Raw genomic sequence first — 57,671 nt, forward strand, 5'->3', positions numbered from 1 at the left:
CCAAGTAAGGTACTTAGTGCTGGGACTTGATATTTATTGATGAATTCTACTAATTCTTTACCAGCATCTGCATGTAAAACGCCTGCACCAACCAATACCAATGGCTTTTTGGCAACTGCCAAGGCTTCCATTAGTTTTTTTACCTGAAGTTTATTAGGTTTCACTGTTGGCTGATAGCTTGGTAAATTTAATTTCACTTCGCTATCTACAGCCGCTTCCATGATCGTCATATCTTTAGGTAAATCGATTACGACTGGTCCTTTTCTACCGGTTGTCGCAATATGAAAAGCTTCCTCGATGATTCGTGGTAATTCTTTAGTCTCCCGAACTTGGTAATTGTTTTTAGTAATCGGCATTGTCAGCCCAATGACATCTGCTTCTTGAAAAGCATCTTTACCAATACCCTCTGTAACGACTTGGCCCGTGAAAACAACCATTGGAATCGAATCACTCATCGCATCAGCAATACCAGTGATCGCATTTGTCGCACCTGGACCACTAGTTACGATTACTACACCAGGTTTTCCAGTAGCTTTGGCATATCCTTCTGCAGCATGAACAGCTCCTTGTTCATGCCGCGTCAAAATATGAGGAATATCTCTGTCGTATAATGCATCGTATAGAGGGAGCACCGCTCCACCAGGATATCCAAAAATCATTTCTACATTTTGTTTCAGCAATGCATCAATCAAAATTCTTGACCCATTTTTCATTTTTCTCTGTTGTTCAGCCATGAGCTTCCCTCCTTTAGTCTAGCAAATCTTCTGGAATCTGCATGATTCCTCCCGTATGAGCTGACGTTACCAAAGCCGTGTATCGAGCTAAGTATCCTGTTTTTACTTTTGCTTTGAATTTCGGTAATTGATCATTTCTTTTCGCCAACTCTTCATCAGAAACATGTAATTCCAGTGTTCGATTTATCAAATCAATTTCAATTTCATCGCCATCTTCAACTAACGCAATCGGACCGCCTGCTGCAGCTTCTGGAGAAATATGCCCCACTGCTATTCCGCGGGTTGCTCCTGAAAAGCGGCCATCGGTAATCAAAGCGACATCTTTTCCTAAACCTCGTCCGACGATACTGGATGTTGGTGCTAACATTTCCGGCATACCTGGTCCGCCTTTTGGCCCTTCGTAACGAATAACCACAACATGACCTTTTTTAACAGTATGATCATCGATTGCTGCAACAGCTTCATCATGAGAACTGAAACAAATCGCTTTACCTACAAATTTTTTGATAGACGGGTCTACTCCACCAACTTTGATCACGCTGCCTTTTGGTGCAATGTTTCCATACAAGATCGATAAGCCACCTACTGGGCTGTATGGATTTTCTTTTGGATGGATAACTTCTTCGTTTTTGATTACAGCATCCTGAACATTTTCACGAATTGTTTTTCCAGTAACTGTGATACGGTCTGGATGGATTGCGTTGCCTAAGTCTACTAACTCTTTCATAATCGCTGGAACACCTCCTGCTTCATGAACATCATGCATTGAGTAAGCAGATGACGGGGCAATTTTTGATAGATAAGGAACGCGTTCAGCAATCGCATTAACTTCTTCTAAGTTGTATTCGATCTCTGCTTCATTAGCAATCGCTAAGGTATGCAAAACTGTATTCGTTGAGCCGCCCATTGCCATATCTAACGCAAACGCATCATCGATGGCTTCTTTCGTAATAATGTCTCGTGGTTTGATTTGTTTTTTGACTAGATCCATCAAATGAAAAGCAGATTGTCTAACAAGTTCTCTACGTTCATCTGATACAGCTAAAATCGTTCCATTTCCAGGTAATGCCATTCCTAAAACTTCCATCAAACAATTCATTGAGTTTGCTGTAAACATCCCAGCACATGACCCACAAGTTGGACAGGCATTTTGCTCCATAAAGTTAAATTCCTCTTCAGTCATTTTACCTTCTTTAAAGGTTCCCACCGCTTCAAACATATTCGAAAGTGTCAGCGTATGTCCTGTTGGATCAATGCCTGCTTTCATTGGTCCACCTGAACAAAAAATTGCTGGTACATTCGTTCGAACACTAGCCATCAACATCCCTGGAGTGATTTTGTCACAGTTAGGAATATAGAATACGCCATCAAACCAATGGGCATTAATCACGGTTTCAGCTGCATCTGCAATAACTTCTCTACTAGGTAATGAATAACGCATGCCAATATGTCCCATAGCAATACCGTCATCTACACCAATCGTGTTAAATTCGAAAGGGATTCCTCCAGCTTCACGAATTGCTTCTTTGGCAACATCTGCTAACTCTCTTAAATGCACATGTCCTGGCACTATATCAATATAAGAATTACAAATGGCTATAAACGGTTTGTTCATATCTTTGGCATTTTTTACCTGCCCAGTTGCATAGAGCAAGCTTCTGGCGGGAGCCGCCTCGATTCCTTTTTTGATTTTATCACTACGCATTTTTCATCCACTCCAATTCAGTTATCCCCAGAAGAACTCATTTTTGATTCTTCGGATTCATTTTCTTATTTATTCTGCTCGCCTCTTTATAAAACTTTCTACAAAAAAAACATCCCATCGATTGAATGGGATGTCTTAGTAAGAACCCCATCTACCAAAGACAAACAGGACTCAAACATCTGCAAAATTTCTCAGCGTTCTAAGTCCTACACGATAAAATAATGACTAATACGTGGTTGTTGTTTGTCTTCTTCATGGCAATGGTCTCCTCTTTTAAAAAATCTATAAAGATTAAAATAGCATGTGATAAATAAAAGCTTTTGTTAACTATAAACCTAACAAATGAGAATGTCAATAAAATTTGATAAAAAAATTCAGAAAATTCTAACAACATTAGTCTATACTTTCATACTTAATGTTTGATAATGAAGAAATCAAACAAAAAATTTAACATTATATTATTTGCCTTATGTATGTGTGATAAAGTATATCGACCTAAAACGATTTCATTTCTGGACTATCTATTAGAAAAGGCAGATGAGTGACTAATGAAAAAGACGGCAGTAATACTTATTTGTTTGATTGGGATTTTATTCTTAGGAGGATGCACTAATTTGAAAACAACAAATGAGGTTAATTCGAAGCCCGATGAAACATAAGCTATTTTAAAAAAACAAATACAGAATTGAATAGCTTAGAAAAAAATATAACTGATAGCTACACTGACGATACAAAAGAATCAATAAAAAAAGATCTCTCTTTAAAGAAATCACCGAATTTGAACAACAATTTAAAAATTTACCTCAAGATGATTTTTCTTGTATTGATGACAAAGAAAAAGTAGCAGCTTACAACCCCAAAAAAAAAGAGGCCGAGACAAAAGTATTTAGCTCCGAGAAATAAAAGGAAATTGCTCTTCAAATTTTTATGAATTTCAGCTTATTTTCGAAGGAGCTGCTTTTTCTCGCCCTTTATTCAAATTTATAGCGTGAGACAAAACTGATTTTTAGTTTTGTCTCACGCTATTTTTAGTTTCGTTGGAAATAATACAAAGGTTTGTGCGTTAGACGTTTCATTTGTCTTTTTTTATCTTCAATAATAGAAAGTAACTCTTCTGAAAAACTTTCTAATATAACTCGACCGCCTTTATATGTGTTTCCACCCATTGAAATCACTTCATCAGGTGTTAAGATAACCTTTCTATGCGCAATTTTTTTAAAAAATTCTTCAATCAAATATGTAGGCAAATAGAAATTATTTTGTGCCGAAAATGATTCTAAATAGATAAAATCATCGATACTGATATAACAATCATCCATCGATATGAAGTTCACGGACTTGTCTACATAGATGTCTCTTTTTTGTAGAATCTCATTGATTTTTTTGTTTAAAAGATTTAGTGTCTCTATTTCTTTGACAAAATTTTCTAGTTCTCGATAACGTACTGCCTTGCGTTCGTCATAAGTTACACGTAAAGCAACACCTATCGATACGATAACTGCACCAATCAAGACACCAGTCATACCTGCGATAAAAACAACCATTCGGATTCCCTCACTCTTCTCATTCTTGTTTTTCCAGTATAACATATCCTTTTACAAGGACAAAAAAATATGAAAAAAATTTATTTGTCTCACTTAATTTTTTCATTTTTTTCTGCAGTTTTTGATTATTTCCTTTATTAAAAGGTCTAGATTACTCATTCAATTGATGATATAATATAACAGAAGTAATATCATATACGAGAGTTGGGGAAGTTAGTATGGGGAAAAAAGTGATTAAGTTAGATTTTGATGATGTCGTTATTGCCAATGAAGATGGAAGCACAACACGTGCATTGTACGAATGGTTTAATTTCAAGCCAGAAATCGGTGATTTTGTTGATGTATTCGAAGATGGTGATGAATTAATCATCCATAAAACAGAAAAAACTGCAAGTGCAACAGAAAATTTGCAAGATAAAATCAATATCAATATCGTTAATGAAAATAATAACACGCAATCAGTTGGTGGCTATGTACAGCATGGTAGAGTCGTTAATAAATGGGTTTACTTTATATTAGCATTTTTCTTAGGTTGGATAGGTGCTCACAAGTTCTACTCTGGTTTTACTGGAAAAGGAATCATGTACCTAGTGTTCAGCTGGACAGCAATTCCTGGAATTATTGCGTTTTTCACATCAATTATTACGTTACTTAAGCCTGCAGATCAAAATGGAAATATTGTTGTAACTTCATAATAGTTGAAGATAAAGTCTTAGGATATCCTAAGGCTTTTTAATCCCTCTTTTTTTGCTTAAGTTAGTGCATTAAAGTTGACCTTTATTGACCAATGAAGTATACTTTTTTTAAGCATTAAGGTATGCTTTGTGATAAAATGATTTGAAGAGTTTTTATATAGGAGGAATATACTATGAATTTAATACCAACAGTCATTGAACAATCATCTCGTGGAGAAAGAGCATATGATATTTATTCACGATTATTAAAAGATAGAATCATCATGTTAAGTGGTCCGATCGATGATAATGTAGCGAACTCAGTCATTGCCCAATTACTATTTTTGGATGCGCAAGATTCTGAAAAAGACATCTACATCTATATCAACTCACCAGGAGGAAGTGTTTCTGCTGGATTAGCAATCTTCGACACCATGAATTTTGTTAAAGCTGACGTGCAAACAATCGTCCTTGGTATGGCAGCTTCTATGGGAAGTTTCTTATTAACTGCTGGTACAAAAGGCAAACGATTTGCATTACCGAATGCCGAAATCATGATTCATCAACCTTTAGGTGGTGCACAGGGGCAAGCAACTGAGATCGAAATTGCAGCTAAACACATTCTTGATACGCGTGATCGCTTGAATAAAATTTTAGCAGAGCGTACTGGTCAACCACTTGAAGTCATTGAACGCGACACAGATCGTGATAACTTTATGACTGCTCAACAAGCAAAAGAATACGGTTTGATCGATGAAGTAATGGAGAACAGCAGCTCTTTAAGCAAATAATAAAGCTCATGCCCAAATTTTCTTTTGAAAATTTTGGGCATTTTTATTTAAACTAATTGCAAAAAGCGCTACACTAAAGATAGAAGAAATGAAAGGATGTTACTAAAATGGATATTTCAGTAATCGATGCAACAAAAGTTACAACAAAAAATGGTTTGGCTATTGGAAAGGACTCAGCTCCTGTAAAGATGGTTGAATTTATGAACGTTCGCTGCCCATATTGTAAAAAATGGTTTGAAGAATCTTTTGATTTATTAAATGAATATGTCAAAGAGGGTAAAGTTCAACGAATCATCAAACTTTTAGATAAAGAAAAAGAAAGTTTGCAACGTGGCAATGTGATGCATCACCATATCAATTATGATTTGCCTGAAAAAGGCTTGACTGATTTAAAACAAATGTATGATACACAAGATCAATGGGGGAATCTTTCTTTAGAAGATGTGGCAGTATTTGCTGAAGATAATTTGCAACTACCTGAAAAAGAAACACCTGCCATCGTCCAATCTGTCATCGAGGAAGCTGCGGCCGCAAATATCAAATTTGTGCCAACGATCGTGATTGGTGATCATATTTTTGATGAATCTGTTACTAAAGACGAATTGATCAGCTATATAGAAGGCAAATAAAAAATAAGACAAAGCTACTTAGGCTTTGTCTTATTTTTTTCAGCTATACGATCCGAACTCATTTTCTTTTCTAATGAAGAATCTTCAATTTCTTTTTCAGCATCTTCACCAAAACTTAAAATCTTATCCACATCTTCTTTTCCAAGAAAGGTTCCTAGACCTTCTCCAAGTTGTTTGATTTGTCTCATAATAAAATCTTTATCTTCTACACCCATCATTTCCACCCAACTCTCTGCTATTGCCTCATAGCAATCCATAAGAAGTTACGCACTTTTTTCTCTTAATTTATCAGCAAATTCATTGATTTTACGAATCCGATGATTGATTCCTGATTTTGAAATGGCCCCTGATGGAATCATCTCACCCAATTCTTTTAAGCTCACTTCTGGATATTCCAAACGTAATTCAGCAATTTCCTGTAATTTTCCCGGCAAAGCGGTCAAACCAACCACACTTTCGATATATTGGATATTTTCGATTTGTTTTGATGCGGCATCAATTGTTTTATTAAGATTAGCCGTTTCACAGTTGACCAAACGATTTACTGAATTACGCATATCACGAACGATCCGAACATCTTCAAATTTCAACATCGAATTTGTCGCACCAATCAATGTTAAAAAATCAGCGATTCGTTCCGCCCCTTTTAGGTAAGAAATGTAACCGTTGCGACGTTCCAATGTCCGTGCGTTTAAATCATAATAGTTCAGCATCTGACAAATATCATCATTATGTTCTTCATAAATCGAAAATATTTCCAAATGATAACGACTTGTTTCTGGGTTATTGACTGATCCTGAGGCCATAAAAGCACCTCTTAAATAGGATCTCATTTTTTGTGCATTCCCTATAATTTCATCTGACACATGAGTATTGAACATCATTCCATCCAAAATATCTAAATCAGCCAGCACATTTTTCGTATCTTGTTTTAATCGTACGATATAGACGTTATTCTTTTTTAATTTCATTTTTTTTCGGACTAATAATTCTGAGCGAACATCATAGTGGTCTTTTAAAAGAGAATAGATTCGTCTGGCGATCGCTGCATTTTCTGTTTGAACATTCAATACAAATTGCTGATTCACAATACTTAATGAGCCATTCATCCGAATCAAAGCGGCTAATTCTGCTCGTGCATGTTCTCGATGAACCTCTAAAGTTGTCAGCTCTTTTTTTACATCTGCTGCAAAAGACAATCTCCACGCCTCCTCTCTTATTTTGTTACGCTTTAATATCTTGCGCCGAATACAATGTGGAATAGTTCGTCCACAACTTTATCGCCATCATGAAAAACACCGCCATCACGCAATTTTAAAAAGTCAGTAGAAATCACACGACAGCCTTCATCTCTCAATTTTTGGAAATCGTGTTCTACTTGGACTAAATACTCATCATAAACTTCTGGATCCATATAACCATCAGGTACATTTTCTGTATTAACTAAAACCGTGTCAACAAACTTACTTTTAAGGTGTTGGTGCAATACACAAACATGGTCAGCATCAGTAAAATGTTCTGTTTCACCTTTTTGAGTCATGATATTACAAATGTAGACCACTTCAGCCTCAGCATTGATGATCGCTTCTCCAATTTCCTTGATCACTAAATTTGGTAAAATACTTGTAAACATACTACCTGGTCCTAAAACAATCATATCGGCTTCTTCAATTGCTTTCACTACTTTTCTAGCAGCTTTTGGCTGTTCATCATCATTTGTGTTCGTCACAAAAACATGATCGATTGTTTTTCGGTCAACAGCAATATTGGATTCACCGACTGCAATAGAGCCATCTTTAAAAACAGCATGTAACGTCAAAGGCCTTTCTGAAGAAGGATAAATATGTCCATCCACATGCATCATTTTTGAAAGTAGCTGAATGGCCTCATACGTACTACCACGCATTTCTGAAACAGCTGCAATGATTAAATTTCCAATTGCATGATTGGCAAAATAGTTATCTGATTTATCAAAACGATACTGAAAAATATCTTCATACAACTGAGGCATATCGGATAAGGCAACTAATACATTGCGTAAATCTCCCGGTGGCGTCATATTCATTGACTCTCGAATCTCACCGCTACTTCCTCCGTCATCTGCAACAGTCACCACAGCTGTAATATCCGCACTTTGATTGCGCAAACTTTTTAAAATAACTGGTAATCCTGTTCCGCCACCAACAACGACGATTTTGGGTTTTCTAATACGGTACGTTTTCATTTTCATGAGCGATTCACCGTCTCTTTACGCTTTCCTTTATCACGATGCGTAATGTTAACATGATAGTCTTGTCCGAGCTCTTTACCCACACGTTCTGTCAAGGCGACCGAACGATGCTGTCCACCAGTACAACCTATGGCAATCGTAATACTTGATTTTCCTTCTTTTTCATAACCTGGCATCACATTTTTCAACAACTCAATAAATCGAGTATAAAAACTTTCCGTCTCAGGAAAACTCATTACGTAATCATAAACAGAAGGATCTTGTCCTGTCAGTGGTCTTAATTCTGGTATATAGTGCGGATTTGGTAAAAAGCGAACATCCATGACAATGTCTGCATCAATCGGCAAGCCATATTTAAACCCAAATGAAACAAGTTCGACACGAAATTCATGGGTATCTCTAGATTTAAATTCTTCATTGATTCTTTCTCGTAATTGTCTAGGTGATAAATCAGTCGTATCAATAACAACTTGAGCGTCACCTCTGATTTCTTCGAGAATTGCCCGCTCTTTTCTGATTCCTTCTGTAACCAGACCATCCATCGCTAGCGGATGGGCACGGCGTGTTTCTTTATAACGAGAAACAAGTTCTTCGTCCGTCGCATCTAAAAACATGATCGTGGTATCGATCAGATTCGTATTTTCAAGTTCCACCAACATATCTTGAATTTCTCTAAAGAAATTACGAGAACGTAAATCGATCACTAATGCGATTTTCGTTACTTTTCCAGATTCTTTGATCAACTCCCAGAATTTAGGAATCAAACTTGGGGGCATGTTATCGATACAAAAATACCCCATATCTTCAAAGCTTTGAATAGCTACAGTCTTTCCTGCTCCGCTCATTCCAGTGATTATAACTAATTGTAAATTATCAGCCATTTTTTAACGCTCCTTTGGAAACATTTTATTAATTATAGCATCCCGGGCGTATCAAAGAAAGCTTTTCAATCAATTTTCATGTCCATTCAGACTTTCTTAGGAATTTAAGCTTTTACATAGGGCACTTTTCATTACTATCTAAATAGGAATGAAGTAGAATAAAAAATATTTTCAAAACAAACTAAATTAATATCTATAAAATATGTTTACAGAAAATAAAAGACTAGAATAAACTTTTAATTGTTTATTCTAGTCTTTTATTATTATCTATTTTTTTATTGACAATGTTTATCGTTATTTATTATGGGTTACTCAACTTCTATTCACTAACCCAAATCTAAAAACTAAGCATCTTCAATCACATTAAAATAATCTAAATTCAAAATAGGATCATCACAACCGATCACTGGACGATCTGTAGGGTGGCATTTAACAACTCTGACCTGTACATCTTCTTCTTTTTTAGAGATAGCTTCTCCTACAAAAAACCAAGAAAAATTCGATCCATGACAAACATAATGTGCACCAATCTTTATTTCTTTCTTTTCCAAGAAAAAATCACCCTTTCATACTCTTTTGATAACTATAGAATATCATGTTTTTTTAAAAAATATCATTCAACTTACGTATAGATACTTTCTTTTTTTGACTATTTTTAAATTAAAGTGATTAAAAAACGCATGTTTTTATTTGTTTTATTATTTTTCTCTAATTTTAATTTATTAAATAGTTTCTTTTATTTTACTGAATGGAATAATTGGACTTCAAAACAAAAAAAAGACAGCCCTTCAACAATGAAGGCTGTGCTTTTCTTTTTTGAACGGATTATTTATAGAAGGAAAGATATATACCAATTAGGTTGAACAATATATCTATCTGACTGTGATTTTACTTCAAGCGTTTAAAGAAATCAATAGCAATAGATAATTTTTATTCAATCTTCATACTTTCTTAAAAAAAAATGAGAATACTTTCAAAATGGACTATATCAATTTATAAGACTCGTTTTAGATATTTTCCGGTATAGCTTGCTTTGACTTTCGCAATTTCTTCCGGTGTTCCTGTTGCAACGATCGTTCCGCCGCCATCTCCACCTTCTGGACCTAAATCAATTACATGGTCAGCTGATTTGATTACATCTAGATTATGTTCAATAACAAGCACGGTATTCCCAGCTTCAACAAGTCTTTCTAATACAACGAGTAAGCGGGCAATATCATCTGTATGCAAACCAGTTGTCGGCTCATCTAAGATATAGAAATTTTTTCCATTTGAATTTTTATGAAGTTCACTTGCCAGTTTCATCCGCTGAGCTTCCCCACCTGATAAGGTAGTAGCAGGTTGACCTAAAGTTACATAACCTAATCCCACATCAACAATGGTTTGCAATTTACGATGGATTTTAGGAATGTGTTTGAAGAACGCAACTGCATCTTCGACTGTTAAATCTAAGATATCAGAAATATTCTTTCCTTTATAATGAACTTCTAGTGTTTCAGAATTGTAGCGTTTGCCATGACAAACTTCACATGGAACATAGACATCTGGTAAAAAATGCATTTCGATCTTAATGATTCCATCCCCACGACACGCTTCACAACGACCGCCTTTAACATTAAAGCTAAATCGACCTTTTTTGTAGCCACGGACTTTTGCTTCGTTGGTTTTCGCAAATAAATCACGAATATCATCAAAAACACTTGTATATGTTGCCGGATTGCTTCGCGGTGTACGGCCAATTGGACTTTGATCGATATCGATGATTTTTTCTATATTTTCATAGCCAGTGATATTTTTGTGTTTGCCTGGTTTATTTGAATTACGGTTGATTTTTTGTGCCAACGCTTTTTTCAAAATTTGATTCACTAAGGTACTTTTTCCTGATCCAGAAACTCCACTCACTGCGACAAACTCTCCTAGTGGAAATTCAACTGTGACATTTTTCAAGTTATTTTCAGTTGCACCTGTCACTTTGATTTTTTTACCTTTGCCTTTACGACGTTCTTTAGGGACAGGTATCACTTTTTTCCCAGAAAGATATTGTCCAGTTAACGAATTAGGGTTTTTAGCCACTTCATCTGGTGTTCCTGAAGCAACGATTTCCCCACCTAAATGTCCAGCACCAGGTCCAACATCGATCAAATAATCAGACGCTCGCATTGTATCTTCATCATGTTCAACAACAATAAGTGTATTTCCCAAGTCACGCATTTTCTTAAGTGACTCGATCAAACGATCATTATCACGCTGATGCAGTCCAATCGACGGTTCATCTAGGATATATAATACACCTGATAAGTTCGATCCAATCTGTGTTGCCAAACGAATTCGCTGAGCTTCTCCGCCTGATAAGGTTCCAGCCGCTCGGCTAAGTGTCAAATAATCCAGTCCGACATTTTTTAAAAAGTTCAAACGATCTTCTACTTCTTTTAAGATTGGTTTAGCAATCATTTGTTCTTGTTCAGACAATTTAACTGTTTCAAAAAATTGAACCGCATTTTTGATAGCCAGCTCACTAACTTGACCAATATTGGTATTATCGATTTTGACTGATAGAGCTTGAGGATTCAAACGATATCCTTTACAGGTCTGACAGGTTAATTCTGTCATGTATAAACGCATTTGATCACGGGTAAAGTCACTATTTGTTTCATGGTAACGACGTTTGATATTTGTTAAAACTCCTTCAAACGGTACTTCTACATCACGGACTCCGCCAAAATCATTTTCATAATGGAAGTGGAAAGGTTCACCATTAGATCCGTTTAAAATAATGTCTTGATGCTCTTCAGGCAGTTCTTCGAAAGGAGTGTCCATGTCGATATTAAAACTATCAGCCGCTTGTTCCAACATTTGCGGATAGTATTGTGAGCTGATTGGATTCCACGGTGCGATTGCTCCGTCACGCAACGTTTTGGTTGAATCAGGAATCACTAGATCACGATCGACTTCTAATTTTATTCCTAATCCATCACAATCAGGACAAGCTCCAAATGGTGCATTGAAAGAAAATAATCTTGGCTCTAATTCGCCCACTGTAAATCCACAGTAAGGACAAGCATAATGTTCACTGAAAAGCATTTCTTCTCCGTCGATCACATCTACTAATGCATAGCCGTCAGCAAGTCTTAATGCCGCTTCAAATGAATCAAATAAACGAGAACGAATTCCTTCTTTTACTACAATTCGGTCAATGACGATCGCAATATCATGTTTTTTATTTTTTTCAAGTTCAGGTGCTTCTGTTACATCATACGTTTCTCCGTCCACACGCATTCGAACATACCCTTCACGTTGGATCATTTCAAAAATTTTTTTATGTTGACCTTTCTTCTTAACAATTACTGGCGCTAATACTTGAAGCTTCGTCTTTTCTGGTAGTTCTAACACTTTATCTACCATTTGTTCAACAGATTGACTGCTGATTTCAGTCCCATCATTAGGACAAATCGGATGCCCAACACGAGCGAATAGCAGTCTTAAATAATCATTGATTTCTGTTACTGTTCCAACTGTTGATCGTGGATTTTTACTTGTTGTTTTTTGATCAATTGAGATCGCTGGACTAAGCCCATCGATACTATCAACATCCGGTTTATCCATTTGGCCTAAGAATTGTCTAGCATAGGCTGAAAGACTTTCTACATAACGACGCTGACCTTCCGCATATAATGTATCAAAGGCCAAGGAACTTTTCCCAGAACCAGATAACCCAGTGACAACAACCATTTTGTCACGAGGAATCGTAACATCTATATTTTTCAAATTATGTGCACGTGCGCCATGAATGACGATTTTATCATTTGCCATTACTTCTCTCCTTTTGCTTGTTGGTCCGATGTCCCTTACTTCTACACGAATAAATTCGCAAGAGTAACGGCTCTCCTTTGCTGTGAAATACAGCGAGTATTCTTGTGAGCTGATGTTGAACAGTACAAGGTGACCGTAGGGAACGTTGATCCTTGATTTTGTTGGTCCGACCGTCAATTCTTAGTTCTTTAGCACTTAGATATTGTTGAGATCGAAACGTAGTATATAGTGTCCCTTACTGATATTTGAACTCCTGTATCGTGAATCTCAGTAGCTATTCTTTAATCTGCTGCTTTCAATTCCAAAATCGTATCTCTTAAAGTTGCAGCAGTTTCAAAGTCTAATGCTTTCGCTGCATCTCGCATTTCTTTTTCTAATTTCATCAATAAATCAGCTTTCTCTTGACGAGTCAGTTCATGATAATCCTTATCAATTTTGAATGGCTCACCTTTTTCATTTGTTTTAGAAATTGAGATCAACTCACGAATTTCTTTAATGATTGTTTTCGGTATAATGCCATGTTCTTCATTGTATTTTTCTTGGATCGAACGACGACGTGCAGTTTCATCCATTGCTTTTTGCATAGAATCAGTAATTTTATCCGCATACATAATAACACGGCCATCTGAGTTACGAGCGGCACGTCCAATTGTTTGGATCAATGATCGTTCACTTCTCAAGAAGCCTTCTTTATCGGCATCCAAAATTGCAATCAATGATACTTCTGGTACATCCAGACCCTCACGGAGCAAGTTGATTCCGATCAGCACATCAAACTCACCCAAACGTAAATCGCGAATGATTTCCGTTCGTTCTAAGGTTTTGATATCACTATGAAGATACTTAACTTTGATCCCTAATTCTTTAAGGTAATCCGTTAAATCTTCAGACATTTTCTTCGTTAAAGTTGTTATAAATACACGTTGATCCTTTTCTACACGATCATGGATCTCACCAACCAAATCATCAATTTGTCCCATGATTGGACGAACTTCAATCAACGGATCCAGCAGCCCAGTTGGTCGAATGATTTGTGGAATCACGGTATCTGTTTGTTCATGTTCATAAGGTCCTGGAGTCGCCGAAACATAGACGACTTGATGAACATGTTTTTCAAATTCTTCTAAACGTAACGGACGATTATCCAACGCACTAGGCAGACGGAAACCGTAATCTACTAGCATTTGTTTTCTAGCACGGTCCCCATTATACATACCTCGAATTTGAGGCATCGATACGTGGGATTCATCAATCACAAGTAGAAAATCATCTGGGAAGAAATCGATTAGTGTGTAAGGTGGTTCTCCTTCTGAACGACCATCCATATGACGAGAATAGTTTTCAATACCAGATGTGTAGCCCATTTCTCTCATCATCTCAATATCATAATTGGTTCGTTGTTCTAAGCGCTGCGCTTCTAATAATTTATTTTCACTACGCAAGACAGTTAAACGAGCCTCTAATTCTTCTTGAATTTGTGAAATCGCATGTTCCATATGATCTTCATTGGTCACAAAGTGGGTCGCAGGGAAAATCGCAACGTGCTCTGTCTCGCCGATCACTTCGCCTGTAAGAGCATCCACTTCTCTTATCCGTTCAATTTCATCACCAAAAAATTCAACTCTTAAGGCATGATCATCTCTTGAGGCAGGGAAAATTTCCACAACGTCACCTCGTACACGAAAACGACCACGCTGAAAATCAATATCATTTCGTTCAAATTGAATATTCACTAGATCTGTTAACAGCTGACTGCGATCCAGCTCCATGCCTACACGAATAGAAACCACTTGTTCACTGTATTCCTTAGGATCTCCTAAACCAAAAATACAGGAAACTGAAGCTACTACGATCACATCGTTTCTTTCTAATAAGGAACTTGTCGCTGAATGACGTAATTTATCGATTTCATCATTGATACTGGCATCTTTTTCTATATATGTATCACTTGAAGGAACATATGCTTCTGGTTGATAATAATCATAATAACTAACAAAATACTCGACCGCGTTATTAGGGAAGAATTCTTTAAACTCTCCATAAAGCTGTCCAGCTAATGTCTTATTATGGGCAATCACCAATGTCGGTTTGTTCACTTCTGTTATTACATTGGACATCGTAAATGTTTTTCCGGTTCCTGTCGCACCTAACAAAATTTGTGCTTTTTCCCCGCCTTCGATTCCTTCAACTAATCGTTTGATCGCTTCTGGCTGATCTCCATCCGGCTTGTATTTTGATACTAAGTCAAATGTATTGGAGGTCTCTCTTTCTATCATCCAACATCCTCCTCTTACTTTATTTAATTGATGATTTCATTTAATAAAAATAAATAAGAATATCTACCAAACCATCTGAAGCATACCGCTTTAATCTCTGCAATAGCTCACTTTTTGACTTGAAGATTCATTCTATTTATAAGAATTTCTAACTTTAAAATTAAAAAGAAACTCCTTCAATTATTTTAACATACCGAACATATTTTCGCTAGTTTTAGAATGAATTACGTATACGCAATTTTTGATAATTTACATTTTATTTAATCTTTTGTTTGCATTTGATCATTTGACTGAATATCGCTTATTCTAGTTTAAAACTTTCATTCCTACCCCTTTATGTCACGTTTCATTACATGCGATGTTAGAAAATGAGTTTTTTTTAACTTTATCATTGTGAATGACTTGTGCTTTTGCCTTTTTTTACTATATAATTATCCAATATGCAAATATAGGAGGTATTTTATGAAAAGGAAACAATTTTTACTTTCATTCATTGTCATGATGGCAAGTCTACTGACATTTACTCTTGGGCAGAATGCTCAGGCTGAGGAAAAAACATATAATATAGGAACAGATTTAACTTTTGCACCCTTTGAATTTCAAGACTCTAAAGGAGAATATGTTGGAATCGATGTTGATTTACTTCATGCAATTGCTGAAAATCAAGATTTTAAAGTAACTCTGAAACCACTTGGTTTTGATAGTGCGATCCAAGCTGTACAATCAAAACAAGTTGACGGTATGATTGCCGGCATGAGTATTACAGATGAGCGTAAAAAATCTTTTGACTTTTCAGAACCTTATTTCGACAGCGGGCTTCAGATGGCCGTCAAAAAAGGCAATGATAAAATCAAAAATTACGAAGATTTAAAAGGAAAAACAGTTGCAGCGAAAGTTGGAACCGAAAGTGCAACTTTTTTAGAAAAAAATCAAGAAAAATATGGCTATACAATCAAAAATTTCGATGATGCAACGGGTCTTTATCAATCGCTTGAAAATAGCGAAGCTGATGCAATCTTCGATGACTATCCTGTTTTAGGCTATGCCATAACAAATGGACAAAAACTTCAATTGGTCGGTAAAAAAGAAACTGGTAGTTCTTATGGGTTTGCGGTAAAAAAAGGGCAAAATAAAGAATTGATTGAAAAATTCAATGCTGGTTTGAAAGAATTAAAAAGTTCAGGGAAATATGACGATATCGTAGGGAAATATATTTCCACTGGAACTGAGACAACAACAGACACTGATGCTAAAATGAAAAAAATCCAACCAAAAAAAGAAACTTATGTGATTGCGAGCGACTCTACATTTGCACCATTTGAATTTCAAAATGCTGATGGCAAGTATGAAGGAATCGATGTTGATTTAGTTAAACGAATCGCTGAGTTACAAGATTTTAATATCGAATTTAAATTTATCGGCTTTAGTTCTGCTGTTCAAGCCGTTGAATCTGGTCAGGCTGATGCAATGATCGCAGGAATGACGATTACAGATGAACGGGAAAAATCATTTGACTTCTCTACTCCTTATTTTAACAGCGGTATTCAAATCGCTGTCAAAAAAGGCAATGATAAAATCCACTCTTATGAAGATTTAAAGGATAAAAAAGTTGGTGCCAAAATTGGAACTGAAAGTGCTGATTTCCTTGAAGCCAACAAAGATAAATATGGCTTTTCAATCAAATATCTAGATACAACAGATGCTTTATACAGTGCACTTGAGATTGGTGAGATCGATGCAATGATGGACGACTATCCAGTGATTGGTTATGGCGTTGCTCAAAAACAACCATTATCTACTCCGATTCCTCGTGAAGAAGGCGGAAAATACGGTTTTGCGGTTAAAAAAGGTAAAAATCCAGAATTGATCCAAATGTTCAATGAAGGGTTAGCTGAATTAAAACGGACTGGTGAGTACGATGAAATCATCGGAAAATATGTGAAAGACGGTTCTACAGAAAATAAAGTAGATGAATCAACATTCGTTGGTATGATCCAAAATAACTGGAAACGTCTATTGAGCGGTTTATGGATGACCATTCAATTAACATTGATTTCATTTATTTTAGCCTTGATCGTTGGAGTGATCTTCGGATTATTCAGCGCCTCTCCTACTAAAGCATTACGTGTGATTTCGACTATTTATGTTGATATCATTCGTGGTATTCCTTTAATGGTACTAGCCTTCTTTATCTACTTTGGCTTGCCAGGAATTTTAGGTTTCAATATTCCCGTTTTCCTTGCCGGAATCATTACATTGACGCTGAATGCAAGTGCTTATATTTCTGAAATCGTACGTGGTGGTATCAATGCAGTACCTGTTGGTCAAATGGAAGCTTCACGTAGTTTAGGTCTTTCATACAACCGTACGATGCAAAAAATTATTTTACCGCAAGCAATCAAAATCATGATTCCATCATTCGTTAATCAATTTGTTATTTCTTTAAAAGATACAACGATTCTATCTGCAATCGGCTTGATCGAGTTACTTCAAACAGGTAAAATCATTGTTGCTAGAAACTTACAAAGTACAATGGTTTACTTCGTAATTGCAATGATGTATTTGATTTTGATCACAGCCTTAACGAAATTAGCTAAAGTTTTGGAAAAGAAGGTGAAATGATATGGCTGAAAAAATTCTAGTAGAACATTTAGTAAAAAAATATGGTGATAATACCGTTCTTAATGATATCAATGTATCCATTCAAGAAGGCGATGTTGTTTGTGTTATCGGCCCTTCTGGTTCTGGTAAAAGTACCTTTCTTCGTTGTTTGAATCAACTTGAAGAAGCAACTAGTGGCGATATTATTATTGATGGAGCAAATTTAACGGATAAAAACACAAATATCAATAAAGTGCGTCAACATATTGGGATGGTTTTCCAACACTTCAACCTATTCCCGCATCTGTCGATCATGGAAAATATTACTTTAGCACCAACAGATCTAGGACGTCTTTCGAAAAAAGAAGCTGAAGAAAAAGCAATTCAACTTTTAGATACAGTTGGTTTAGCTGATAAAAAAGATAGTTATCCTGAATCTTTATCTGGTGGACAAAAGCAACGCGTAGCAATCGCTCGTGCCTTAGCAATGAATCCAGATATCATGCTCTTCGATGAACCAACTTCTGCACTTGATCCTGAGATGGTTGGTGATGTATTGAATGTTATGAAAAAATTAGCAAAACAAGGCATGACAATGGTCATCGTTACGCATGAAATGGGATTTGCTAAAGAAGTTGCAAATCGTGTCATGTTTATCGATGGTGGTAATTTCTTAGAAGATGGAACACCTCAACAAATTTTTGAAAATCCGCAAAACGTGCGGACCAAAGATTTCTTGGATAAAGTATTGAATATTTAAAAAAGAACAAAAAATGGATTACTCTAAATATAGAGTGATCCATTTTCTTATTACTTTATTCTTGATAAATTGCACTTTTTAAAGTAAATTTGAACAGAATATCTACTACTCTATCAACGAAAAGGAGTATTGCCAATGAAGCGATTGAAAATTTTTTTTACAAAAGATTTATTATTTACCGTGTCTTTTCTTATTGCGATTATCAGTTGCTATTTTGGCACATTTTCATTAAACTCAATTGACTTTAAAGTTATTTTTTGTTTGTTTGGTTTAATGCTTTTTGTAAAGAACATTGAGAAACTTGGTCTTTTAAACTATTTCGCTGAAAAAATGATTGATTTTTCAGCAACATCGCGTAGTTTAATTAGGAATATCGTTCTATTATCATTTTTTAGTTCAATGATCCTAACTAATGATGTTGCAATATTGACGTTAATGCCTATTTACTTAACGATCATAAAAAAATTTCCAGCAATGGAAAATAAGATTGCTGGTGCAGTCTTACTCATTGTCGCTGCTAATTTAGGCAGTAGTTTTTTCCCGTTTGGAAATCCGCAAAACCTTTTTTTATTTTCTTATTTTTCTCTTTCAACTGCAACTTTTTTTGAATGGGCTTTAATTTTATTGCTTTTTTCGATTTTGGTTTTACTTATTTCTTTTCTATTTATTAAAAAAAGACCGATTCCTAAACAAACTAATTTGCTTCCAATAATCAATAAGAAAAAAATGTTTTTTTTAAGTCTGATTGGCCTTTTCATTCTTTTAGGTGTATTTAATGTATTTCCTTATTTTGTTGTAATTCCTATCGCTTCCGTTCTCCTTATTGTTTATGACAAAGAAATGATTAGACAAGTCGATTATAAATTATTGTGGACATTTGTATTTTTCTTTATCGCAGTCGGGAATTTTTCTCAAGTAGAAATGATTTCAACGTTTATAAAAGAACAATTCACTACAACTACTCATACATTTTTTGGAAGTATCTTGGTAAGCCAAGTGATTAGTAACGTGCCCGCCGCTATTCTAATTGCGCCATTCACAGATCAAGTTCAGACACTTTTTTGGGGAGTAAATATCGGCGGTTTGGGTACGATCATTGCTTCGTTAGCTAATTTGATTGGATTTAAATTATATAAAGAGTATTATCCTACACACTCAAAAAAATTCATTTTACAGTTTACATTTATAAACTTGGTCTTTTTGATTTGCTTTGTTTTGTTTTTTAGCTTTCTATTATAAAAAAGAGGTTGGATCAAAAGCAAACATCACTTTTGATCCAACCTCGCTGATTTTTATTAGTTAGCAATCGCTTCAAGTCTAGCTTTCACATCTTCTTTTGAAAGTTCATTTCTCATTACATAGCGGTTAGCAGGATGATGACGACACTCATCCGAACAGCTGCCAAGATATTTAGCTTCGTTTTCTTCTGAAGCTAAAATTTGTTTATTACAGAAAGGATTGGCACAATTAATGTAACGTTCGCATGGCGTTCCGTCAAACCAGTCTTTTCCGATGATTTTTTTATCGACATGATTGATTTCAACACTGATTCGCTCATCAAAGACATACATTTTACCGTCCCATAATTCGCCTCTTATCTCTGGATCTTTTCCGTAAACCGCGATACCGCCATGAAGTTGAGAAACATCTTCAAAGCCTTCTTTCATCAACCAGCCAGAAAACTTCTCACAGCGAATACCACCAGTACAATAAGTTACAACTTTTTTATCCATAAATTGTTCTTTATTCTCTCTGATCCATTGCGGTAATTCTCTAAAGTTACGAATATCCGGACGAATAGCGCCTCTAAAATGACCTAAATCAAATTCATAATCATTTCTCGCATCGATTACAACAGTGTTTTCATCAAGTAACGCTTCTTTAAACTCGGCTGGTTCTAAATATTTTCCAGTTATTTCTAATGGATTAACATCTTCTTCCAAGCTTAAAGAAACTAATTCTTTTCTAGGACGGACAAACATTTTATGAAACGCATTTTCTGGTACTTCATCAATTTTGAAATAAGTATCTTTAAACCGTTCATCAGCTAGCATTGCTTCCATATACGCATCTGTATCAGCAATTGTACCTGAAAGTGTGCCGTTGATTCCTTCTGTTGCAACTAAAATTCTTCCTTTTAAGTTCAACGATTTACAAAAAGCTAAATGCTCCTTTGCAAATTCTTCGGGGTTTTCAATCGTCGTGTATTTATAATAAAGTAATACGCGGTAATCCATTCTATCTTTCTCCTTTTTCTTAGAAACTGTTTTGCTATCTCCATAATAACTGTACAATCCCTATTTTATCTTCATACGTATTTAGTATATAAAAAAAGAAATAAGAAAAGCGAACTATTTGCTTGTGGAATAATACACATAAATAAATGAACAATAGCTTCATCTTATCTATTTGTTGAGCGGTCTGTTTTTTTTGCAGTTGGATTACCCAATTAGAAACGAAACTGTCTAAGCTTTTCTTTTTAGAAAGCTTAGACAGTTAGTATAAGTTAATTTCTTATTTTCCAGATACCGCAAAATAATTTTCATCATTATCTGCAAAGTTGAAGACTAATCCAGTTGGTAATTGAACTAACTCTCCTACTCGTACATCAGCATCTTTCATTTTTTTATATAGTTCTATCACATCATCTGCGAAAAACATCAATGATGGCGTATTGCCAGCGACTTCTGGTGAATGTTGTTGGATAAATTCTAAATCGTATAAAACAATCATTGTTTCTGCACTTTCACTTGGCGCAATTTCCACAACAAGTGTTCCGTCAACAGCGTCTCTTTCTTTTTCTACAAATCCGATTTTTTGCCAGAACTTGCTTGATTCCTCTACATTCGTCACATATAACATTATTTTGATTTGGTTAGTAAACATTTTTTTTGCTCCTATTCTTTGTTTTTCTATTTTTAAAATAAATGCCTTTTCATTATATACTTTCTATCATAGCTTATGGTAAGATTTATGAAAATAAATTTGCTTCGAAAAGGAGAAAAAATGAAATTAACTGTTTTGGTAGATAATAATGTCTATATCGATCATTACTATTTGGGAGAACCTGCCTTATCTTTTTATATAGAGGATGGGGATGAAAAAATTCTTTTTGATACAGGTTACAGTGATGTCTTTAAAAAAAATGCTGATTTACTAAATATTGATTTGAGTCAAGTTACAAAGTTAGCCCTATCTCATGGTCACAATGATCATACAGGTGGCTTAAATACAATTTCCAGTATCTTCACGAAACAAAAACCACAAATTATTGCACACCCTTTAGCTTTCTGTCCTAAAAAAGAAGGAGAATTGATCATAGGATCCAATATAACAAAGGAAGAACTACAAATAGATTATGATCTACTTCTTACAAAAGAACCTGTTAAGCTTTCTCCAAACATTACATTTCTAGGAGAGATCCCCGAACTCGTAGATTTTGAGCCTCGTAAACAGGTAGGCGAAACAAAGTTGTCAGAAGTCTTTACACCTGACTATGTTTTAGATGACTCAGCATTAGTCTTTGAAGGGCAAGATGGGATTTACATCATCACTGGTTGTTCTCACAGCGGTATCAGCAATATTTGCGAGTATGCCAAACAAGTTACTGGTATTCAAACAATTAAAAGTGTGATTGGTGGTTTTCATTTGTTTGAAGACGATTCACAGTTAGACAACACAATTGAATACTTCAAAAGGAATCAAATAGACGCTCTCTATCCCTGTCATTGCGTTTCATTTCAAGCTAAAGCTAAGATTCATTATGAACTTCCAATAGAAGAGGTCGGTGTGGGATTGCAAATTGAATGGCATTAAAAAGAAGGTAAGATCAATTAAAGATCTTACCTTCTTTAATGTTTTAACTCTCTTGGGGAAGAGAAGTGGATCACTTGTTATGCGTTTTGTTCAATAACTAAATTGCTATCGTTTAAAACGTCCCGATCTAATTCATTGATTCGTGAGCTAGTAACAATACCAGCTACCATGCTGTCACTAACGTTCACAGCTGTTCTAGCCATGTCAATCAATGGTTCCACAGAGATAACCAATCCTACGATCGCTACTGGTAAATTCATAGAACCTAAAACAATCAATGAAGCAAATGTTGCGCCACCACCGACACCAGCAACACCAAATGAGCTGATTGTTACGATTGCAACTAACATTAAAATAAATTCTAAACTGAAGACATTGATACCAACTGTTGGCGCAACGATTGTTGCCAACATAGCTGGATAAACTCCAGCACAGCCGTTTTGACCAATTGATAAGCCAAAGCTTGCCGCAAAGTTAGCTGTTGCATCATCAACACCTAAAGCTTTTGTTTGTGTTTCAATATTTAAAGGTAATGCTCCGGCACTTGATCTTGAAGTAAAAGCAAAACTCAATACTGGGAATGATTTTTTCAAATAATTCAATGGGTTTACTTTAACTGCCACTAAAATCAATAAGTGAACCAGCATTACAATAATCAACGCGGTATAAGAAGCTAATACAAATTTTCCTAAGTTAAGGATTGCATCAAAATCACTTGTAGCAACAACATTCGTCATCAACGCTAAAACCCCATAAGGTGTTAAACGTAAGACCAAAGTCACAATACGCATCGTGATTTTATACAAACTATCAATGAGATTTGCAAAAAATTCTGCTTCTTTCGGTGCTTTTCTTTTCACACCTAAGTACGCAATACCGACAAATGCCGCAAAGATTACGACGCCGATCGTACTTGTTGGACGCATACCTGCAAAGTCTGCAAAGACATTTCTAGGAATAAAGGCTAAAATTTGTTGAGGAATCGATAAGTTTTCAACGGTTTCCTGTCTCGTTGCAAGTTCTGCAATTCGTGCCGTTTCTGCCGTTCCTTGTGTAAATTGTGCACCTTGTAGTCCAAATAACAATGTTGTTCCGATCCCAATCAACGCAGCTACAGCTGTTGTGCCTAATAATGTTGCTAGCACATTAAAACTGATTTTGCCTAATTGCTTGGATTCTTTCATCTTAGTAAATGCTCCTACAATAGAAACAAAAACCAAGGGGATTACGAGCATTTGTAAGAATGCTACATATCCATTACCTACGATACCGATCCATTCCATTGCTTGCGTTGTGACTTTGTCTTGTGTACCGAATGCGAATTGAATAATTCCACCTAATACAATACCGACACCTAATGCGGCAAAAACACGAGTTGAAAATTTGTAATGTTTTGTCTGCATACGATAAAAGACGTATAACACTGCAAGAAAAGCAAGGACCACTAAAACAGTGATGAGTGTTGTCATTTTTTTCCCTCCTAAATTTAAGTTAAATGACAAGTACATCAAAGGAAGTAAAGGTTCCCGGGGATCATTCTTCAATGACCCGCCCTAAAAATAAATCAATTCATTTTCAGTGATAAGATCATTGTACCTGATTTAAAAGACTAAAGGGTACTATTTTGTTTCTATAATGATAGAAAAAAGAGTTTGTGATAGTCAAAAACTATCGCAAACTCTTTAATTGAACACCTTATTCAGTAGCTGATTGAAAGTTTAATTGGATACCGGGCTTGTCTAAAGCAATTTCAGTGACTTCATATGCCATACGTTGTACGATATCGAACAACGGACTAACTAATTCATCCACTTCTTCTTGTGAGATATCTTCTTGTGTTTCAATCTTATGATTGATAATATGATTGATTTGACTAACTGAACCTGACAACACATACTCCTCAAAAATTAAACGAAACTCTAGACGAGCTGCGATGATTGAGTTTTCTTTTGGATAGTTCTCATCAGTTGATTCGATTGGGGAAAATCCCACTCGAAGATCTGTTTCTACTTCTTCCATATCTTGTGTACGCATATCGTAATGAAAAGCCTCTACGACTTCTTGCTGACGTTTTATTTCCATGAATTAAAATCTCCTTTTTTAATTTCAATAACTATCATTGAGATCCAGTTAATACTGACCAAAACGTAGTCTATCTATATTTTTATTATACCACACATCTTTTTATCACAAATACTCATAGACTCATTTTAATCTAATTTTTAAATGAATGAATCGGTGCAGGGATTCGGCCACCACGTAAAATAAAGTCGGTCGAAGCATAGTCATTCACTTTCATGACTGGCGCTCTACCTAATAATCCGCCGAATTCCACCATATCACCAACTTTTGTTCCTTTAGCCGGTATGAGTCTGACAGCCGTTGTTTTATGATTAATTACGCCGATTGCCGCTTCATCTGCAATCATTGCAGCAATTGTTTCTGCCGACGTTTCACCAGGTATAGCAACCATATCTAAACCAACAGAACAAATTGCCGTCATCGCTTCTAATTTTTCCAAATTCAGCGCGCCATTATTAACTGCATCAATCATTCCAGCATCTTCTGAAACAGGAATAAATGCGCCCGATAATCCACCAACATGATTACAAGCCATTACGCCGCCTTTTTTCACTGCATCATTCAACAAAGCTAATGCGGCAGTTGTTCCATGAGTCCCAACACTTTCTAGACCCATTTCCTCTAAAATATAGGCAACACTATCCCCTACCGCTGGTGTTGGCGCTAACGATAGATCGACGATTCCAAAAGGAACAGCCAGACGCTCTGATGCTATTTTTCCAACCAATTGTCCCATTCTGGTTATCTTAAACGCTGTTTGTTTTACTACTTCTGCTACAACATCAAAGGGCTCTCCTTTGACTTTTTCTAATGCTCGTTTAACAACACCTGGTCCGCTGACCCCAACATTGATCACGCAATCCGCTTCCCCGACTCCGTGAAATGCCCCTGCCATAAATGGATTGTCTTCCACTGCATTCGCGAATACCACTAATTTGGCACAGCCCATATCAGATTTTGCTGCCGTTTCTTTGATCACATAGCCCATGTGGCGAACTGCATCCATATTGATCCCTGCTTTGGTTGAACCGATGTTTACGGAAGAACAGACAAATTCTGTTTCAGCTAGCGCTTGAGGGATTGAATTGATCAAGATTTCATCACCATGTTGGTAGCCTTTTTCAACTAGCGCAGTGAATCCACCAATAAAATTGACGCCAACAGCTTGAGCTGCTTTATCTAATGCTTTCGCATACTTCACATAATCTTTGTCTGAACTTGCAGCCGCAATGATTCCAATCGGTGTTACAGAAATTCGCTTGTTAATGATCGGAATCCCATACTCAGATTCGATTTCTTCGCCAACTTTAACTAAGTTTTTAGCTAAACGAGTAATTTTATCGTAGATTTTTTGACAGGCTTTATCACTATTGCTATCAATACAATCTAATAATGAAATCCCCATCGTGATAGTTCGAATATCTAAATTTTCTTCTTCAATCATCCGGATTGTTTCTAGAATCTGATTTGTTTCCAAAGTTTTTCCTCCTAATAGTTAAGGCTCGTAGAAAAATAAGAGAATCCGTTAGTGGCGCTTTTTGTCACAAACAGATTTCATCTTTTATCCTAGAGAGTAGCCATCTAGCTAGCTATGATAACAACGTTTTGTTTTGCTTCTCCTTGTACTTTTCAGCCTCTATTCTTATAATTTATGCATAACATTGAAAATTTCTTCATTTTGGATACTGATTGTCACGCCTAACTTCTCTCCTAAAGCGTTCAACTCAGAACGAATCGTTTCAAAATCGTTCTTGTCTTTAGAAATTTCTAATACCATCATCATTGTAAAATAACTGTCCATGATTGTTTGTGAAACATCAATAATATTCATATCCAGTTCAGCTAACTTTTGACTGACTCCAGCAATGATTCCTACCTTGTCTTTACCGATAACAGTTAATACTGCGCGCATATAATTTCCTCCTAAATTTAAAAGCTGAAAGAGCTTGGTCAGTCTCGACAGGAAAATAGGAAAAAATAACTGAGGCGTTCTTCGCTTCATTTATTTTTTGTCTTTTTCCCGAGAGACTAGCTCTTGAAGTTAGATCATGTAACAGCTAAATAAGTTTTTCCTATTATATCATAATTTGTTCAGCTATTAACAAAAAATCAGAACAAAAAACTTCTGAGATTTTAATAAATCTTCTCAGAAGTTTTCCAATTAAACTCTTTTATTAAATTGTTCTTTACACCTTGAACAAGTGACTTTGATCTTACCTTTTCCTTTAGGCGCTCGTAATTGTTGCTTACAATTTGGGCACTTAAAATAAGTATAGGCTTTGCGCTCTTTGAGCTTTTCTTTTGAAAAATTGAACTTCTTTTTTAATTGCTGTACTTTTAACATATAACGAGTATTTTCATTGGAGCGTGGGTAAATTCTTTTAGAGAAAAAACGATAGTTAATCCATAGTAAAAGTGCAGCTGCTAACCAAAATGCAATCGAAGTTGGTAAAAATAAATTAAGTAATAATAAGATCAAACTAACCTTCAGCAAGGTATTGTTCAATTGATCCATGCGGGCATATCTTCCTACCAATAATTTTTGAATTTTTGCATTCCAGCGAAGTAATCGTTCCAGCCAAATTTGTCCCATATGATCCCTCTTTTCTTTGCTATTATCTCAATCAATAGTCATTGTTTCAAGAGGTATAGTAAAAAAATTAGAACAAATCAAAAGTAAATCTGGTTGATTTTAACAATTTCTTCTTTGAGTTTTTCTTTTAATTCAATTGGCTTCACTACTTCGATTGAAGCACCAAATGATAATAAGTATGAAGTCAGCCAAGAACCATCTGGCTGCCATGTTTTTACTTTAGTATATTCTGTGCCTTGCTCTATTTCGATATCTGGTAAGTCTTCTTGCACCCGATAAAATAGGTCATTTTTTATCTTAAATTCAATATATATCTTTGAAAATTTTGGCTGATAATCTTTGATCAAATAGGCTTCATCGATATCATTAGCAGAAATTATCACTTCAGTCATTCGTCTTAATTTGAATAGCCGAGTGGTTTTTCTCGCACAACAATATCCTGCTAAGTACCAGGCATTTTGTTTGAAAATCAATTTATTCGGCATTGCTTCTCGTGTAGTCTTTTGGCCTTTTCCATTGGTGTAAGAAAAATGAATACACTTTTTTTGATTTTTGGCTTGGGTAATCAATCCAATCACTTTAGCTTCATCTTCTCGTCCCCAAGTTGAAAAATCAATATCGATCCATTGTTCTACTTCTTTTTTGAATAAGGAGGATAGCTTGTTGACTAAAGGAGTGACGCTTTTTAAATTAGTCGCTGCTAAATTTTGCAGTGCTAAAATAATTTGGTCTTGTTCCTCGTCATCCACAAAAGTAGCGGGCAGATGATGTGTATCCAATAAGCGAAGTCCACCATCCCGTCCACTTTGAGCATATACTGGAAAGCCTAATGCAGACAACGTATCGATATCCCGATAAATCGTACGCGTCGATACTTCAAGTTGTTCTGCCAGTATTGTTGCTTTGGCTTTATTGTGCATCGTTAAATAATGCATAATATAAAACAATCTAGAAAGATTATTCATTGTCCTTGAAATCCAAAATCAACTTACTATTTTCACCAACAAAATCATATTGATAAGAACCAGTCAACGCCTGTAATTCTCCCGTACTTTTAATGATCATACCTGGAGAATCGAGTGATCCTTTGTCAAAAATTCCTTTTTCAGCCGCTGTAAAGGTTCCTGTTTTTCCTTTATATTGGCCTTCAAAGTGAAGAAATCCTGTGATCCTAGCGGTTGCAAGATGTCCGTCTTCTTTATTACTTTCTAAATAATAGAGAAGATACTCCACCCATGCCTTACCTTGTAAATCTCCTTCAAGTTCATATTCTGCTCGAACTTGGTTCACTGGAAAATCTATTTTTTGTTCATCTACTGGTTGTTCGTCCCATTTTGTAACGCTGAATGTCACACTCATACTTATCCCTCCTTATGAATTACAGGATAGCAAACATACGTTCTTTTTACAAGCGAACAGCGCAATAAAATTTATTTTTTATTCACTAATACTGATTTCTTAGTTCAATAGAAATTCTTTGATTTTTCTACTGAAAACTGTGGCGTTCTCTGATTTAGATGCTGCTGTCGTAACATCTAGATGCCCTGGATCTTTTGACCATGCACCCGAATCAGCAGTTAAATAGACACTTAATTTTTCTTCATCTTTATGCTTATTTAGGTAATCTAAAACTTCTTTTGGAGGATCACTGGATTGAACGGTCGATAAAACGATCACTTTGTCCCAGTCTTCAATCTTATTTTCACCAATTTCTTCAACTGGTTCTACTTGCAAATAAATATTTTCATCTACTAGATTTTTTTTAAGTTCATTGATTACTTCATTTTTAAAAGCACGGTCTTGCGTGTAGATCACGGCTTTGTAAGAATTAGACTTTTCCTTTAGCTCTTTATTGATTTCATAACTTGAAATAACACCTTGAACCCTTGCCAGCCGATAATAACCTAAAAACCCAGCTCCTCCTAATACAATCAGAACGATTCCGATCAATCCGTACTTAAAAATTTTATTTTTCCATAGTTTTTTCATTTATTTTTCCTACTTTCATTTTTTTTATTCGTATCGTAAAGCGGTTATTGGATCTAATTTGGCTGCTTTTGCTGCTGGATATAACGCGAAAATCACGCCTAGTACACCAGTTATTCCTAAAGTAGCTAGTGCATTGAGTGGTGCTATCTGGATAACCTGGTTAAAACCAATACTAGATTCAATCACTGGATTCGCTAAAAATTGAATTAGATATGCAAATGCAACAGAGATAATATTAGATAACAGCATAATGTAGATTGCTTCCATCCTGAATAAACGTTTGATATAACGTTTGATATAACCTTTTTTATAGCCAATAGAGCGTAAAACACCGATTTCTTTCGTTCTTTCAACCACTCCGATATATAAAACAACGGCAATCATCACACCCGCAACAATCAGAGAAAGTCCTGCAATAAAGGCTAATAAGTAAACAATAATATCCGTAAATTGCTTAAAGGTATCTAAAAATGAAGAAGCATTTGTAATTGCATAATGTTCATATTCTGGATTTTCTTTGTATTTCTCAATAAAAGATTCTGCTTCCTCCGGATTTTCCGCAAATGCATCAATCGTATAGATTGGTTTGTTGATGCCAATTTTTTTCACCATTTCATCAAACGTTGCTGGCGATGCCATGAATCCTTGGACAAATCCTTCTTCATCTGGTGAAGTGATTCCTTTTATAACAGTCTCAACTTCAATCAAAGTATTATCGATTCCTTGTTCTCTTCCTTGGTAAACTAAAGTGATTGGTTTTGAGATCAACTGTTTTACATTTTTTCCCGTTAATTCTGAATTTTTTAAGCCTAATATCTCTCTAGCAACAGAAGCAGGTAAAACAATTCCAGATTCGTCTGCTGTGATAAATGTACCTGCTAATAAATAACCATCAGCCACCGTATTGGTTTTGTATCTTTCTTTATTTAGATTTGCTTCATCCATTTGAGTAGGAGCTAGTTTGTCAATCACCTGATCTTCATATTTAAATCGGATTCCGGCTAAATTAGCTCTTTCGTATACTTCTGTAATTCCTTCACTTGCATATAAGTCTTTCAGTTTTTTGATTTCGTCCTCTTTCAACAGTTCAGAAGGTCTCGGCGGTCCACCACGATCTGGATCTTGATAATAGGAGGTTATTTGGTTTGGAGAATAAGCTGTTTGGAAAAACTCACCTAACACTTCTGTAATCCCATTACCAATCCCTAATGCTAGTAAAATCGCAGTGATTCCGATCGAAGTGCCAAACGCGACCAATAAATTCCTCAAAATTCGACTAAAAAAGTTTTTACTCACAAGCTGCAAGGTAGCACCTAAAGAAAGAAAAACGTTGGAAGCCACTTTTTGTGGTGTTTGATTTTTATTGAAACTAGGTTCCTTAATTCGATCATCACTTAAGATATGACCATCTTTGACTCTTAAAACCTTTGTTGCGTAATTCATCAAACTTTCATCATGAGTAACTGTGATCACTAATGTGCCTTCATTGCTTAATTGTTTCAACAACTCAATAATTGAAGACGCGGTTACTGAGTCAAGTGCCCCTGTCGGTTCATCCGCAATGATCACTTTGGGATCATTCGCAAGAGCACGAGCAATCGCCACGCGTTGTTTTTGTCCTCCCGAAAGTTGACTAGGATACTTATTAGCATGATCAACTAAACCAACTTTGGTCAAAAGCTGAGTTGCTCGAGTTGTACGCTCAGATGGACTTAATGTTTTGTCTAAATAAAGAGCGCTTTTAACATTTTCAAGCACAGACAAATGTGAGACTAAATTAAAACTTTGAAAAACAAATCCAATCTCATTTTTATGAAAATCGTCCATATTCTCCGTCTTTAAATTTTGTCCTTCATATAAAATCTCTCCTTCATAATCCGTATCTAACCCACTGATGATATTTAACAATGTTGTCTTACCACTACCACTTGCTCCTAAAATCAAGGCAAAATCTCCTGCTTTAAATGTGGTTGTTATGTTATGCAAGACAGGTTCTTTTTTGTTATCGATCGTAAAACTTTTCGATACTTTTTTTAGTTGATACATTTTTTTCCTCCTATTTATTGTCTTTCAATTGATTTTTTTCTAGCCAAAGGTAAACGAAGATAATCGCTGCTGATAGACAAGCATTTAATAGAAACGTACTTGGATAAAAGCTTCCATTGTTAAATGATAAAGTGATATTCATACTTTGAGGGAAGTAATAACGTACTACGTCATTCAACAACATAATCAAAATCCAAGCAATCGCCACAATAAATGTTTTTGAAAAGTTCGGTAGCCACAATTTAGCGATAATCCCTCTTAACAAAATCAAATAACTGATCATACCAGCAAGGTAAACAGCTAATTCTAGCGATAGTATAAATAGCTCCCCTAAACCTAAAGAAATCATCGTAAAATTAAACACTAAATTGATTGCACCGATCACGATGATTTGAATATAGGAAAGTAAATATTTCGCAACGATTTTCTCAAGAGTCGAGTGATGAGCCGTGCTGGCCAATGTTCGATGATTCGGCTGAATATCTAGTTGGTTGATTCGCCAAGTTAAAATGATAGCCGCCACAACAGAGAGTAAGATTGGCAGACGGTCCCATTGAGATTCAGGCATCGTTAATTGGAAAACATATTTTGCAAAATAGCTAGTTAAAATCAAAAGTAAACTACTTAAAAAGAACTTCTTGCTTTTTTCATGATAAAAATTAAATAAATGTATCATCGGCTTCCTCCTCATAGATTTCTTTTAAGGACAACTGTTTTCGTTCCCGTAAATCTTCCAAATTGATTACTTCACAATAGCGGTTTGGATTCATAAATAACACATCTGTAAATAAAATATCCATCTCTTCAATAAAGTTAGTCGAAACTAAAATTATTTTGTTTTCACCACTGGCTTTCCTCAACATTTTTTTCACTTGTATGCGAGAGGAATAATCTAAATAGGCAAACGGTTCATCTAATAAAAACAGGTTCGTTGCTTTAGCATATTCACACGCAATCTTCACCTTGACTTTGGTGCCTTCTGAAAGTTCCTGCCATTTTTGTTTAGGAAAAATCTGCCAGATCTCCAATTGCTCCATTGCTTTTTCTAACTGAAAACTAGGAAATAACAGCGTATACTCTATCAGTATTTGTCTAATCGTTTGGGAATCTTCAAAATAATTTATGTTTGAAGCGTAAGCTACACTGGTTTTAAATACAGTACTACTTTGTTGCTGGTCATTGTATAAAATCATTCCTGTACTGATTTTTTTTTGTCCTGAGATACAGTCGAGCAGTGTTGTTTTCCCCGTACCGTTTTTACCGAGAATTCCAAGAATTTGACCTTCGCTCAAGCTAAAGGACAGCTCTTCAAAAATATTTTTTTGATATCGTTTACCGATATTTTTCACTTGTAATTTATTCATTTGCACTCCTCACAATCCGTTCAATGATGTGCTCCCTTTCATACTGTGTTAAATCAAGTTTCTGCAATTGAATAATGAAAGCTTCTATGTGAGCTTCAATCAATCGCAAACGTAAATCTGTAATTTTATCGGTTTTATTTGTCACGAATTTCCCAATCCCTCTCTGACTGATCAAAATTTCTTCTTGTTCTAAAATACTGTAGGCTCGTTGAATCGTTGTTGGGTTTACGTCTAAGTCTTCTGCCATTTGTCTGACAGAAGGTACTTTTTCATTTGGGTGCCATTGGTTACTAGCAATCCAATGTTCGACCTGCTCAATAATTTGTTGATAAATGGGTCTGTTCCCGTCATAATTCACCTGCATCCTCCCTTTCCTAGTTGCATACTGTACTGCTTTAGTCACACACTCAGCTGGTAAATCCTATTTTAGAGGAAATAAAAAAAACAATTTATATCAATGATATAAATTGCCTGAATTTGAGTTTTTATAAATCTAAGATAAAAAATCAGCTAGATTATGCTATACTTTTTATACTTGAAAGGGGGGCTGAACATTGGAGGTATATAAAGACAATCTGACTTTAATCGACTATTTAAAAAAAGAGTCTCGCAATAACTGGACAGAAAAAACGTTTGGAAAAGATACTTTAGTCATTGACGAATATGAAAAAACTGAAAATATCTATTATGTTGTTGAAGGAGTGCTCAGTGTTGAAATTCTTAATGATGGTAAACGTTACATCTCTTCTTTCATTTTCCAAAATGATTTTTTCGGCTTGGATAGTTTTTCCACATTTAAACAGAAGGAGCATGGGATTCGTGTCATTAGTGAACATGCTACGGTTTTTTGTTTATCAAAAGGAAAGCTCCTAGATTCATTAAATAAAGAACCCAGTTATTATGAATTACTGTTGACTAATTTTGCCGATATTTTTCAGCGTCATTATGGCTACTTCAATTTTCTTTATTTGCCAACTACAGAGCGCGTAAAAAGTGCATTGCGTTATTTAAGTGACCATATTGGTATCATAACTGAGACGGATCATTTAGAATTGCCGAAATTTATCACACAAGAAACGCTATCAAAATTTTGCCGTACGTCGCAATCCAGAGTGTCCGTTTCTTTAAGTGAGTTAGAAAAAACGGGCTGGCTGTTAAAAAAGAAAGTGCCAATCACCATAAATTAAAAAGTCGAAAACCAGTGTCCTACTGATTTCCGACTTTTTAGTTTATCTTGTTTTGACGATCATTTCCAACGCTTTTGCCATATCTTCACTAGTTAGATCGATACTTTCGTCTTCCATACATTGTTTCAGATTTTCAGTTACAACAAGCCCGATTACTTTATCAATACTAGAACGAACAGCCATCAACTGTGTAACTACTTCTCGGCAATCTTTTCCTTCATCCATCATTTTTAAAATCCCGCGAATTTGTCCTTCCGAACGTTTTAAGCGATTCGCTAACTTAGGATCACACGCCATCAATAACTTCCCCTCTCCACGCTGACATGCCGCCCATTACATTCGTTACATCATACCCTAATGAAGCAAAATATTCACTAGCCATTTGTGAACGTCCACCAGCTTGACAGATAATATAGTAAGGCTGTGCTTTATCTAAGGATTCAGCCATTTCTTGCAGCGTACTTAACGGCATACTTTTTGCCCCTTTGATATGTCCTGAAGCATATTCATCATCTTCACGTACATCTATGATTGCTAAGTCGTTTCTTTTTTCTAGTTGTTCAAATTCATCGATCATAATTGATTTATACATTATTTAATAACCTCCTGAGGGTAAATTGTACTATATATTTGAAAAGCACCGTCTAAATTTTTAACATCAAAACCATTGTTTTTCAAGATACGTTCTGCTAAATAGCTACGTTGTCCGCTTTGGCAACTAACGATGATTTCTTTATTAGTGGGAAGTTCCGATAAACGTTCCCTTAATTCATCTAATGGAATATTTTCAGCATGCGGTAATGAACCATTGTTTTTTAATTCACCTGGATTTCTCACATCCAGTAAAATGGCACCATTTTCTATTGTTTCTTTTAATTCGTAATATTGGATATTTTCAGAGAAACCTTCCACAATATTCGCTGCGGCATAACCGATCATATTAACAGGATCTTTTGCTGAACCAAACGGCGGTGCATAAGTAAATTCTAACTCTGGTAGATCCGTAACGGTCATGTCTGCTTTGATCGCTGTCGCAATGATATCGATTCGTTTATCCACGCCATCTTGACCAATTGCTTGGGCTCCATAAATTTTTCCTGACACAGGATGAAATAGAAGTTTCATCACGATGGGATGACTACCTGGAAAATACCCTGCATGGCTTTTTGACGTTGTGTGAACTGTTTTATAATCTAAATTACTATTTCGTAATTGGCGCTCACTTAAACCAGTACTAGCTGCTGCAAGATCAAATACTCGAACAATTGCAGTGCCAATACTTCCTTTGTTTTTACGAGTAACTCCTGCGATCACATCAGCCACTTGTCGACCTTGACGGTTTGCAGGAGATGCTAGTGAAATCAATGCATCTTCTTCTGTGATTTGTTGTTTGACAACGATAGCATCACCGACAGCGTAAATATCAGGATCATTGGTTTGGTAAGTTTCATCAACAATGATGCCACCACGCAAGCCTGTTTTTAAATCAGCTGCAACAGCCAAATCACTGGATGGTTTAACTCCAATCGATAAGATCGTAAAATCACTTGAGATTGATTCTCCTGAACTTAATTCGATGACGTTGCCTGACTCTTTAAACGCTGTTGCTCCAGCACCTGTAAGGACTGTAATTCCTTTTTCTTTTAATTCTTTTTCAACAAAGGCTGCCATTTCTTCATCTAATGGTGGTAAAATTTGCGGCGCGGCTTCCACAATTGTAACATCGATTCCTAAATGTTGTAAATTTTCCGCCATTTCCAAGCCAATGAATCCTGCACCAATCACAACAGCACGTTTAGGTTGTTCGTTTTTGACTGTCGCCACGATCTTATCGACATCTGGAACATTTCGTAAGGTATAAACATTTGTCGCTTCATCTAAACCCTTAATCGTTGGTATCACCGGTTGTGCTCCTGGTGACAGGATCAATTTATCATAACTGATTACTTCTTCTTTGCCTTTTGAATTAGTTAAAATCGTTTTATTTTTTCGATCGATGTTGATTGCTTCTGTTTCTGGATAAACATTGATATTGAACCTTTTTTTCAATTGTTCTGGCGTTTGCAAGATCAATTCAGAGCGTTCACTGATTTCTCCCGATACATAATACGGTAAGCCGCAGTTTGCAAAAGAAACATACGGTCCTTTTTCTAAAACAATGATTTCGATTTTTTCTGATAATCTTCTTAATCTAGTCGCAGCTGACATTCCACCTGCAACCCCACCAATAATCACGACTCGCATTATAATTTCCCTCCTCTGACAGCGCCACGCCAAGCACTCATGCCGCCTTTGACATTGATTGCATCGATTCCTTTAGCTTTTAATTTTTTGACTGCTTGTCGACTTCTCATACCGGATTGACAAATTACGTAAACAGGTTTATTTTCTTTTAATTGGTATGATGACATTTTACCCAATGGTATGTTTTTAGCGCTAGGAATATGGCCAGTCGTAAATTCCGCTTTTTCTCGAACATCAATTACCACTGGTTTTGAATTCAGCATTTGTTGAAGCTCAGTTGTACTAATTGAATTTCCTTTTAGAAATGAAAACATATTCTCCTCCTCTAATACCCTAAGGGGTATTAACTTGGATTATCATAAATGATTTTTCTATGTTTGTAAAGGGCTTTGTTCTGAAGATTACAGGATGCTCTTTATTTCTCCATAATAAAAAGACTATCGACACCTTTATCGATAGTCTCTTCTTATTCAAATTATTGATTGATTTTTTTTAAACTCTGGTTTATTTCTTCAGCAACTTTAAAGGACTGAATCAAAAGCAATAGCCAGACAACGGTATAACAAACTAGAACTATAGTGCTTACTGCTGCTAGATAATATAAAGAAAAAATACTATACCCCTTCAGGTAACTAATAGAGAAAACGACTATTAAAGTTCCAAAATAACTAAATAGATTTTTCCATCCCTCAGAAAGTTTAGAACTTTGATCAATGGTCATCGTAAAAGTTGCGGCCATCAAAGCTATCATAAATAAATCAAACGGAGTAGTACTTGAGAGTAGTTTACTGAAAGAAAATCCAAACAACTTTATTTGATTCAAAAACAGGTGCTCGAAAAGGAAACCTAAAACAGTGATTGAGGTAAAAATATAACACGTTGTTGTCAATACTCGAGATATAAATTTCATGAGCTCACCTCAAATGATTTTATTTTTTCTTTTAACTGCTTTACATAGTGTCTATTGATAATTAGTTTCTCTTCATTTTTTAAAGAAGCTTCAAGTTTACCATTGAACAATGGTCTAACACTATCCATTTTTTCAATATTTAATAAGGTAGATTTACTGATTCTTTGAAAATTTGTTTGTTCCAACAACTGTTCAAGTTCATATAACCGATAAGTCGTTTCAAACACTTCCTGAAGACTATAAATAAATATTTTTTCATCAATCGATTCAAAATAATAAATTTCATTTACTGGAATATAATATGTTTTTCCTTCTTTTTTTCCTTTTAATTGAAAATTGAACTGTTCAATATAATGAGTTAAACGTTTCACAGCATTCAATTTATCATTGTGTCGGATAACAATTTCAATTTCAGTAAGTTCGCCAGATTGCTCTACAGTCAATTTCACCTAAATTCCTCCAAACTATGGATTCATCAATTTAATCTCTTTCATAATTTTATTAAATTTTTCATTTTCCTCATTATGAGGTTGGTGAGCGGAAGAGTCAAATACAAACATATCCTTTTTAGGTGCTTCTAGTTTTTCATAATATTCTTGAACTAATTTATAAGATGTTACATAATCATATTTCCCTTGTAAGATATAGACTGGCACACTAACATTTGCAGTAGTTTTATTCAAATCTTCAACTAAAGTATAGTTGAATAGATGTTCCAGTGAGCCTTGTAGGCCTTTTAGAAAATCAATTTTCTCACCGATTGTATAGCCTTTAAAAAATAGTAGGTTTTGATAACTCTCCTCTAGCATTTTCCGACCATCTTTATGCGCATTTCCTCCACCAAATTTATTCAGTAGTTCTGAGCGAGTCGACATGATGTACTCAGTTGATGGGAAGTTAGATGTCTCAGGTGTTTCTTTTTCCAAAGATTGAATTGCTTTTGTATCGTTGGTTTCATTCGCATTTTTCAACATAAAATCATAAGCTATCTTTTCTGATTCCTTCTGATTAACTACTTGACCGATACCAATGTAAGCTTGATAGTCTTCTGGCTGTTTTTGAATTGTTTTCATCCCTAAAAAGCTTCCCCATGAATGACCCATAAGATAGATTTTTTCTTGTCCGAATCTCTCTTTAAGATAGTTCGTCACCTCTAGTGTATCTTCAATCATTTGATCCAAATCAACTGGATTTTTTTCTAAATCAGTATATGACATTCCAGCTCCTCGTTGATCCCAATAACACACTGTATACATTTTTTCTAGTTCAGTAAAACTTTCTTTTGACATTGCATACTCTGGATTTCCTGGACCACCATGCAAAAATAGCAATACCGGATTCTCTTGGTTTTGACCTACGATAAATAATCCTTGTTCTATACCACCAATCATTACTTTTTTCTTTTCCATCAACTGATTTTTACTATCAGAATCTTTATACGAGTCTAGAGATCCTGGTGAGTTTTTAGACAAAAATAGGAGTAAACCTCCTGTGATCAAAGTGAAAGTAAGTGTTGTACCTATCAGTATTTTTTTCCATCTTTTGTTGACTGCTTTTGACATCATTTTTTCTCCCCATTTCTATCTCATTTTCAATAAGATAAGTCTTATAATAAACAATTTATTTCTATTTACTATAGTCTTATGGGTAAGTTACATTTTTTTCAAGTTAAGTTGCATCGCGTGTCCTTATAACAGTTTGTTCTCTTGCTCAATCGCATTCTATTTTCTGTTAAACAGAAAATTTTGTCCCCAAACTGAAGTGTTTCTTAAGAAAGTCAAACAATTATTAACTTATTTGGCACATTTTTGTAACATTTAACCTTTATACTGAATGTAATACTTAAAGAAAAGAGGTTATTACATGAATCAAGGAATTCTAAAAAAACAAAATATTTTACCATTACTATTGATTCTACTTCTTTCATTTGCTAGTCTTTTCCTTATTTTTAATAAAGAAGAACAACCAATCCAAGATGAAGCGACTGCTTATCAGCAGATTTTTATTAATGAAATAGCATCTGAAGCCAAACTTTTACAAAAACAAACTCATTTATTTGCCAGTATCACCATTGCTCAAGCAATTTTAGAGTCCGACTGGGGCCGCAGCGATCTAGCGGTAGAAGCCAAAAATTTATTCGGGATCAAAGGTACTTTTAACGACCAATCTAGTATTATGCCCACGGATGAGTTTATCGATGGCGAACGGATCACGATTGATGATTCCTTTAAAAAATATGAAACGATCCAAGAATCAATGGTCGATCATATGGAATTTTTAAAAGGCGGCACGTATGAAGGAATCAAAACAAGTAAAAATTATCGAGAAGCAGCTGTCGCTTTGCAAAATGGTGGTTATGCAACCGATCCAGACTATGCTGATAAATTGATTCAATTGATCGATGAATTTAAACTATATAAATACGATAAGTAATTAAAGCATATTAAAAGCTGTTCTTAGCTAAACCAGTTATGCTTTACGTTAGGAGATTGTTGGTATGTATGCACTTTATTATGTTTTAAAAGATAGTGGTAACAATCTCCTACAAAATAAGGTCACGGCTCTTTTGAAAAGTATTTTTTCTTTCCTTTATTTCTTCGTTTTAACCACTCTGCTTCATGGATGGCTTACAGCAATTCATTTGGAAGAAATAGAACAAAAAAGGATACTAGAAGAAGCTGATTCAATGGATATCTTGCTTCAGTCAAATTCCAATGAACAGTTGCTCACTTTATTAAAAAGCTTAAAAACCGCATTCCTTATTTTCAGTATCGGTTTATTTTTATTTGGAATTTTGTATCTATTCCTTTATTTTCAAAGAGCCATTATACTAGATAAAAAGGAACTTATCCTCAAAAAAATGTTAGGTGCTTCAGCACTTCAAGTAACCTCGGAGCTTTTTATTGAATCTATGTTACTTACTTTACCTAGTTGTATTTTGAGTTTGTTCACAGCTGAAAGTCTTTACACTTTATTTTTTCAGTCGTCAGATTCTTGGCTGACAAGTATTTTATATCCACCAAGTTATTTTGTCATTTATGTGGATTTTTCGTTGATCGGATTATTTTCACTTTTACTTATTTGCCAATTTCTCTACCTGAAACAAAAACTAACAAATCTTTAGAAGGAGTCAATACGTGTGAATATTTTAGTTGCGGATGATAGTCCGGAAATGGTTCAAATCGTTAGTGCCTATTTAAAAAAAGCCGGTTTTACGGTCTTTGCTGCGCTAGATGGTGAAGCAGCCATAGATATTTTTTATCAAGAAAAATTAGATTTAGCTATTATTGATTGGATGATGCCGAAAATCGATGGTATAGAGGTTATTAAAACAATCAAAGCTGAAAGTTCATTAAAGGTATTGATGCTAACAGCTAAATCAACAGGTGAAGACGAATTTCTTTCTTTATCCGTCGGCGCAGATGATTACATCACCAAACCATTTCATCCCCAAGTGCTATTATTACGCGTAAAAAAATTGCTTGGTCTAACGCATTCGATTTATGTAAAAAATTTACTGATCGATCCTGCTAATTTAAACGTTTGGAAAAATGAACACGTTCTGGATTTAACAAAAAAAGAATTTGATTTGCTGATGATGCTCGTTAAAAACCGAGGAAGTATTCTGACGAGGGAACAGCTTTTAGTCGGTGTTTGGGGAATGGATTATGATGGCGTAGTGCGGACTGTTGACACGCATATTAGACGACTTCGTGAAAAAATTGGCGATGAGATCATCACCACAAAAAGAGGAGTGGGCTATCTCATTGAAAAAGAAAACTAGAAAAATCAGTACGACGCTCACGTTGACCTTTTCATTGATCATCATTGGCAGCTTTATTGTTATGTTTATTTTGAATAGTTTAATCGTCCCCCACTATTATTTCTCAAAAATGGAACATAAAGTGTCCTCTGTCATGACCGAAATTCAACATAGTGCCAATTCACAACAACAACTAGCAGAATTAGAAGACAACAATCAAGTCACGATCATCACACGAAGGTTAGATGGTACCTCACTTGATGATTTTAATGAAGCTTTGAATTTAGAGTTGAATCGAAAAAAAGTCGCATTAAATCGTTTTTGGATCACACAAGAAACAGTGGATCAACTCAAAAATAGCCCTCAGCCTGTTCAACGAAATTTCGATCAAGGGAAACAAAAATCCACTTTCTTAGTTGAGATGCGCGTGATTGATAATACCTTTTATTTGGTTGGTATTTCTACGGTGAATTTTTCAGAAACTGCGAACTTGATCAATACATTTAATTTTATTTCTTTAAGTATCACGTTATTGTTGATCATTGTGTTGATTTACATTTCTGTTCGAAAAATAACAGATCCTTTAGTCAATCTAAAAAAAGTAGCGGAAGAGATCACTGGATTGAGTTTTGTAACAACAAATGATATTCCAGCAAATGAAATTGGGGAGTTAGCTCTCAGCATCAATAAAATGAGTTACGCTTTGGCAACATATCAAAAAAACTTACTTGCTAAAAATGAACAGCTGAAACAATTTACAGCTGATTTGACTCATGAGCTAAAAACGCCGATTGCCTTGATCAAAGCGTATGGTTCAGGAATTGAAGATGATTTAGATGACGGAACTTATCTAAATGTGATTTTACAGCAAACTCAGCGATTAAATGATATCGTAGATCAGATGTTGGACTATGCAAAATTAGAACAGCAACAGCCTATTCATAAAGTACCGCTACAACTATCAGATACTTGGCGACAAACGGTAACAGAACTTCGACCTACAATGGAAAAAGAAGAGATTTTGTTGCTGGAAGCAGATACAGACACGCCTCTTTCATTGATTGAAGCAGATCCGATTTTACTCAAAAGAGTTTTTGATAATTTATTGACCAACAGCATTAAGTACACCACAGATAAAGAGATCCAAGCCAGTTGGCGTGAAACAGAAGAATTTATCGAATTTACGATCAGTAATCAAACCTCTTTAACTTCGGATTTTGATGTAGATAAGCTTTGGGAAGCCTTTTATGTCCATGAAAAATCACGGAATAAAAACCTTTCTGGAACAGGACTCGGTTTATCGATCGTTCAGTCTATCATGACTGAACACGGCTTTACGATTGAAGCAAGATTAGTTCATAAGACATTGATTTTTGTTTTACAATTTTATAAAGTTAGCGAACAAGCGTAGTATTTTGCGCTTGTTTTTTTATGATGATTTTGGCATTTTTCTGTAACATTAAGTTGCTAGACTTAGTTTATGTTATTAAGATTCACGGCTTGTTCCAACAGGACTAGCCCACTACGCTTTTAAAATAGGAGGAAAGTTATCAATGAAAAAATTCACTATCTATCTAAGTCTAGCCGCAATCACACTCTCTCTATCAGCTTGTAACTTCAACAAAACAAATGCGTCTAGCAAATCAGAAGAGCTGATCGTCAACAAAGAAATCGAGAAAAATAAAACGTATGCTAAAACAGATTTCTCTTTTGATGTTGATCCTGCAACTTTCACTGTTTCAATTACCGAAAATGGTGAAAAAGCAGAAGTATCAAAACCACAAGAAGCAAAAGAAGTGACTGATTTAAAAAAGAGCAAAGATGAGATCAGCTGGACCTACCCAAATGAACAACTCAAAGTCAAACTGAAAAAAGAAAACAATCATCTAGCTGTAGCGCTCACAAGTTTATCCGATGAAGATACAACGTTTACCTGGCCTAAACTAGAAGCTAAAAATTATGTATTACCCATTGCAGAAGGAAAAACGATTCCTAATGATCAAAAAGAATGGCTTGCTTATTTTAAGCAAAATGAAGAATTATCGATGAGTGAAGCTTTCTCAATGAGTTTTCTCACAACCAATCAAGAAACTTTTGCTACAACATTTGTAATGGATAATACATTTAATAGCGATCTTTTAACTAAAACAGAGCCTCACCTTACTTTTGAAGCTAGTCACAATTTTATTGGCTTCGACAAAAATAAAACATTGAATTACCGACTTTACGTTACCGATAATGATCCTGTTGCAATCGCAAAAACCTACCAAATGGACCGAATTGATTTAGGTGAATTCAAAACACTGGATGAAAAAGAAAAAGAAAATCCAGAAATCAAAAAAATGCGTGGTGCAATTCAAGTTTATTACTGGAACAGCCGTATTTTAACAACGGAAGATATTAAATGGGGGAAACTACCTCAAATGGTAGACCAACCAATTTTCCAATGGATCGGTGAATTATTGACGCAATATGGCGAAGATGGCTCTGAGGAATATCTAAAAGCTTTAGAAGCGTTTAAAAACAATGAAGGCTATAAATTCGAAAAAAATACCTTCTTAACATCAATCAATTATGTACTACTTTATCCACAATTTTATAATAAAGATATTTTCAAAAATCCAGATGCACAGGTGCAAGAACTGATCGATAAAGGCATCGACAAACTAAGTGAACAGGAACGTTACACATTAAACAAACACTTATTAGCTGGTGTCCTAGGTGATTTAACCCCTCCACTAGAAGAGTGGGGACAAGCAACTTCATCTGACGTTTTCAAAGATATGAAAGCCTCAGGCGTCGAAAATGCGTGGATTGGTCTGCCAAACTGGGCGAACGGCTTGATGAACCCAACGATGGTCAAAACAGCTGTTGATGAAGGCTACTTGATTGGTCCTTATGACTCTTATCAATCAATTCAGGAAAATGCCAGTATTGATTGGAACACTGCCTCTTTCCTTAATAAAAATCTATACGAAAACGCCACTGTAACGAAGAAAAATGGTGAAAAAGTTGCTGGTTTCTTAGGTAAAGGACGCAAACTGAATCCAACACAAATTTTTCCTGATGTAGAAGAACGTTTTACAGGCATCATGCGAAATAAAATTCCTTTCAACTCTTGGTTTCTGGATACAGATGCCGCTGGTGAAATTTATAATGACTATAGCCCAGATCACTTGACGACACAAAGTGAAGATGTTGCCGGACGTTTAAAACGGATGGATTATTTTAATCAAAATGGTCAAGTTGTCGGTTCTGAAGGCGGAAACGACTTTGCTTCCAAAGATATGGTTTTTGCTCATGGAATCGAAACTCCTGTCATTATGTGGTCCGACCCTGATATGCGTGAAAACAAAGAAAGTGAATACTATGTAGGAAGTTACGCTGCATTAGATGGCGGTATTCCAACAAAATACAAAAAAGTTGTACCGATCAAAGAAGAATACAAAGCGATTTATACTGATCCTGTTTATTCTCTTCCACTTTACAAGCTCGTTTACAATCGTTCGGTGATCACTTCTCACCAATGGGAATGGGATAGCTATAAAATCAAAGATCAAGTCGGTGAACGCCGTATGAAAGAGTATCTATACAATACTCCGCCAATGATGCATATCGACAAAGCTGCTTGGGATGAGCATAAACAAGATATCTCAGAAAATGCTAAAATTTGGAGTCCTTTCCAAAAAGCTGCTTTACAACATGAAATGACAGATTTCAAAGTGTTAACAGACGATCGTTTGGTTCAAAAAACAGATTTTGGTGATAAATTATCCGTGATTGCTAATTTCTCTGGTACTGATTACAATGCAGATATTGTTAAGGTTTCTAGTCATACTGCTTTGATCATTAATGATGGGAAAGAAACGGTTATAAAAACGGAAGATTAAGTAATAAAAAAGAAACGAAGCCTTTTGTTTAGGCCTCGCTTCTTTTTTATTTTTTCAACTTAAACGTCATCTCAACCGGATTATGATCCGAATTTTTAAATTCCGCATTGATCACTTTTCCGCTGATATTTTCGACATTATCCGAAATAATAAACCCATCGATTAGAGCTACAAATGACTCCCCTTTTTTATATGGTTTATCTAAATTCCGCACTGAAGGTACTGGGATTTTTGTTTTGTTCATTGCCGCGACTTGTAAATGCTTCGGCAGTTCTTTTTTAGGAAACGGCTGTAACCATGTATATTCTTCTGTTGTATCGTTCTTAAATGTTTCAGTCGACGAATCTAGCAGATCATGATTGAAATCTCCACCACCAACTACATAGTTTCCTTTTTTATATTCATTTTCCATATGATCAAACAACTTATGAACTTGTTCTTTTTGGATTTTTTGATCTTTGATATATGCAGATAAATGAACGTTATATATCATTAGATATTTGCCATTCTCAACTGGGATTTTCGATACTGTATAAGCACGGTCTAAATCAAAAAATTTATTAAAATTCGTTTCAATCGGCAAACTGTAACGAGTACTCTCTTCAATTGCTGTATTACTCAACGTGAGAATACCCGATTTTGATTTTCCGATTGGATCTAGAACTGGATACATTAGAAATGCTGAATCATAATTAGTCGCAAACACGCTAGAATAATCGTTAAATTGATGAGTGATTTGAGCTACCTCATCCACTCTGTGACTACGTGTAGCCTTTTCATCGACTTCTTGGAATAAAGCGAAATCTGGATTGATTTTTTGGGTCGTATCAATCACTCCAGAGATATTTTCAACAACACTTTCTTTACTCACCGCTTTTGACTGTTTACCACCATCCATGAAGAATGTGTAATCTGGTGTATAAGAGCCGTAGCCGACATTAAACGTTGTGATTTTATATTCTTGATTCGTTGATGCTTGTTTTATTTTGGCTTTTTGACTGATTTCAACAGATAAATCATCAGAAATTCTAGAATAACTAAAATAAACATAGCCAACATAAGCTAAAATGATTGCGGTAAAAATAACTAGAATACCTGAAAAAATTTTAATACTTTTTTTTAAATTCATTGTTTTCTCAACTTCCTATTGTATATTTTCTTCCATTCTACAATAGGAACAAACTGTTTCATTTGAAGGTATTGGTGCTCCGCAAAAATGACAGATTTTATTTCCTATTTTGTTAGTTTTCTTTTGTGTTTCAATAGCAACTTCTTTTTGAACATCTTTTGTCACTTTAGCTCGGGTGATTTTATGTTTATCTTCGACATATTGTTTTTTTGGTTCTGGTTCTCTATAGAAAAGACTTGTAACCGCATCAAATAGACCGATCCAGATAAGTATTTTACTATCCATACCACTAAAAACAAAAATACATAGGAAAAATAAAATACCACCCGAAATGAAGTCTCGGTTTAATATTCTAGGAATCCCTGTTGTACCAAGAAGTAAAGTAAGAAGAAAAGTATTCATAGGTTTCATATTATATAACAATCCAGCTCTTTTGATCATAAATAGATTATCTTTTATAAACTGCCACATTTATCTTTTCCCCCACTACATTTTTATCTTTTTAACGTAATGTTCATTATAAACATAAAATTGGTTTGATTCAATACGATATAAAATAGCATTTGAATCAAGCTTACTTTATTAGGAATTGTTGTGATTATCTGATGTCTATTATTGAGCAAAGATTTCGTCAAAATCAAGCCTAACCCTTTTGAACCTCCTGTTACTAACCAGACTTTTTTACTCATCTTTATACTTCTTCTCTATTCGCTGTTGTTTGATCAGTCAACAAGGAAAGTATAAACCCTGGAGGTATCTCCGAGACAAGTTCTTTTTTTAATTATTTTTTTGCACTAGTTCCGCAAGTTTATTTACAGTATTGGCATTTCGGATCGTAATTCGACTATACATCTTCGTTCCAACAATTTTTGACCAGCGGCTTCTAGAAAATGTTTTGATTGGTGCTGACCAGAAAATAACACGTTCATGATACGCTACTTTTTCATATTCTGCTTTAGCTTCACCAACAGATGCGATTACTTCTTCAGTTGTCGTTGGTGGAATCACAAAAATGACATTATGTTTTGATGCTTTATCTGTATCCCACCATTCTGGTATCTGTTCTAACGCTGCTAGCAAATCCTCAGCAGACACGATTGTCACGATGATCTTAAGCCCGAACTCCGCTTCAATTACTTTCTCACAATCTTTTGCCAGTTGAAAAATCTCTGTTTCTTCACTATCAAAAATCACATTCCCACTATTTAAATATGTCACAACCTTTGTAAAGCCATGTTGTTCTAAGCGTTCTTTCAACGTTGCCATGACCACTCGATTTTTTCCACCGACATTGACGCCCCGTAATAAAGCAATGTATGTTGTCATTTTAAATTCCCCCAGCCAGAAAATCATTTTATTTAAAGCAAATATTATCGTCAACCCCACTCTTATATTATAATAGAGAAAACAATAACTAGAAAGAAAAGAGGGTATTACAGATGAAAGATATAAATGAATTTTTTTCAAGCATTAGTGAACCAGAAAATCGTAAACGGGTAGAAGAATTATTTGATTGGACGATGAATACTTATCCCAAATTCAAAGTCGTAATAAAGTGGAACCAACCTATGTTTACTGACCATGAAACCTTTATTATCGCGTACAGTACTTCTAAAAAGCACCTTTCAATTGCTCCTGAAACAGTCACAATTGCAACATTTAAAGACGAAATCGAAAAAGCTGGATATCAGCATACAGATAACATCATCAAAATCACTTGGGATCAACCAATCGATTATCCATTATTGAAAAAAATCATTGATTACAATGTTCAAGAAAAGATTGATTACACGAAATTTTGGCGGGAATAAGTTATATAAAAGCCCCCTTTATTCAAAAAAGTTTTATCGATGGGAATTTATTGAAGTAGCAAATTCTGTTTGAATCTATTATTATTTATGCATAGAGAGTTACTTAATTATCTTCCCCAAAGATAAAATAAGAACTGATCCCATCTTAACCAAGATGGGATTTTTTTAGTGTCAAAATTTTTCTCTAGTGTTTTCAGTACACCGAACAAAAGATTAAGAATTTCTTTAGCTACAAAATACTTGTTCGTATGATTCAAGGCTATTTTTTACTCTCTCAATTTATTTTTTACTATTTCTAAAAATTCCATTGACTATACTCATACCTTTAAGTTAAGATAATATTACAAAATTAAATAAAAAAAGGCGCCCTGCAGGAGGACAGCAAATCATCCCGCAGAGCCCTGTATTATAAGCACGAACTAATAATACAAGTTGCCTCCGTCAATAGTTTATTGACTATTATCATTGTACTAAAAGTAAGAAAAGATTACTAGTCTTTTTTCGAATTCAATGATTTAGTTAAGACTTATTTAACGAACGCTTCATGGTATTAGTTGCTGACTAGTACCATTTTTTAGTTTTGTATTGATTATTAGATAATTAGAGCGAAAAACAAAATAAACAGGCACTCTATAAGAAGACAGCAAATCCTCTTACAGAGCCCTGTATCGTCAGCACGAACTGACAATACAAGTTGCCCAGTCAATGCGCATTGACTTATTCATTTTACCTAACTTTTGTAAGAAATACTAGTGTTTTTTTACAAAATTTTTGTAACTTGGATAGTTGATGATTATTCATTGAACTTTTGCACGGTATTGGTTGGTGACCAATACCGTATTTTTTCGCTCTTTTTATAAATAGTAAACACTAAGTTCTCCTTTTTTCTTAACTAATTCCTTAGTGCTTACGAGCTAGTGTTGCTAGAATCAATTGTTCACCATACTTTTGTACTCAGTCTAAAAAGGTTGCCAAATCAATGCGTATAAAAAAATGATTTGAAAAATAAACATGCAGACAAATAATTTTCCTAGATCTACAAGACTGAATAACGAAAAGTAGCAATAATTCTGATACACCAGTAAAAGTTAGGATCTTTCTGGCGGAAGTTAGGTTCTAACGTTCAAGTAAAAAACGGCGGGGTTGCAGAGCCCACTATTTCAAACAACTGTTTATCCAAAATGCTATTCCTTTTTTGTAAGCTAAAAACCCAACCATTTTATTAACATTTGGGTAAGCAGTTGTTTGTTTTTTTATATGACTAATTATATCCCCTCTTCTATAAAGTGCTCAGGATATCTATCCCAATACTCCATATAAACTCTTTTTTTATCCTCATCAAGATTTAGTTGGTACATTCTAAACGTAACACTAATGTCTTTAGGTTGCCATTGTTCTTTATATGAATATTTGTATTCCATTCCAATTTTTTGCATAACTTTTCCGCTACCAATATTATGAATATCATGTGTAGCCGTAATATACGCCCAACCTTGTGCTTTCAAAAAATGGACCACTGCCTCACTGGCTTCTGTGATTAACCCTTTTCCCCAATAAGCTTTTTGTAACCCGTAGCCAAAATCATGATTTTCACTACCACTCACTGCAATATAACCAATCGGAAGAGCATTCTCTTTAAGGCAGATTAAAAAATAGTAGCCATCATTTTTTTGATAGTTAACGTCAATAGTTTTTTTATAAAATTTCTTAGTTTCTTCTATGTCCTTCACGGGATACCACGGAAGATATTTATTTACATCTTCATCAGATAAAATTGTATATAACGCCTTTAAATCAGCTTCTGTTTCTTCTATTTTTCGAATGATCAATCTTTGTGTCTCTATCATGGCAGTTCTCCTACTATACTTTTTTTAGAGGACTCAATATAATTTGTGCTAATTTCTTGTCTGCATTTTTATGTTAGCTTTGAAACGATTCAGTCTTAGGTCTTCTTTATAATAGTTTACGTAATAGACACTCATATAATCAAGTAATTTCTCAATAAGTGGTTATTTTTTTCTAGATTAATGATCCTTTCACAATCCCAATTCTTATAGGCTTAATTATCACAAAAATAAGACCGAGTGAAAACGAAATGACCGTTTTGCTCAATCTTTCAATTTTTAACGAAACTCTTTCAATTTCTTCTCATTCGGGACAACATGACTATTGTAATTTTTAATTTTGTATTGTAATCGATCCAGTGCACTTTGCATGACATCGATCCGCTCTTGAAGTTCTTTCTCTTGTTCTTTAAGCAAATCTATTCGCGCAGGAATCGTTTTATCTCCTGATCTGAAAAGTGCCAGATATTCTATTAAAGCTTCTATAGAAAGTCCTGCGCTGCGCATTTGTCTACTAAAAATGATCCAGCGAAGATCTTCATCTGTAAAATCACGAATCCCGCTCTCATTTCTTCTCACAGGTGGGATCAAACCAATTCGCTCGTAATAACGAATGGTATCTGCACTTACGTTTGTTTCTTTACTTGCTGTACTTATATTCATCGCTGTCTTCCCCTTCTCATTGTATTTTAGATTTTCTTTATTTTTAGATTACCACTTAAAGTGAACTCTAAGTCAAGATGAATTTAATTATAATGATAATTTTTTTGTTTGACCTATTGTTGACTCTAAGTGGTAAAATAAACGTAGTAATAACATGGGAGGGAATCTCGATGGCTTACAAAATTCATGAGTTTTCAAAGATGACTGGACTTACGCCTTATACTCTACGTTTTTATGAAAAAGAAGGCTTGATCACGGTGAAAAGAGATCAAAATAATATTCGGATTTATGATGACCGTAATAAAGAATGGATCGACTTTTTTATGCATTTGAAGAAAACTGGTATGACAATCGAAAACTTAAAGCAATACCTCGTTTGGTGGTATCAAGGAGAATCTACGAATCAAAACCGTTTAGATTTACTGCAACAACAAAAGCAGTCTGCACTGAATGAAATAAAACACATTCAACAAGGTATCGATGTATTAGACCACAAAATAGAAGTTTACAAAAAAAGAGTGGCCAATAATAAAAATAGTTAGACGCTAAAAAAGCACACGATTTTGAAAATTCACAAAATCATGTGCTTTTTTTGGTATAGCTATTCCTGAATAGGGATAGAAAAGCGAAAAGTCACTTCTTTCCCTTGAGTACTGCATGATACTTTTCCAGAATGATTTTCAATGATTTTTTTCACTAACGCTAATCCTAATCCGTTACCGATAATTTGATTGTTAATGCTCTGTCCACGATAAAATGGTTCAAAGATACGTTCTATTTCTTCTTCCTTAATTGCTTGTCCGCTATTTTCGACTTCAAATGTAATGTCTTTTTTAGTAGAAATATTGGTAACTGTAACGGTAGAATCCTCATCACCATATTTGACTGCATTTTCAACTAAATTTTTTAGTGCTACACTCAACATACTTTTATTGCCCTTAAATTGACTATCCTTTTGACTTTTATTTTTTAAATGGATTTTTCGATCTATGGCTTGTAATGATACGTCAGCAAAGGCTTCATTAATCAAGTAATCTGTACTAATAGTATCTGCTAACTGAAGAAGATTATCATTCGCAAGGACAAGCAACTGTTCCAAAGTAATCGATAGTTTATCACAGCTTGATAAAATTGCCTCGGTCATTTTATTACTTTCTTCATCAGATTCTAAGTTCATTTGTAATAGTTGTGTGTAAGTAATAATCACAGCTAAAGGGGTTTTCAATTCATGAGCTGCATTGTTAACGAAGTTTTTTTGTTTAATAAAAGATTCATCTAATCTGGCGGTCATCTCATTATAACTCATACTTAGTGCTTGAACTTCTTTTGGTTGCTTCTGATCGATATCAATTTTTTTCCCGATATTTTCAGTGTCTAAACGGCTCATTGTTTTTTGAAGAGATACTAGAGAACCTAAGCTTCTGCCTACTAATTTATATGTGATAAACGTTCCTACAACAATCACGATAACCCAGACAAAAATAAGACTAGAGGAGAACGACATTCTGGCTTTTGCCAATGTCATGCCTAATTCACTGACTTCATCAGGTTTAACACTTGAATCAACTACAGCAGACTCAATTCGTGCCAAACGTTGAACAGAGAAATTTTTATTTGCACCTGACACGGAAAACAAAAGCATAATCAATGACATGCTAATTAAGAGTCCGCTAACTAACAACGTGATTTGCTTTTGTAAACTCATTATTCTTGCCCCCCTCTCTCCATTAGTTCAGTAGCCAAACGATAGCCCACACCTCTAAGTGTTTGAATCATTTCAGCAGCAACTGGATCGATATCTGCTACTTTTTTTCTTAAGGAATACATATGATACTTAAACGTATTAGAAAATAAATCTACATCCCCATCCCAGACATGTTCCATCAATTTTTCCGCTGAGAAAACTTCTTCTGGATTTTTGATTAGATACTCTAAAATCCCAAATTCTTTTCTTGTTAATTTAGCTGGGATGTTTCCTACTTTAACAACTCGTTTCGTAGAATCCAGACTGATCGAACCATAGATTATAACGGATTCTTCTAAACTAATCTTCTGTCTCAATAGATTTCGTATTCTAGCTTCTAATTCAAAAAAATCAAACGGTTTGGTTAAATAATCATTGGCGCCCATATCTAATCCTTTGATTTTATCTTCAACAAAATTTTTTGCTGAGAGAATTAGGATACGTATTTCTAAATCATGGGCTCGAACATTTTCTAAAATCTCCCAGCCACTCATATTAGGCAAAGACAAATCTAAAATGATCAAATCATATTCGGTTATTTCAATCATCTCAATTGCTTGAAATCCATCTATTGCTTTATCAACTGCATACCCTTTTTTTCTTAGCCCCATACACAATCCATCGCCTAATAACACATCATCCTCAACAACAAGTAAACGCATTTCATAAACCTCCTCAAAAATCTCACTTATAGTAACAATAACATACTTTTTTTGTGAAACATTGAGAGGTTTATGAATAATGTATAACTTTTTATATTGAGTCTAAAAACGATACTAAGTAAAGCATCATTACTTACGTTCTTTTTAAGGGTTGAAGGGTATTATCTTTTAAAATAAGACTAATATCCGCTTGTTTGGCAATATCTAAATCATGTGTAACCATGATCACACATTTTTTTTCAAGTAGAGCAAGCTCCTTTAGCATATCAATGATTCCTTTTGATGTCACCTGGTCTAAATTCCCTGTTGGTTCATCAGCAAAAATAAGTGGAGAATCTGCTGATAATGCTCTAGCTACCGCAACTCTTTGTTGCTGACCACCGCTTAATTTCATTACATTTTTATGCATCAGCTCTTCAGTGATACCGACTGATTTTAGTTTATTTTTCACGTATTCATTGATATTTTTAATGTGCTGGCTTTTAATTTCCATCCCCACCTTAACATTTTGAAAGGCCGTCATATAAGGAATCAGATTGTATGCTTGAAAAATAATTGAGGTGAATTTTTTTCGATAGTTGGTAATCCCCATATCATAGATATTTTTTCCTTGATAGCTAATACTGCCTTCAATAGGTCTTGTTAATCCAGAGGCAATCGACAATAAGGTCGTTTTTCCTGCGCCAGAAGGTCCCATGATTGTATAAAAATTTCCTGCTTCAAATGTATAATTGATGTCATCCAAGACCTTGTATTCTTGGATTCCTTCTTTGTATGAGTAAGTGATGTCTTTGAGTTCTAAATTCATAATATCTATTTCTCCCTCTATTCTTTTTGAGCAAACAGGTCTTTAGGATCTGTTCTAGCGATGATGATACTTGGTACAAGTGTTGTAATAATAATTAGTAAGAACCCTAAGCTCGCTGCTTGTGAGATAACTGTCTTGTTTACTTCAAGTTTCATCTTATCCACAGGCTCTATCGTTGCAGCTTCTTCTTGACCGTATTCATCTTCTTGGGTGATAGGACCTACATCTTGAGCTTGTTTTGATAACATCATATTGGAAATACTTTGTCCGGTTGTTTCAACGATGGCTAATGATAACCCAAAGGAAATGATGCCAATAAGTAAAATTTCTGCCACTAGCTGCAGGATGACTCTCACTTTTGTTTCTCCTAATGAAAGCAAAATTCCTACTTCTTTTTTACGATCACGAATAGATAATAAAGATAAGAACGTTAAAATTAGTCCTCCAGCTACCACGATCACTTTAATCATAATTGAACTAAAGGCGGCCATTTTTTCAAGTGGGCCAATCATTTGCTCGTATTGTTCTGTATAAGCATCTAGTTTAAAGAAATTACTCTCGGTTGGCAGTTTCGTTTCTGCGTCTTTTACAAAATCATCGACTTGTAAAGGATCATTTAGATAAAAAGTTGCATCATCAATACTTGCTTGTTCACTGGTTTTTAAAAAGGTATTGAAATCTACATAAATTTTATTTTCAGGCTGAGCCATTTCATACATTCGTTCTAAAGCTGAAACTTCTTTTTCACTCTTATAAATACCAATCACTTTATATTGTTGTTCTTTCTCTTCCCCATCCAATGAAAATCCTTTGATCTTGAATGTGTCGCCTAGTTTTAGTTGATTGTTTTTTGCGAACGTTTCTTCAACAACAGCAGAGTTTGCTGGGGTTTTGTCTGTGATAGCTTCTCCTTGAATTAGTTTGGCATCACGATTTTTAAAATCAGCTGTTTTCAATAAATCATTCGTACCAAATAGTTTAAAAGCCGGCACTTCACGATTTGGATCGATTCCAGGCATACTTGGACTCATAGAATCAGTTCCTGCATCTTCTTCAGGTTCAACAGATTTCAAACCAGTTTTAGCAGCACTAGTTTCACCTGTAATTAAGGTACTTTTTACTTGTGGCAAGTTACTGATCTGATCTACAGTTTCTTTTGAAAGCGGCGTTATACTTGATTTTCCGCTGAGTATTGCTTCTTTAATTTTATCGTTATCTCTTTTCAAACGAACTTCAGCACCTAATTGTTTTCGTGCGTCTACTTTACTTTTTTCTGCTGATTGTTGAATGGCAAAACCTGATAAAATCAATAAAAAGACAACCAAGAATAAGCCTAAAAATAAAGACGTTCGCCCCTTTCGTTGCCAAATACTGATAAGTGCTCTTTTAAAAAAACTCATATTGTTTCCTCCAATGTTTACTCTCTTTGTTTGTAAGCAAATGCATCTTAACAAAGTTAGGGTCAGATTTTGGTTAGATATTTTTTTAAGCTGAGAATATAGTTATTTGAAGTTCTAACAATTGTTATTTTTTAAAGACTACCAACCGCTATTTTTCTACTTTTTAAATGGCGCGTTATATTTCTCTTTTACAGATATCTTCTCTCACTTGATCTTTTGATTCCCACATACAGTACTCATGTAATATCGATTCCCATAATTGTATTTGAGATTTGTATGATGCTCATGAATAATCACCACGCTTCTCCTAAAAAAAAGTCCACAAAATCTGACACACTTCTCAGTTTAGGGGGAATTCTTACTAAATTTATCAGTGCATGAACAGCGATATTCTCTACCTCAAATAACTTTCTGTCTGTATTTCAGTGTAAATACAATGAGGTCCATATAATTCCACCGACAATGTACTAAACCTTTATCATTGTTCGACAAGAAAACTAATTCCTCAACGCTAAATACGGGTTGTTTTTCCAATCACTTTAGTCTTTGAACCCCTCTAAAGTCATCAAAATAAGAAGGGATTAAACAAACGTAAATTACACGTTTATTTAATCCCAAATTTTTTCATATATTTCAGCTCTTTATCTTTTGCTGTAAACTTTACTAAGTCAATCTCTTGAATGCCAAAATTTAATTCTGTGACAATTTTAAAATGGACGATTTTTCAACTATGTTGCAATACTCAACACTTATATTTTTTTAGATAGCTCATTTCCCAGTCATTCCTTGAATTAATACAGATAGTATTGGAATTATATCCCAAAAGAGATGAGTGGTGTATGATGCCCAGATATTTTTATACCTTATATAGGAGAAAGTCAAAATTAGACGAGATAAACCAATATCTAAGATAGCTTGAGCAATATTCCCATCATACGATGGAATATGATATAGACCAAAAATAATTGAAGAAATAATCCAAGCAATTAAAATACTATTTTTCCGATTCATTAAAAGCGATTTGTGACAAATCATCAAAATAAATAGAAATGGTACTATTGCCCACATTTCCTCAACAATCAATTGAATAACAGTTTCACTAGCCTTTAAAATAGGCACACTCTTCGAGGCGGTGTGATTCACTTTAGTTGTCACATCTGCCACTGTTTTAATATGAAATAAATCAGTTAAAACTATTTTGGTGTATAGCGCAGTGATAAACATACCAACTATGCCTAATAAGGCAGACAGACCAAATTCTTTCCATGTTATCTTCTTAAATAAAGCATCCCATCGATTCCCAGCTATCATCCAATAAGTACCGAAAGCGATCAATAAAGTCACTACTAAAAAACCGTATGTTATCCCTATTGAATTGAGTGGATTTTCCGTCACCATTTTAAGTTTTTCTTTTAAATTTAATATCTTGATAACTGGTTGCAATAACAATCCGCTAAAAAAGAAGAATGTGCCAATGGTTATAGTTACCCAGATAATCCATAGTCTCCAAGATAAGGCGATAGGTTGATCATTATAAAAAGGAAAATCTTGCTTATCCTTCTCAAACCAAAAACGATCTTTCAGTAATTCATTTCGTTTCATACTATTCAGATCACCTCTCTCTAATTTGTGAAAAAATATCTATTCATTGTGAAGTACTATCAACGAGGTTGACTGCCTTTTCATATAACAGCAAAAGTTCAACTTGATCGATTCACTTATCACAACGTGGTTCATTTCTTTTTATTTTTTTCGTTACCTTTTTTTCTTTTTTCTGCTCTCTCTTGATTCCTTTGTGCCTTTTTTTTAGCGAGTAGTACTGCTTCTTGTTTGGCTTTGTTGATTTTGTGACGGGCAATTAAAAACCCAATAATTGCTAAAATAATTACAACGATACTTCCAATAATTATATATAACGGCCAATTAGTCAGTTCATCCAGTTCTACAGCAGATTTTTTATTCAACTTGTCTGCTTCTTTTCTTGTAATCGTAAAATTCTGATTAAACGACCATTTTCCACCGTTAGCTGCTGTAGCAGTTAATTTCAAGGTGTAGTTGCCAGCTTGAAATGGTTTGCTTCCTAGCCAGATTGGATAGTCCATCATAGAATTCGGTGCCATCCGCATATTTTCTTTAGTATCTGCATAAACTACTTTATCCGAACCTTTTGGGGAAACTTTGGCTTCAATTTTTAGTTCATCCATTACCATCGGTTCTGGGTTTTGTAGTTTTGCTTCAACCACATTCCGATAGTTGACCTGTGAGGCTTTCACACTTTGCAATTTCAAATCCGGCTTAACTGGATTATCATTTTCAGACAATACCAATCCAACTTGGTGTTGAAATTCATTATGAACACCCATACTACCTGCTTCTTCTTTCTCTTTGTCTTTTTCATCTTCCTCTTGACCTTTTTGGTAGAAAACGATTGCACCTGCGAGCATGCCATTATATTCATCTTTTGGCATTTTTAGTTCTATCGGAAGTTCTATCGTTTCATTGGCAGGAATTTTTACTGAAGAAGCAACTGTCGCAATTGAAGTCATTGGATATTTCAATGTTTTATCAAAAGACACTTCTTTATCCGTTTTATAATCGATCACGCCATTGATGTTCGTCATCCCATTGGCAATATGTATGTCAATTGTGGCTTCTTGATCAGACTTGTTTGTTAACTCTACCTTAACTGTTTGCTTTTGATTAGGGGCCATCCGTAAATCAAAATACGTTTTTTTCTGATCTATTTGATTATCTGGAATAATTGTTCTAACAGAATAATTTACTCCAGCAGCTTCTGTCTCTAACGTCTGTCCTACCAGCACCAGAGTAATTCCGCCAACAAAAAGTAGTAACATTAAAATGTTTTTTAATTGATTACGCATCTTGTTCTCTCCTCTATACTAAAATCGTTCATTATTGATAATCAACAGATAATTTGGTCTATTTTTGATGCTAAAACAAAGTTTTTTTATTTTAAGGTGGTTAAGATAAAACTCAGAGAGCTTTATCTTACCACCTTAATTTTGTCAATTTTATACGCGTTTTATCTTATAGTGTATCTTTTAATGTCCATACAACTCTTGCTTGATAG

General features: G+C 34.9%; 58 protein-coding genes and 1 pseudogene (2 of these 59 running past the window's edge). 15 read left to right on the forward strand and 44 right to left on the reverse strand.

Annotation, left to right across the window (positions count from 1 at the left end):
* The 3 genes from ilvB to BCR21_RS04360 all read right to left on the reverse strand — a co-directional run.
* On the reverse strand, window positions 1-734 hold the start of the coding sequence (gene ilvB, locus BCR21_RS04350; protein WP_069645268.1) for a biosynthetic-type acetolactate synthase large subunit. 961 nt of this gene lie to the left of the window's left edge; 734 of the gene's 1,695 nt are visible here — the first part of the coding sequence; the start codon lies at window positions 732-734; its stop codon lies off the left edge, out of view.
* 13 nt (window positions 735-747) lie between these two features.
* Entirely contained in the window at window positions 748-2,439 is a 1,692-nt protein-coding gene (gene ilvD / locus BCR21_RS04355; protein WP_069645269.1) for a dihydroxy-acid dehydratase, read from the reverse strand.
* Window positions 2,440-3,467: 1,028 nt separating this feature from the next.
* Window positions 3,468-3,983: a hypothetical protein gene (locus tag BCR21_RS04360; protein WP_069645270.1), complete on the reverse strand. Its 516-nt coding sequence runs from the start codon at window positions 3,981-3,983 to the stop codon at window positions 3,468-3,470.
* 218 nt (window positions 3,984-4,201) lie between these two features.
* On the opposite strand from BCR21_RS04360, the gene BCR21_RS04365 reads away from it, so the two are divergent.
* The 3 genes from BCR21_RS04365 (at window position 4,202) to BCR21_RS04375 (ending at window position 6,077) form a co-directional block, all read left to right on the forward strand.
* On the forward strand, window positions 4,202-4,678 hold the full coding sequence (locus BCR21_RS04365) for a TM2 domain-containing protein (protein ID WP_069645271.1): 477 nt from the start codon (window positions 4,202-4,204) through the stop codon (window positions 4,676-4,678).
* Between the two features lie 173 nt (window positions 4,679-4,851).
* Window positions 4,852-5,448: an ATP-dependent Clp endopeptidase proteolytic subunit ClpP gene (clpP, locus tag BCR21_RS04370; protein ID WP_010760682.1), complete on the forward strand. Its 597-nt coding sequence runs from the start codon at window positions 4,852-4,854 to the stop codon at window positions 5,446-5,448.
* Between the two features lie 107 nt (window positions 5,449-5,555).
* Window positions 5,556-6,077 (forward strand): DsbA family protein, encoded by a 522-nt coding sequence (locus tag BCR21_RS04375; RefSeq protein ID WP_069645272.1) that lies wholly within the window; start codon window positions 5,556-5,558, stop codon window positions 6,075-6,077.
* Window positions 6,078-6,091: 14 nt separating this feature from the next.
* Here the strand turns inward: BCR21_RS04375 and BCR21_RS04380 are convergent, their stop codons facing one another.
* The 7 genes from BCR21_RS04380 to uvrB form a co-directional block, all read right to left on the reverse strand.
* A complete protein-coding gene (locus BCR21_RS04380; RefSeq protein WP_240488061.1) occupies window positions 6,092-6,334 on the reverse strand; it encodes a hypothetical protein in 243 nt (80 codons plus the stop codon).
* A gap of 6 nt (window positions 6,335-6,340) precedes the next feature.
* Entirely contained in the window at window positions 6,341-7,276 is a 936-nt protein-coding gene (gene whiA / locus BCR21_RS04385; RefSeq protein WP_069645274.1) for a DNA-binding protein WhiA, read from the reverse strand.
* Window positions 7,277-7,308: 32 nt separating this feature from the next.
* Entirely contained in the window at window positions 7,309-8,307 is a 999-nt protein-coding gene (locus BCR21_RS04390) for a gluconeogenesis factor YvcK family protein (RefSeq protein WP_069645275.1), read from the reverse strand.
* Window positions 8,304-9,188, reverse strand: a complete 885-nt coding sequence (gene rapZ, locus BCR21_RS04395; RefSeq protein ID WP_069645276.1) for an RNase adapter RapZ — start codon at window positions 9,186-9,188, stop codon at window positions 8,304-8,306. The genes BCR21_RS04390 and rapZ overlap by 4 nt, the downstream gene beginning before the upstream one ends.
* A gap of 344 nt (window positions 9,189-9,532) precedes the next feature.
* Window positions 9,533-9,739, reverse strand: a complete 207-nt coding sequence (locus BCR21_RS04400; protein ID WP_069645277.1) for a hypothetical protein — start codon at window positions 9,737-9,739, stop codon at window positions 9,533-9,535.
* 442 nt (window positions 9,740-10,181) lie between these two features.
* The gene (gene uvrA / locus BCR21_RS04405) at window positions 10,182-12,998 is read right to left on the reverse strand and encodes an excinuclease ABC subunit UvrA (RefSeq protein ID WP_069645278.1); all 2,817 of its coding nucleotides are present in this window, start codon (window positions 12,996-12,998) and stop codon (window positions 10,182-10,184) included.
* 281 nt (window positions 12,999-13,279) lie between these two features.
* The gene (gene uvrB, locus BCR21_RS04410) at window positions 13,280-15,274 is read right to left on the reverse strand and encodes an excinuclease ABC subunit UvrB (protein WP_069645279.1); all 1,995 of its coding nucleotides are present in this window, start codon (window positions 15,272-15,274) and stop codon (window positions 13,280-13,282) included.
* Between the two features lie 462 nt (window positions 15,275-15,736).
* On the opposite strand from uvrB, the gene BCR21_RS04415 reads away from it, so the two are divergent.
* The 3 genes from BCR21_RS04415 (at window position 15,737) to BCR21_RS04425 (ending at window position 19,874) form a co-directional block, all read left to right on the forward strand.
* A complete protein-coding gene (locus BCR21_RS04415; protein ID WP_069645280.1) occupies window positions 15,737-17,896 on the forward strand; it encodes an amino acid ABC transporter substrate-binding protein/permease in 2,160 nt (719 codons plus the stop codon).
* 1 nt (window position 17,897) lies between these two features.
* Window positions 17,898-18,635: an amino acid ABC transporter ATP-binding protein gene (locus BCR21_RS04420; RefSeq protein ID WP_069645281.1), complete on the forward strand. Its 738-nt coding sequence runs from the start codon at window positions 17,898-17,900 to the stop codon at window positions 18,633-18,635.
* A gap of 135 nt (window positions 18,636-18,770) precedes the next feature.
* Window positions 18,771-19,874 (forward strand): SLC13 family permease, encoded by a 1,104-nt coding sequence (locus tag BCR21_RS04425; RefSeq protein WP_069645282.1) that lies wholly within the window; start codon window positions 18,771-18,773, stop codon window positions 19,872-19,874.
* Between the two features lie 56 nt (window positions 19,875-19,930).
* On the opposite strand, the gene trhO is transcribed toward BCR21_RS04425, so the two are convergent.
* Both trhO and BCR21_RS04435 read right to left on the reverse strand, forming a co-directional pair.
* Window positions 19,931-20,872, reverse strand: coding sequence for an oxygen-dependent tRNA uridine(34) hydroxylase TrhO (gene trhO, locus BCR21_RS04430; protein ID WP_069645283.1), 942 nt, complete (start codon window positions 20,870-20,872; stop codon window positions 19,931-19,933).
* A gap of 277 nt (window positions 20,873-21,149) precedes the next feature.
* The gene (locus BCR21_RS04435) at window positions 21,150-21,521 is read right to left on the reverse strand and encodes a VOC family protein (protein ID WP_069645284.1); all 372 of its coding nucleotides are present in this window, start codon (window positions 21,519-21,521) and stop codon (window positions 21,150-21,152) included.
* 120 nt (window positions 21,522-21,641) lie between these two features.
* Between BCR21_RS04435 and BCR21_RS04440 the strand changes: the two genes are divergently transcribed.
* Window positions 21,642-22,451 (forward strand): MBL fold metallo-hydrolase, encoded by an 810-nt coding sequence (locus tag BCR21_RS04440; RefSeq protein ID WP_069645285.1) that lies wholly within the window; start codon window positions 21,642-21,644, stop codon window positions 22,449-22,451.
* 77 nt (window positions 22,452-22,528) lie between these two features.
* Here the strand turns inward: BCR21_RS04440 and BCR21_RS04445 are convergent, their stop codons facing one another.
* From BCR21_RS04445 to BCR21_RS04500, 12 genes are all read right to left on the reverse strand, one after another.
* Entirely contained in the window at window positions 22,529-23,920 is a 1,392-nt protein-coding gene (locus tag BCR21_RS04445) for an L-cystine transporter (RefSeq protein ID WP_069645286.1), read from the reverse strand.
* 226 nt (window positions 23,921-24,146) lie between these two features.
* On the reverse strand, window positions 24,147-24,533 hold the full coding sequence (locus BCR21_RS04450; RefSeq protein WP_069645287.1) for a DUF1149 family protein: 387 nt from the start codon (window positions 24,531-24,533) through the stop codon (window positions 24,147-24,149).
* Window positions 24,534-24,666: 133 nt separating this feature from the next.
* The gene (locus BCR21_RS04455) at window positions 24,667-26,010 is read right to left on the reverse strand and encodes a PFL family protein (protein WP_069645288.1); all 1,344 of its coding nucleotides are present in this window, start codon (window positions 26,008-26,010) and stop codon (window positions 24,667-24,669) included.
* A 165-nt stretch (window positions 26,011-26,175) separates the two neighbouring features.
* Complete coding sequence (locus BCR21_RS04460; protein WP_069645289.1) at window positions 26,176-26,445, reverse strand: ACT domain-containing protein; 270 nt, start codon at window positions 26,443-26,445, stop codon at window positions 26,176-26,178.
* A gap of 249 nt (window positions 26,446-26,694) precedes the next feature.
* A complete protein-coding gene (locus BCR21_RS04465) occupies window positions 26,695-27,126 on the reverse strand; it encodes a hypothetical protein (RefSeq protein ID WP_069645290.1) in 432 nt (143 codons plus the stop codon).
* A gap of 77 nt (window positions 27,127-27,203) precedes the next feature.
* Window positions 27,204-28,091, reverse strand: coding sequence for a helix-turn-helix transcriptional regulator (locus BCR21_RS04470; protein WP_069645291.1), 888 nt, complete (start codon window positions 28,089-28,091; stop codon window positions 27,204-27,206).
* The gene (locus BCR21_RS04475; protein ID WP_069645292.1) at window positions 28,084-28,485 is read right to left on the reverse strand and encodes a DUF3224 domain-containing protein; all 402 of its coding nucleotides are present in this window, start codon (window positions 28,483-28,485) and stop codon (window positions 28,084-28,086) included. The genes BCR21_RS04470 and BCR21_RS04475 overlap by 8 nt, the downstream gene beginning before the upstream one ends.
* A gap of 99 nt (window positions 28,486-28,584) precedes the next feature.
* On the reverse strand, window positions 28,585-29,115 hold the full coding sequence (locus tag BCR21_RS04480) for a hypothetical protein (RefSeq protein WP_069645293.1): 531 nt from the start codon (window positions 29,113-29,115) through the stop codon (window positions 28,585-28,587).
* Between the two features lie 24 nt (window positions 29,116-29,139).
* The gene (locus BCR21_RS04485) at window positions 29,140-31,161 is read right to left on the reverse strand and encodes an ABC transporter ATP-binding protein/permease (protein WP_069645294.1); all 2,022 of its coding nucleotides are present in this window, start codon (window positions 31,159-31,161) and stop codon (window positions 29,140-29,142) included.
* 10 nt (window positions 31,162-31,171) lie between these two features.
* Window positions 31,172-31,837 carry a hypothetical protein gene (locus tag BCR21_RS04490; RefSeq protein ID WP_069645295.1) on the reverse strand — a complete coding sequence of 222 codons (666 nt, stop codon included), beginning with the start codon at window positions 31,835-31,837 and terminating at the stop codon, window positions 31,172-31,174.
* A complete protein-coding gene (locus BCR21_RS04495; RefSeq protein ID WP_069645296.1) occupies window positions 31,821-32,525 on the reverse strand; it encodes an ATP-binding cassette domain-containing protein in 705 nt (234 codons plus the stop codon). The genes BCR21_RS04490 and BCR21_RS04495 overlap by 17 nt, the downstream gene beginning before the upstream one ends.
* Complete coding sequence (locus BCR21_RS04500; protein ID WP_084013221.1) at window positions 32,518-32,889, reverse strand: GntR family transcriptional regulator; 372 nt, start codon at window positions 32,887-32,889, stop codon at window positions 32,518-32,520. Before BCR21_RS04500 ends, BCR21_RS04495 begins: the two co-directional genes overlap by 8 nt.
* A 190-nt stretch (window positions 32,890-33,079) precedes the next feature.
* Here BCR21_RS04500 and BCR21_RS04505 point away from each other — a divergent pair, with 190 nt between their 5' ends.
* Entirely contained in the window at window positions 33,080-33,712 is a 633-nt protein-coding gene (locus BCR21_RS04505) for a Crp/Fnr family transcriptional regulator (protein ID WP_069645298.1), read from the forward strand.
* Between the two features lie 42 nt (window positions 33,713-33,754).
* On the opposite strand, the gene BCR21_RS04510 is transcribed toward BCR21_RS04505, so the two are convergent.
* The 6 genes from BCR21_RS04510 to BCR21_RS04540 all read right to left on the reverse strand — a co-directional run bounded on the left by BCR21_RS04510 (window position 33,755) and on the right by BCR21_RS04540 (window position 38,428).
* The gene (locus BCR21_RS04510; RefSeq protein WP_069645299.1) at window positions 33,755-34,009 is read right to left on the reverse strand and encodes a metal-sensitive transcriptional regulator; all 255 of its coding nucleotides are present in this window, start codon (window positions 34,007-34,009) and stop codon (window positions 33,755-33,757) included.
* Window positions 33,999-34,304, reverse strand: coding sequence for a rhodanese-like domain-containing protein (locus tag BCR21_RS04515; RefSeq protein WP_069645300.1), 306 nt, complete (start codon window positions 34,302-34,304; stop codon window positions 33,999-34,001). The genes BCR21_RS04510 and BCR21_RS04515 overlap by 11 nt, the downstream gene beginning before the upstream one ends.
* Window positions 34,304-35,956: an FAD-dependent oxidoreductase gene (locus BCR21_RS04520; protein WP_069645301.1), complete on the reverse strand. Its 1,653-nt coding sequence runs from the start codon at window positions 35,954-35,956 to the stop codon at window positions 34,304-34,306. The genes BCR21_RS04515 and BCR21_RS04520 overlap by 1 nt, the downstream gene beginning before the upstream one ends.
* Window positions 35,956-36,270 carry a rhodanese-like domain-containing protein gene (locus tag BCR21_RS04525; RefSeq protein WP_069645302.1) on the reverse strand — a complete coding sequence of 105 codons (315 nt, stop codon included), beginning with the start codon at window positions 36,268-36,270 and terminating at the stop codon, window positions 35,956-35,958. The genes BCR21_RS04520 and BCR21_RS04525 overlap by 1 nt, the downstream gene beginning before the upstream one ends.
* 592 nt (window positions 36,271-36,862) lie before the next feature.
* Window positions 36,863-37,315, reverse strand: coding sequence for a LytTR family DNA-binding domain-containing protein (locus BCR21_RS04535; protein WP_069645304.1), 453 nt, complete (start codon window positions 37,313-37,315; stop codon window positions 36,863-36,865).
* Between the two features lie 15 nt (window positions 37,316-37,330).
* Window positions 37,331-38,428, reverse strand: coding sequence for an alpha/beta fold hydrolase (locus BCR21_RS04540; protein WP_167351763.1), 1,098 nt, complete (start codon window positions 38,426-38,428; stop codon window positions 37,331-37,333).
* Between the two features lie 301 nt (window positions 38,429-38,729).
* On the opposite strand from BCR21_RS04540, the gene BCR21_RS04545 reads away from it, so the two are divergent.
* The 5 genes from BCR21_RS04545 (at window position 38,730) to BCR21_RS04565 (ending at window position 44,519) form a co-directional block, all read left to right on the forward strand.
* Window positions 38,730-39,299 carry a glycoside hydrolase family 73 protein gene (locus tag BCR21_RS04545; protein ID WP_069645305.1) on the forward strand — a complete coding sequence of 190 codons (570 nt, stop codon included), beginning with the start codon at window positions 38,730-38,732 and terminating at the stop codon, window positions 39,297-39,299.
* A gap of 64 nt (window positions 39,300-39,363) precedes the next feature.
* Window positions 39,364-39,990, forward strand: coding sequence for an FtsX-like permease family protein (locus BCR21_RS04550; protein WP_069645306.1), 627 nt, complete (start codon window positions 39,364-39,366; stop codon window positions 39,988-39,990).
* A gap of 15 nt (window positions 39,991-40,005) precedes the next feature.
* Entirely contained in the window at window positions 40,006-40,650 is a 645-nt protein-coding gene (locus tag BCR21_RS04555) for a response regulator transcription factor (RefSeq protein WP_069645307.1), read from the forward strand.
* A complete protein-coding gene (locus tag BCR21_RS04560; protein ID WP_069645308.1) occupies window positions 40,634-42,040 on the forward strand; it encodes a sensor histidine kinase in 1,407 nt (468 codons plus the stop codon). Before BCR21_RS04555 ends, BCR21_RS04560 begins: the two co-directional genes overlap by 17 nt.
* Before the next feature lie 142 nt (window positions 42,041-42,182).
* Window positions 42,183-44,519 (forward strand): glycoside hydrolase, encoded by a 2,337-nt coding sequence (locus tag BCR21_RS04565; RefSeq protein ID WP_069645309.1) that lies wholly within the window; start codon window positions 42,183-42,185, stop codon window positions 44,517-44,519.
* A gap of 46 nt (window positions 44,520-44,565) precedes the next feature.
* Here the strand turns inward: BCR21_RS04565 and BCR21_RS04570 are convergent, their stop codons facing one another.
* The 4 genes from BCR21_RS04570 to BCR21_RS04585 all read right to left on the reverse strand — a co-directional run bounded on the left by BCR21_RS04570 (window position 44,566) and on the right by BCR21_RS04585 (window position 46,974).
* Window positions 44,566-45,648 (reverse strand): endonuclease/exonuclease/phosphatase family protein, encoded by a 1,083-nt coding sequence (locus BCR21_RS04570; protein WP_069645310.1) that lies wholly within the window; start codon window positions 45,646-45,648, stop codon window positions 44,566-44,568.
* A 15-nt stretch (window positions 45,649-45,663) separates the two neighbouring features.
* Window positions 45,664-46,119 carry a hypothetical protein gene (locus tag BCR21_RS04575; protein ID WP_069645311.1) on the reverse strand — a complete coding sequence of 152 codons (456 nt, stop codon included), beginning with the start codon at window positions 46,117-46,119 and terminating at the stop codon, window positions 45,664-45,666.
* A 23-nt stretch (window positions 46,120-46,142) separates the two neighbouring features.
* Window positions 46,143-46,337: a hypothetical protein gene (locus tag BCR21_RS17070; RefSeq protein WP_069645312.1), complete on the reverse strand. Its 195-nt coding sequence runs from the start codon at window positions 46,335-46,337 to the stop codon at window positions 46,143-46,145.
* Window positions 46,338-46,425: 88 nt separating this feature from the next.
* Window positions 46,426-46,974, reverse strand: a complete 549-nt coding sequence (locus BCR21_RS04585) for a DUF1697 domain-containing protein (protein ID WP_069645313.1) — start codon at window positions 46,972-46,974, stop codon at window positions 46,426-46,428.
* Between the two features lie 113 nt (window positions 46,975-47,087).
* Here BCR21_RS04585 and BCR21_RS04590 point away from each other — a divergent pair, with 113 nt between their 5' ends.
* On the forward strand, window positions 47,088-47,459 hold the full coding sequence (locus tag BCR21_RS04590) for an iron chaperone (RefSeq protein ID WP_069645314.1): 372 nt from the start codon (window positions 47,088-47,090) through the stop codon (window positions 47,457-47,459).
* Window positions 47,460-48,724: 1,265 nt separating this feature from the next.
* Here the strand turns inward: BCR21_RS04590 and BCR21_RS04595 are convergent.
* Together BCR21_RS04595 and BCR21_RS04600 are read right to left on the reverse strand one after the other, a co-directional pair.
* Complete coding sequence (locus BCR21_RS04595; protein WP_069645315.1) at window positions 48,725-49,306, reverse strand: GNAT family N-acetyltransferase; 582 nt, start codon at window positions 49,304-49,306, stop codon at window positions 48,725-48,727.
* Between the two features lie 276 nt (window positions 49,307-49,582).
* A complete protein-coding gene (locus BCR21_RS04600; protein ID WP_069645316.1) occupies window positions 49,583-49,966 on the reverse strand; it encodes a MerR family transcriptional regulator in 384 nt (127 codons plus the stop codon).
* Between the two features lie 170 nt (window positions 49,967-50,136).
* Between BCR21_RS04600 and BCR21_RS04605 the strand changes: the two genes are divergently transcribed.
* Window positions 50,137-50,508 (forward strand): MerR family transcriptional regulator, encoded by a 372-nt coding sequence (locus tag BCR21_RS04605; protein WP_069645317.1) that lies wholly within the window; start codon window positions 50,137-50,139, stop codon window positions 50,506-50,508.
* Between the two features lie 59 nt (window positions 50,509-50,567).
* Here the strand turns inward: BCR21_RS04605 and BCR21_RS04610 are convergent, their stop codons facing one another.
* From BCR21_RS04610 to BCR21_RS04640, 8 genes and pseudogenes are all read right to left on the reverse strand, one after another.
* Window positions 50,568-51,671, reverse strand: a complete 1,104-nt coding sequence (locus BCR21_RS04610) for a sensor histidine kinase (RefSeq protein ID WP_069645318.1) — start codon at window positions 51,669-51,671, stop codon at window positions 50,568-50,570.
* Window positions 51,671-52,372 carry a response regulator transcription factor gene (locus tag BCR21_RS04615; RefSeq protein WP_069645319.1) on the reverse strand — a complete coding sequence of 234 codons (702 nt, stop codon included), beginning with the start codon at window positions 52,370-52,372 and terminating at the stop codon, window positions 51,671-51,673. The genes BCR21_RS04610 and BCR21_RS04615 overlap by 1 nt, the downstream gene beginning before the upstream one ends.
* A 133-nt stretch (window positions 52,373-52,505) precedes the next feature.
* Window positions 52,506-53,180: an ABC transporter ATP-binding protein gene (locus BCR21_RS04620; RefSeq protein WP_069645320.1), complete on the reverse strand. Its 675-nt coding sequence runs from the start codon at window positions 53,178-53,180 to the stop codon at window positions 52,506-52,508.
* Window positions 53,181-53,197: 17 nt separating this feature from the next.
* Window positions 53,198-54,580 carry an ABC transporter permease gene (locus BCR21_RS04625; RefSeq protein ID WP_069645321.1) on the reverse strand — a complete coding sequence of 461 codons (1,383 nt, stop codon included), beginning with the start codon at window positions 54,578-54,580 and terminating at the stop codon, window positions 53,198-53,200.
* Window positions 54,581-54,793: 213 nt separating this feature from the next.
* Window positions 54,794-55,072: pseudogene (locus BCR21_RS17340) on the reverse strand (transposase); the annotation flags it as partial.
* 276 nt (window positions 55,073-55,348) lie between these two features.
* Window positions 55,349-56,182: a CPBP family intramembrane glutamic endopeptidase gene (locus BCR21_RS04630; RefSeq protein ID WP_069645322.1), complete on the reverse strand. Its 834-nt coding sequence runs from the start codon at window positions 56,180-56,182 to the stop codon at window positions 55,349-55,351.
* Window positions 56,183-56,313: 131 nt separating this feature from the next.
* Window positions 56,314-57,462, reverse strand: a complete 1,149-nt coding sequence (locus BCR21_RS04635; protein ID WP_069645323.1) for a WxLIP family cell surface protein — start codon at window positions 57,460-57,462, stop codon at window positions 56,314-56,316.
* 166 nt (window positions 57,463-57,628) lie between these two features.
* Window positions 57,629-57,671 carry the 3' portion of a WxL domain-containing protein gene (locus BCR21_RS04640; RefSeq protein WP_069645324.1) on the reverse strand. Its footprint extends 680 nt past the window's final position, so only the last 43 of its 723 coding nucleotides appear in the window; the start codon falls outside the window, past its right edge; its stop codon occupies window positions 57,629-57,631.

It is taken from the genome of Enterococcus ureasiticus, from assembly GCF_001730285.1.
Lineage (GTDB): Bacteria > Bacillota > Bacilli > Lactobacillales > Enterococcaceae > Enterococcus_L > Enterococcus_L ureasiticus.

Coding starts and splice junctions, on each gene's coding strand:
- BCR21_RS04475 (WP_069645292.1), bottom strand. CDS start 28,485: ATGAGTGTGACATTCAGCGTTACAAAATGGGACGAACAACCAGTAGAT.
- clpP (WP_010760682.1), top strand. CDS start 4,852: ATGAATTTAATACCAACAGTCATTGAACAATCATCTCGTGGAGAAAGA.
- BCR21_RS04485 (WP_069645294.1), bottom strand. CDS start 31,161: ATGTATCAACTAAAAAAAGTATCGAAAAGTTTTACGATCGATAACAAA.
- BCR21_RS04490 (WP_069645295.1), bottom strand. CDS start 31,837: ATGATACATTTATTTAATTTTTATCATGAAAAAAGCAAGAAGTTCTTT.
- uvrB (WP_069645279.1), bottom strand. CDS start 15,274: ATGATAGAAAGAGAGACCTCCAATACATTTGACTTAGTATCAAAATAC.
- BCR21_RS04495 (WP_069645296.1), bottom strand. CDS start 32,525: ATGAATAAATTACAAGTGAAAAATATCGGTAAACGATATCAAAAAAAT.
- BCR21_RS04545 (WP_069645305.1), top strand. CDS start 38,730: ATGAATCAAGGAATTCTAAAAAAACAAAATATTTTACCATTACTATTG.
- BCR21_RS04635 (WP_069645323.1), bottom strand. CDS start 57,462: ATGCGTAATCAATTAAAAAACATTTTAATGTTACTACTTTTTGTTGGC.
- BCR21_RS04600 (WP_069645316.1), bottom strand. CDS start 49,966: ATGAATATAAGTACAGCAAGTAAAGAAACAAACGTAAGTGCAGATACC.
- trhO (WP_069645283.1), bottom strand. CDS start 20,872: ATGGATTACCGCGTATTACTTTATTATAAATACACGACGATTGAAAAC.
- BCR21_RS04625 (WP_069645321.1), bottom strand. CDS start 54,580: ATGAGTTTTTTTAAAAGAGCACTTATCAGTATTTGGCAACGAAAGGGG.
- BCR21_RS04445 (WP_069645286.1), bottom strand. CDS start 23,920: ATGACAACACTCATCACTGTTTTAGTGGTCCTTGCTTTTCTTGCAGTG.
- BCR21_RS04450 (WP_069645287.1), bottom strand. CDS start 24,533: ATGGAAATAAAACGTCAGCAAGAAGTCGTAGAGGCTTTTCATTACGAT.
- ilvD (WP_069645269.1), bottom strand. CDS start 2,439: ATGCGTAGTGATAAAATCAAAAAAGGAATCGAGGCGGCTCCCGCCAGA.
- rapZ (WP_069645276.1), bottom strand. CDS start 9,188: ATGGCTGATAATTTACAATTAGTTATAATCACTGGAATGAGCGGAGCA.
- BCR21_RS04610 (WP_069645318.1), bottom strand. CDS start 51,671: ATGAGTTTACAAAAGCAAATCACGTTGTTAGTTAGCGGACTCTTAATT.
- BCR21_RS04570 (WP_069645310.1), bottom strand. CDS start 45,648: ATGAATTTAAAAAAAAGTATTAAAATTTTTTCAGGTATTCTAGTTATT.
- BCR21_RS04380 (WP_240488061.1), bottom strand. CDS start 6,334: ATGGATTGCTATGAGGCAATAGCAGAGAGTTGGGTGGAAATGATGGGT.
- BCR21_RS04500 (WP_084013221.1), bottom strand. CDS start 32,889: ATGCAGGTGAATTATGACGGGAACAGACCCATTTATCAACAAATTATT.
- BCR21_RS04515 (WP_069645300.1), bottom strand. CDS start 34,304: ATGTATAAATCAATTATGATCGATGAATTTGAACAACTAGAAAAAAGA.
- BCR21_RS04460 (WP_069645289.1), bottom strand. CDS start 26,445: ATGCGCGCAGTATTAACTGTTATCGGTAAAGACAAGGTAGGAATCATT.
- BCR21_RS04585 (WP_069645313.1), bottom strand. CDS start 46,974: ATGACAACATACATTGCTTTATTACGGGGCGTCAATGTCGGTGGAAAA.
- BCR21_RS04435 (WP_069645284.1), bottom strand. CDS start 21,521: ATGTTTACTAACCAAATCAAAATAATGTTATATGTGACGAATGTAGAG.
- BCR21_RS04470 (WP_069645291.1), bottom strand. CDS start 28,091: ATGAATAATCTTTCTAGATTGTTTTATATTATGCATTATTTAACGATG.
- BCR21_RS04375 (WP_069645272.1), top strand. CDS start 5,556: ATGGATATTTCAGTAATCGATGCAACAAAAGTTACAACAAAAAATGGT.
- BCR21_RS04420 (WP_069645281.1), top strand. CDS start 17,898: ATGGCTGAAAAAATTCTAGTAGAACATTTAGTAAAAAAATATGGTGAT.
- BCR21_RS17070 (WP_069645312.1), bottom strand. CDS start 46,337: ATGAGTAAAAAAGTCTGGTTAGTAACAGGAGGTTCAAAAGGGTTAGGC.
- BCR21_RS04510 (WP_069645299.1), bottom strand. CDS start 34,009: ATGGCGTGTGATCCTAAGTTAGCGAATCGCTTAAAACGTTCGGAAGGA.
- uvrA (WP_069645278.1), bottom strand. CDS start 12,998: ATGGCAAATGATAAAATCGTCATTCATGGCGCACGTGCACATAATTTG.
- BCR21_RS04425 (WP_069645282.1), top strand. CDS start 18,771: ATGAAGCGATTGAAAATTTTTTTTACAAAAGATTTATTATTTACCGTG.
- BCR21_RS04615 (WP_069645319.1), bottom strand. CDS start 52,372: ATGCGTTTACTTGTTGTTGAGGATGATGTGTTATTAGGCGATGGATTG.
- BCR21_RS04360 (WP_069645270.1), bottom strand. CDS start 3,983: ATGGTTGTTTTTATCGCAGGTATGACTGGTGTCTTGATTGGTGCAGTT.
- BCR21_RS04575 (WP_069645311.1), bottom strand. CDS start 46,119: ATGTGGCAGTTTATAAAAGATAATCTATTTATGATCAAAAGAGCTGGA.
- BCR21_RS04465 (WP_069645290.1), bottom strand. CDS start 27,126: ATGGGACAAATTTGGCTGGAACGATTACTTCGCTGGAATGCAAAAATT.
- BCR21_RS04630 (WP_069645322.1), bottom strand. CDS start 56,182: ATGAAACGAAATGAATTACTGAAAGATCGTTTTTGGTTTGAGAAGGAT.
- BCR21_RS04415 (WP_069645280.1), top strand. CDS start 15,737: ATGAAAAGGAAACAATTTTTACTTTCATTCATTGTCATGATGGCAAGT.
- BCR21_RS04365 (WP_069645271.1), top strand. CDS start 4,202: ATGGGGAAAAAAGTGATTAAGTTAGATTTTGATGATGTCGTTATTGCC.
- BCR21_RS04550 (WP_069645306.1), top strand. CDS start 39,364: ATGTATGCACTTTATTATGTTTTAAAAGATAGTGGTAACAATCTCCTA.
- BCR21_RS04565 (WP_069645309.1), top strand. CDS start 42,183: ATGAAAAAATTCACTATCTATCTAAGTCTAGCCGCAATCACACTCTCT.
- BCR21_RS04480 (WP_069645293.1), bottom strand. CDS start 29,115: ATGAAAAAACTATGGAAAAATAAAATTTTTAAGTACGGATTGATCGGA.
- BCR21_RS04595 (WP_069645315.1), bottom strand. CDS start 49,306: ATGATAGAGACACAAAGATTGATCATTCGAAAAATAGAAGAAACAGAA.
- BCR21_RS04590 (WP_069645314.1), top strand. CDS start 47,088: ATGAAAGATATAAATGAATTTTTTTCAAGCATTAGTGAACCAGAAAAT.
- BCR21_RS04390 (WP_069645275.1), bottom strand. CDS start 8,307: ATGAAAATGAAAACGTACCGTATTAGAAAACCCAAAATCGTCGTTGTT.
- BCR21_RS04620 (WP_069645320.1), bottom strand. CDS start 53,180: ATGAATTTAGAACTCAAAGACATCACTTACTCATACAAAGAAGGAATC.
- BCR21_RS04540 (WP_167351763.1), bottom strand. CDS start 38,428: ATGTCAAAAGCAGTCAACAAAAGATGGAAAAAAATACTGATAGGTACA.
- BCR21_RS04520 (WP_069645301.1), bottom strand. CDS start 35,956: ATGCGAGTCGTGATTATTGGTGGGGTTGCAGGTGGAATGTCAGCTGCG.
- BCR21_RS04525 (WP_069645302.1), bottom strand. CDS start 36,270: ATGTTTTCATTTCTAAAAGGAAATTCAATTAGTACAACTGAGCTTCAA.
- BCR21_RS04440 (WP_069645285.1), top strand. CDS start 21,642: ATGAAATTAACTGTTTTGGTAGATAATAATGTCTATATCGATCATTAC.
- BCR21_RS04605 (WP_069645317.1), top strand. CDS start 50,137: ATGGCTTACAAAATTCATGAGTTTTCAAAGATGACTGGACTTACGCCT.